Below are 57,671 nucleotides of genomic sequence, written 5' to 3' on the forward strand. Positions count from 1 at the left end.
ATTTTCTTAAATACTGCATGGTCTATTTTCATCGGTGTATGCTCGGCATTAAATATAATGCAATGTTCATTATAATAAACATATGGCGAATACTGCATATAATACTGCTGTCCGTCTAATGTAACAGGAATAATCCTGTGATTTTGTCTTGCAGGATGTGAAAAATGACCTGCATATCCCTCGTTTTCCTTGCACAAAAGACAAGCCGGATAACCAGACTTCTTTGCTTTTCCAGCCTTTGCAATATCTCTTGGATCTTTCTCCGGCTTTGAAAGATTTATGGTAATATCAATCTCGCCGTACTCCGTATCAGTAACCCATTTTTCATCTCTTGCAATTCTGTCTTTTCTTATATAATTGGCTGCCTGGCTGAAACTATAATAAAAATCAGTTGCCGCCTTTGGAGAAACCGCATATTTATCCTTAAATTCTTTCCTCACAATACTTGGCGGCGGAGTTATACATCCCATTATCTTTGTGTCAAACAAGTCCTTTGCAGTAATCGTATCCTCTTTCATAATACCGTTTTCAAATGCATACTTCACCATATCTTCAAGTATCTCATGCACCGGTCTGAATGATGCAGCCTTATGTTTCTCTTCTGAGTTTTCACACTTCTGCGACTCACTCAAATCCTTAGTATCAGAATTTTCATTCTTTACATCATATTCCATCACATCAAACAATTCTAAAAGTCTATTTGTAACATAAATCTCATCACATTCCTCAATCAAGCCATTAGCCTTCCCGTATGAAACAAGTTCACTGATATATTTCGTAATCATACTCTCATATCCTCCTGCTGTTTTCAGCAATCCTGTATGCCTGCTTCTTTTTCAAGCAGAGAATACAGCACAACAATTCTCGTTTATTATCAACTTTAATTTTTATCTCATCTATTATCTCATTAGGTGTTTGCAAAACTATCTTGATATGTAATTAAATTGTATTAAATATAACAAATAATGTTAGCCGATATTATTTGCTATATTAATACAATTAACACAGCCTACATCCAGTTTTACAAATACCACAACTTTAATCAATAACTTTCATTCCACCGTACTTACGAATTTTAAGCACATTGCAAGCACCTTTTCCAAATACTTTATCCATCTTTTCAAGATATTCAGGTACGGCTTCATTTTTAACAAATGCCTGTATTGTTCCTGCAAATCCGCCGCCATGCACACGACATACTCCTTTTCCACCCTCAAGTACAGTGTCGCTTATCGCAAGTGCAAGTGATACATTCTGATGTCTGATATCATTTACCGTATAAACATTCTGAAGATACTTGTATGATGAGTCTCCTGATTCTTTTATAAGAGTTAAAAACTCATCTATCTTTTCTGATTTAAGAGCCTCTGCCTGTTTTCCAACACGCTTATTTTCATTTATAAAATGAATTGCACGAAGTACGGCTCTGTCACCACATTTTTCTCTGAGCTTCGATATATTTTCAATAATATCGTCCATTGAAACTTCTCTAAGAACTTCTTTTCCAAAATAAGCTGCAACCTCTTTCATTTCCTGTGGTACCGCCGCATAATCTGCCGTAAGGTCTGCATGAGAGCCCTTTGTATCCGTGATACATAAACTGTAACCATACTTATTCATGTCAAATTCAACCTTTTCAACAACCGGCTCTTTTGGCTTTGCAAAATCAACATGTACAAGACTTCCTACAGAACAAGCCATCTGATCCATAAGTCCACAAGGTTTTCCAAAATATACATTTTCCGCATACTGACCGATAATAGCAATCGTGACCGCATCCATTTTTCCGTCATTGTAAAGCTGTGAAATAATAGTTCCCACAACCGTTTCAAACGCTGCCGATGAAGACAATCCTGCACCTATGAGCACATCACTTGTGACATATGCAGTAAAGCCGCCAATATCAAAACCGTGGTCTTTTGCACCTTTAAGCACACCTTTAATCAAGGCTTTTGTAGTTTCCTTTTCGCTTTCTTTATAAGAAATGTCATTTACATCAATAACAATTTCTTTATATGTACCTGAGATAAGATGAATCATGTTGTCATCTGTTTTTCTCGTGACTGCAATAGCATCCAGATTGATAGATGCTGCTAAAATCTCACCGTGCTGATGGTCTGTATGATTTCCACCAACCTCGCTTCTTCCCGGTGCACTGTATATTGCTGCATCTCCATCACCATAAAGCTTTTCAAACTTTTCAATCGCTTTTATATAACGCTCTGTCTGATACTCTATCCTGCTCTCATCAACATAAATGTCTGTCAACAGGTCTTTGTAATCACCTTTCTTTAATGCTTCTTTTATTTCATTTGTTTTTTTCATGCACAAAATCCTCCCAATTTTAATTTTATTTCAACATAAAGCTAAACCTTTCAACATTTAACTCTAATATAATGCCAATTTATCATAATGTCAATAAAAGTTTACTTATTTTTACTAAACTTTTGTAACAGTTCAGCCTAAAAAAGATAAGTCAATAATACATGAGCTTGCTCAATGTATTATTGACTTGTTTTTTGGGGCAGAATAGCCTTTCATTTATGAAATGAAGTAGACTCAAGCTGCATAGCAGCGACTGACAGCTTGCTGGCAGGTTTACGAATGTAATAAATGAAGGGCTGAACTGTTACAAACTTTATTGTAAGACATGACTTATCAACAATATCTGAGCCATTATCCTAGTTTACCTTTTGCATTTCCAGATATATTTCCACACTAGAAAACGGGCAGCTATTACAAAATTTATCGTTTGCTCCAAAATAAACTCGACATTTTCAGCATATTGTGTTACCATATGTTTAGTAAACATAAACACATTTAACACTTTGATATACTTTTTCAACTTGTATATCAGATATTCATAAATCAGACTAACAGAAAGGACGATTTTTATAAATATGCCTACAATCCGTGATATAGCCAAAGCTGCCGGAGTTTCTCCCGGTGCCGTTTCAAGAATATTAAACAACGATACAACACTTCATGTTTCCGCCGGGACACGAAAACGAGTATTGGAGACAGCTAAAAATTTAGATTACAAAAAAATCCCAAGAGCAAACACACCCCTAACCGGAAATTGTTTTACTATGGGAATTGTTTTGTGGTTTTCTGCCGAGGAAGAATTAAAAGACAACTATTATCTTAAAGCAAGACAGGGAGTTGAGGATTTCTGCGTGAAAAACAATATAAATATACTCCGTGTGTTTCCGGGTGATTCAGAATATTTTTCTAAATTAAATACAGTTGACGGTCTTATATGTATCGGCAAATTCAGCCGCCTTGAAATCAAAAATTTTATAAACATATGCAGCAATATTGTTTTTCTTGATATGGCAGTAGACGAATTTAATATCACTTCATTATCAATGGATTTTGAACACGCCGTTTACAGTGCACTTGACTATCTGACGGAACTTGGGCATAGTAAGATTGCATTTTTAGGCGGAAAAGAATATGTAGGCAAACATGAACTTATAACCGACGCCCGCACCACAGCCTACAAAAAATATATGAATCACAGAAAAATGGATTGTGAAACTTATTTTAAAGAGGGAAGTTTTTCTTTTGAATCAGGATTTGACATGATGAATGAACTTTTCCGTGAAAACAATATTCCGACCGCCGTATTTGCAGCAAATGATGTTATTGCACTCGGTGCCATGAAAGCAATCCGTGAAAACGGACTTAAAATCCCTGATGATATATCCATTATAGGATTTAACGATGAGGAGACAAGTGCTTATATTACGCCGCCGCTCACCACAATCCATGCACCTGCATATGATATGGGACAGCACGGGGCAAATCTTGTATATGTCTCTTCAAATCTTAGCATAAAAACACCGCTTAAGGCTAAAATACCGTGTGAACTTGTGGTAAGAGAAAGCTGTAGGAGGATTTAAAAAACACCCGGATTATTTCATTTAAATAATCCGGGTGTTTTTTATTCTTATTAGATATTTTAATTTTTTACTTTACTGCAGCCAATATCCACTTCTGGCAGTCACCGCCCCAGAAATTCCACTGATTTATGTTTCCGCCTGAATCCCTGCTCCAGTCATACACATCAAGACCTGATTTACAGCTTGATGCCTTTGACAATACTGCATATGTTCCATCTGACTGTTTGCTTAATTTAAACAACTGATTTGTCCCTTTGTTCAGACTGTACTGTACAATGTTGGTTCCGTCCGCAGCACTTCCCATTGCCACATCAAGTGCCTTTGTATAATTTGATGCTCCTGTAAGTATATAGTAATATCCGTCACCATTTGATACTATCTTATATTTCTGTGATGCAAGTCCATTATATGCCCACTGCTGGATATTCGCATGGTCTGCCGAACTTCCGTCTGCCACATCTAAATATTTGCCTGAAAACTTGTTTCTTATATAAAATATTCCCTCCGTCTTGCTTACTTTAACTGAATTTTTTGTTCCCCATATCGTCTGATTATTTTTTCCTATCAATGAGAATGTCATAACTTCATTGTGGCTCGGTGTTTCATCTTTCTGCTTGAAAAATACACCTTTATACATCACACCGTCTATAACCATCTGACAATAATATGTTCCTTTAATATAACTCCAGCTTCCCGTCACATCCCCGGTGATTTTTCCGTTGGAATTTAATTTTACTTTCTGTGTTGTGAGCATTCCGACATTTTTTGTTGAAGCATCTTTTCCATGATTTACAAATTCATATTCTCCAAGCATATCTGATGCTGAATAGCCCGTTTTTGAAATCGTACTTCCGAGATACTCATAAACTGCCGTAACCGGCCAGTTATCCTGATTTAAAAACTGCTGGTGTACTCTCACTTCATGTGACTCATTTCCGCTGTCAAATCTGGTGTGATAAACAAGATATCTCTGATTGTCCGTGTCAATAAATGCTGAGTTGTGACCGGCTGATTTGTAACCCTGCATTATCGGGGTAAAGTTATAATTTCCCATAACTTTTATTCCACGGTCTGCCTGATTTGTTCCTGCTGAAAATACTGCTGAATTCCCTGCGGCATCAACATAATTTCCATTGATTGTCTTTGAACGATACATTCTCATATGATAGCCGCCGTCTGCCCCAAGCCATCCATATGTTACATAGAGATAATAATAACCGCTCTCTGCATCGTACTGAATGTAAGGTGCTTCGCCTGATTTTTTATATCCGCCTGCTATTTTCTTACCAAAATATCCGTCTGTGTTACCACTTGTAGTTTTTGGATATTTCGGCTGACCGGTAGCCGCGTCAAGCTCAAGAATATAAATTCCTCCTGACCATGAACCATATGTCATCCAGAGTTTTCCATTTGCATCAAATAAAATACACGGATCTATCGCATTTGGATAAAAACTGCTATTATATGCTCCATTTGATGAGAACCAGTTTCCAACTTTCTCAACTTTTCCGTTATTTATCAATTTTGGAATATTGGTATTGCTATAGTTTGTATTAACTGTCTTTGTTCCAAGATTAGATTTTGTTGTTACATTTACATCTCCCTTTGTAAATCCAGAATAAACAACTGTATCTACATAAGAGAACGGACCTGTCGCAGACTTCGATACCCCATATCCTATACATGAACGCACCGCCGTTGATGATGTGCAATAATAAATCATGTACGCACCCTTACTTCCGTCTTTCCATACATAATTTTTATTATAGATAACATCAGGTGCCCAGACACCGTATCCGCCCTTGCAATCGGAGTCATTGTAACCAGCCCACTGGAATGATGATGCAAGCGACTGTTCAAGAGATTCATTTTTTGAAGCTTTTGTGCTTCCACTGTTTTTAACAGCCGTTACAAGTTCCCATTTCTGACAGTCACCGCCCCAATAGTTCCATTCATTTATATTTCCACCTGCTGATTTGCTCCAGTCATATACATCAAGACCTGATTTACAATCACTTGCCTTTGTCAAAATCGCATATGTTCCGTCTGCATTCTGAACAATGCGGTATTTTTGCATTTCTCCGCCCCAATAACTCCACTGCATAATGTTAGTGCCGTCTTTTGATGAACCACCGTCAACATCGACACACTTTTTATAGCTTGTCGCACCCGTAAGAATATAATAATAACCATCACCGGTAGAGACAAATTTAAACTTCTGTGCATCAGAACCGTTGTAAGACCACTGACGGATATTTGCTCCATCTTGTGCTGAGCCATTTTCAATATCAAGGTACAATCCGCTAAACTTATTTTTGATATAATAAATACCCTCGACATTTTCACTCGCATACAAAGATTTGTTTGTATATCCCTGAGTTCTCATAGCAGACCAGTTTCTCAAATCCTTTGATGATGCCTGTGCCATGTGTGAACCATAAATGTTGTAAGAACCTGTCGATGAATCATAAAAAATTGATGGGTCATGCACGGAAATTCTAGTTGTGCTTGAAGCAGCTGATGAACTTGCCGCCGCATTGGCATCAGCAGGTACAGCCGTCAGACCGGATATGCACATTGCCGCTGCCATAAGTACAGTTGTGATTTTTTTAAGTCTCATTTTCATACTCTCCTTTAGATTTGCCAAGCGGATATTCGTGGTACACTCCGCTCTTTGCCTGATAGTGTTAAATACTAAGCCTCCAGAAACTCTCCCGCACCCTATTAGATACTTTGCATAAATAATTCTAAATTATTTTATATTTTATGTTGATTATATCAGCATTATTTCATTTTTAAAATACAAAAAAGCAAAAATGCCATATAATTTTTAATTATTATACAACTTTTTTGCTTATTTTTACTATTTATTAAATTTGTTCTGTTTTATCTAAAACAAAAGAGTCAAAAAAATCGCCACTTATATAACTCAATCAATCTCCAAAAGACTAATCCTTTAGAATCGATACATACAAGTGACGATTTCTTTATTTATGCCGCTTAATATCAATATTTATTTCCGATTAATTTACTCCGCAATAATATCCTTTACAACCTCACCAGCAATAATAAGCCCTGCAACCGCCGGCACGAATGCCATACTTCCCGGCACTGACCTTCTCTGCAAACAGGTACGCTGTACCCCTGGAGGGCATATGCAGTGATTTTTGCAATTATCATTTTCATCCTCGATAGGTGTCATAGGTTTTTCTTCCGAATAAACAACTTTAAGCTTTTTAACACCTCGTTTTTTAAGCTCACGGCGCATTACTTTTGCAAGCGGACACACTTTTGTTTTGTAAATATCTGCCACTTTAAATGCACTTGCATCCATCTTATTTCCGGCTCCCATGCAGCTTATTATCGGTATATTCATCTCCTGACACTTCATGACAAGTGATATTTTCGCTGTCACGGTATCTACTGCATCTACAACATAATCATACTCTTCAAATGGAAATGTATCTGCATTTTCAGGCAGGAAAAAGGTCTTATAGACATTTACCGTCACTTTGGGATTTATCTCCAAAATACGCTCACGCATAATATCTACTTTGTCTTTTCCGACCGTTTTTCTCGTTGCGATAAGCTGGCGGTTAAGATTTGTAAGGCAGACTTTATCATCATCTATCAGATCTATCTGCTCAACTCCGCTGCGGACAAGTGCATCAACAGTATAACCGCCGACTCCGCCTATACCAAAGATTGCCACTCTTGATTTGTGGAGTTTTTCAATACCTTCTTTACCTATTAATAATTCCGAACGCGAAAATTGATTTTGCATTTTTATTCCTCATTTCTCAATCTTTCTTAAAAAGGGCAAAATTGATATTTTGCCCTTTTATTTTTTACCATATTAATATATACTTTTCAAGTTCTTTGTAAATCCACTAGCAGATTTCTGCTCCTGCCGGCATCTTCTTTTCAGGTGTCATAAGTGAAAGATTTCCGTCTGCATCTTCTGCACAGAGTAACATTCCCTCTGATAATACACCGGCGAGTTTTGCAGGTTTAAGGTTTACAAGTACCATTACTTTTTTGCCTACCATTTCTTCTGCTGAGTAATGCTTCTTTATTCCTGATACTATCTGTTTTACTTCACTTCCGATTTTTACCTGTGAGCAGAGAAGTTTCTTTGATTTCTTTACTTCCTCACACGCAATTATCTCACCTACCTGGAACTGCATTTTCTCAAAGTCATCAAATGTAATTTCAGGTTTTGCTTCTATATCTATTACTTCCTCGTCTGAGCCTGTTTCCTCTGCTGCTCCGGCTGCCGCTTTCTGTGCCGCCTGAATTTCCTCAGCTTTTGCAAGTACATCTTTCACATCCAGTCTCATAAAGAGAATTTCAGGTGCATCTGTCACCTTTGTTCCTGACTCATAAAGACCGAATTTATCCATATCTTCAAGTGCACGCTCTGTTGTATTGAGCTGTTTTAAAATCTTGTCTGTAGTGTCAGGCATAAATGATTTCAAAAGGCTTGCACCGATTGTGATGCTCTCGATAAGGTTGTAAAGAACGGTTGAAAGTCTGTCCTTCTTTGCCTCATCTTTTCCGAGTACCCAAGGCTCTGTTTCATCGATATACTTGTTGCATCTCTTAAATATCGTAAACACTTCCGTAATTGAATCTGCAACACGAAGTTTATCCATTTTTTCTTCAACTTTCTTTGGTACGGAGAGTACAAATGACTTAAGTTCATCGTCAACACTTTCCGTAACACCCTTATCTTCTGCAACTCCGCCAAGATATTTGTTTGTCATTGAAATCGTTCTGTTGACAAGATTTCCAAGTGTGTTTGCAAGGTCTGAGTTCATACGCTCAACCATAAGCTCCCATGTAATCACACCATCATTTTCAAATGGCATTTCGTGGAGTACAAAGTAACGAACTGCATCAACTCCGAACATATCTACAAGGTCATCGGCATAGATTACATTTCCTTTTGATTTACTCATCTTGCCCTCGCCCTGAAGCAGCCACGGATGACCGAATACCTGCTTTGGAAGTGGAAGTCCAAGTGCCATAAGCATGATAGGCCAGTAAATTGTATGGAATCTAAGAATGTCCTTACCTATAAGATGAAGGTCAGCAGGCCAGAATTTTTCAAAAAGGTCTGTTCCTGTTTCGCTTGTATCATTGTTTCCGTCAACATCATATCCAAGTCCCGTGATATAGTTGCTGAGTGCATCCACCCATACATATACGACATGACCCGGATCAAAATCTACCGGAATACCCCATTTGAAAGAAGTACGGGATACACACAAATCCTGAAGTCCCGGAAGAAGGAAGTTGTTCATCATCTCGTTTTTGCGTGACTCAGGCTGAATAAATTCAGGATGTGTATTGATATGCTCAATAAGTCTGTCTGCATAGTTGCTGAGTTTAAGGAAATAAGCCTCCTCTTTTGCAGGCTGACATTCCCTGCCACAGTCAGGACACTTTCCATCTACAAGCTGTGATGCAGTAAAGAATGACTCACAAGGTGTACAGTACATTCCCTCATAATATCCCTTATAAATATCTCCCTGTTCATATAATTTTTTGAAAATCTTCTGAACCTGTTTCTCATGGTATTCATCAGTTGTTCTGATAAATTTATCATATGATGTATTCATCAAATCCCAGATTGACTTAATCTGTCCCGATACATCATCAACAAATTTCTTTGGTGTTATACCTGCTTCATCAGCTTTAATCTCAATCTTCTGTCCATGCTCATCTGTTCCTGTCTGGAAACGGACATCATATCCCTGCTGTCTTTTAAAACGCACGATACTGTCTGCGAGAACAGCCTCGTAAGTGTTTCCGATATGCGGTTTGCCTGATGTGTAGGCAATCGCTGTTGTCAAATAAAATCTCTTTTTCTCTGCCATTTTGAACCTCCAATAAAATAAAAAAATCTTTAAGAATAGAAATATTCTTAAAGACGATTATACCGCGTTACCACTTTAATTTATCCGCACTTCACAATGCGAACCTCAATCACTGCCATCACAGTGCCACGCTTTAACGGGCGTACCCGGTACCTCCTACTTTTTATGCTGCACTATCATTTTTATTTACACCTACGGCATAAACATAAGATTATGTTCAGAGTGTACGGCTCCAAGACCATCTTCTGCTACATTCCATATGCCCTTTCTCAGCAACGGGTCACTTTCTCATACATAACACATAATGTACCAAGCAACGCTACGGGTTCTCTGTAATACTTTCTGTAACATACTTTTCTTTTCACAGCCTTTTTCACTTATAGATAAATGTATTTTAATATGTGGGGTAATTTTTGTCAACTGTTATATTGTGCTTTCAAAACTATTTGCAGTATATATTTTTATACAGAAAAAGCGTCTGCGGAAAACAGACGCTAAATTTCATATAATGGACAGCGGAACGAAATACACCGAACAATCTTCTATGGCTATTATTTGCCCACAATCAGGAAGCAGGCTGTCCCCTCTACCTTTACTTCGCTTTCGCAGGCATCTCTCCTAAATATCTCTCTTAAGATTGAGATATATAATTTTTACAATAAAATCAAGTGTTACTCCAGTCATTTTATATACTATTTTTTAACAACCAGCGAAGTCTTTCCAGCAACAAATATTGCTCGTGAAGACATCTTTCCTTTATGAATCATATTCCTAGAATACAATTTTCTCTTTTTCTTTGAAGTTTTCACTCGAACTTTTTTATATCCTTTTGCAAATGAATCCTTTCCAATTTGTTTTTTAGTCAATTGATTACTTTTAATCAAAATATATTTAAGATTTTTGCATCCATAAAAAGCTCTTTTTCCAATCTTTCTAACACCTTTAGGAATTACAATATATTGTAACTTAATACATTTTGCAAAAGCATTATCTCCTATCTTAGATAACTTTTCATTCAATTTAAGAGTTTTCAATTTATTGCACTTATAAAATGCATTTGCATCAACATTTGTTATATTTTTACCAAACACAACCTTTTTTAATTTTATATTTTTATAAAATGCTTTCTTTCCAATAGCAGTAACTTTATAAGTAATGCCTTTGTACTTTACAACTGATGGAATTTTTACAGTTTTTCTTGATTTTTTTAAATTCCGAACATAACTAACCGTATTACTTTTTCCTGTCTTTGTTATTTTATACAAAGCAGTTCCACTAGAACCAATAAATGTACATCCTTTTGCAACTGTTTGGTTTTTATTAGAATCATCACTATCAATTATATCAGACTTTGGTGTAGCTGTAACCGTGGCAGTCGGAGTTGACGAAGCTGTTTCACTCGGTTGTAATGTCGGAACTACGCTTGGTTCTATAGTAGCTGACGCACTCGGAACAGTGGTTGTTTCGCTTGGTTTTTGCGTTGGTGTCAAATCCGGTTGCGCCGAAACAGTTGTACCCGGCGTTGGTGTTTCCGATGTTATCGGAACAGACGGAGTATTTGGTGTTGATGTATCTGACACATCTGGAATAGTGGTTGTTTCGCTTGGCTTTTGCGTTGGTGTGCTTATCTGCCCAGAATCCGGAATGTTTGTCACTTCAGGACTCGGAGTTACCGTCGGTGCCGATGTTTCTGTTGGCATCGGGTTCGACGAATTACCCGGTGTTGATGTAACCGATGCACTTGGAACCGGCGATGCAGTTTCACTCGGTTTTTCTGTTACAGATGGATTTGAAGTATTAGAACTATCTGCCATATTTTTATATGATGCCGTTATACTAACATCTGTATTTCCTATAATCACAAATGTTGTTTCTGCTGTTGCATCTTCAAATACAGTTGATGAATCATCTGCTTTCCAACCTAAAAAGTCCTGCTTATTATTTACAATAGAAGTAATTTGAATTTTTTGACCCTCATAAACTTCCATCGTTTTTGTCGGTATTTCATCATTTTCATATGCTACACCATTATTCACCTTTAAAACATGCTTTTGTTTCTCTTTTGCCAATAAACTGTCAAAACTTGCACTGATTGTTTCTCCTGAATTTTCATTTGATAATAAATACTCCTTTTTCTGTAATATTTCTCCATCATTAGAAAGAGTATAACTTAATTCTTTTTCCAACGGAACATCATAAAACTCTGCATTACGGACAACTTGTCCCTTAGAATATTCCTCTATTTCTATGTCCATTTTGCCTATATCTGTACCTGTTAATTTCAAGTGATATTTTTCACTTTCCTTTGCAAAATATAATGTCTTAATATCATTTTCAACAACTATTGTAACTTCATTACCATACACATAAGGCACATTATTTTCAACTTTTCCCACCAATTGATTATCTGAATCATATATATACACATCAACAGGGCATGCAATTCGGTATGATTTAACAGTTTCTATTTCATAACTATCTAAATATTTTTTATAATTCTGATATTCTTCAGGATAATCATTTTCAAGTTCATAAATCCAAGCATACAGTAATGTGTTATATGCTGAACTTGCACTGCTTTGATAATTTTTCAAGGTACTCATTGTTGCATCAAAAGAATCCTTTCCAAATATCTTTGAAACCTTATTAACAAATGATTTATCTAAAGGTTTTAAATAATTCAAAGCGTATTCATAATCTTGATCAATACAATGATATAAAATATTTGTAGCTGTTATATATGTTTCTGCATCCTGCGCTGATTCACTGGCAACATACACATCTTGTAAGTTGTTGTAAGCAGCTTGCGCTACACTATGAAATTCTTTCATTCCAAGCATATTATAATATGCTTCTACTGCATCATTTGTTCCCAATAACACATTTGTTGCAAAAGTTGTTGTTTTTATTGCTGCCCAAAAAATCATAACATACGGACAGCTTGCTACAATTTTTGCTTTTACAGATTTCCAATACAAATCCAACCATGTTGCAGTTACAACCCGACCAGCAACCATTGATGTTCCTGATGTAATACTTTCTATAAATTCTAACTGACTGCTTGTCAGTATATCATATACTTCTTTCAAAGAACTTTTTAACACTTGATTATCAGATGGACAAACTTGATACATTGTGTAAACTGCCGCTTTCTGCGAATCCGTCATTTGATACATATAAATATAATTACTAATATATTCAATGCAATCAACAACAGTATCACATACTTTTGCTATAGTTCCCACTTTATTCAAAAATTTTATTGCTTCCGAAATTCGGGTTGAGCCTAAAATATTATCATAAAATTCACCTACATCTTTTAAAATATCCTCTTGCTGACTTAATGATAATGTAGACCATTTTCTAGATGAATTTTGCGATGTAATATCTTCCAGTAGAGATAACTCACCGTTTGTTTTTGCCCACTTTGTAACAATTCCCGTAACTTTATTTACTGTCTTAAGTCCACCATAAGCAATATCCGGATCAACAACTATATTTGACAAAGTATCTTCTCCATCGGATTTTCCTATATCTTCATCCTTAAACTCTATATCCTTACATTTTAATAAAGAATTAAAAATAATTGCTTTGTACATATCTTTTTGAGTAAAGGATATCTCAGCAACTTCTTCTGGATTGTCTACAGAAGCAATACCTTCCTGTATTAACTTCCACCAATATGCTGTTGTTCTCATTCCTTCGTCATCAAGTGCTTCTGATATCTGCTTACACGCACTTTCTGTATCTATTACATTTTTCCATGTTTTACTTGAAGGAATACTCATATCCATTTGTACATCAGCTCTGTATGGATATTCTGAGAAATCTTTCACAATACTATGTGTCTTGTCTGTTTCTTCTATATTATTTCTTAATATCGGACGTCCTAAAGTCGCACTCATAACCCATATCTTGTCAAAATCAAACTCTTCAAACACATTTTGCTTTTTAAACTCATTTACTGTTATATACTTATATGTAACCCCATATTTATCATGAGATTCTCCAGTTCCTAGCAAGTAACAATTATATAACCTTTTACTACTATTAGAAACATATTGGTCATACTGACCAGCTTCCTTTAAAAATTGATTATCATTTTTATTCCTTCCCATAGTGTAGCAATTAAGGACATATGCTTCACCACTATAGGACTTTAACAAACCGACAATTCCACCACCATAACTAGAATAACTTAAATCCCCAATATTATATGAATCTTTCAAATAATTTGTTCCATCCCCAGCTCTAACGTTGGTCAATGCTACAATTCCTGCCACATACTTTTCCCCTGTTACATTTCCACCATTAAAACATTCCTCAACCGTAATTCCTGATGAATTTTCCACAAATTGTCCGCCAGTTATTCCACCAACATAATCTTTACCTTCTACATTTCCAAAATTACTAGATTCCTTTAAAAAACCAGTTCCAAAATCAGAGTAAAAATAACCATTTATTCCTCCAATATATGAATCAAATCCCCGCACATCTCCATAATTTTTGCAATGACTAATGGTAACATTATCTCCGGAATGCCAAGTAGCCGCATAGCCAGTTATTCCACCAACATATTTACTACCTAAAATTCTTCCTTGAAAATAACAATTACTTATAGCCGCTGAAGATGAATATGACCCTGCTCGAATCTCGCCTGCAAAAGCTCCAACATAATTTCCTGATGTTGCAATATATGATGATCTAATATTTAAATTACTAATTTTCCCTCGATTAATATAACCAAACAATCCCACATAATCACTAGATGAATTTATATACAATCCATAAATAGTATGATTATTTCCCTCAAAATTAATTGATGAATTTTTTGCAGAATTCCCAATTGGAATCCATTCGTTATTAGGAACAATCTCTTTTCCCCACTTAGAATACTGATCCACTTTATTCAAATATATATCCCTATCCAATGAAAAATAATATTTATTAACTTCATTAAATTCTCCATCATTTACACATTTACTAACATAAGCTAATTCACTAGCAGTCGAAATCACATATGGATCTGATTTCGTTCCACTACCTCCAGCAAACGAATCTGCTATAGTTCCATCCCATATCTCTACATCTTTTTCCTCGGCATTCACCGTTTTCCATAATACACCTACATCAATACTGGTAACAAACATTGATATAATAATCGCAATCGTCAACACTCTTCGTATTCTTTTTCTTTTCATCAAATCACTCTCCCATCTGTCTAGTCATAAAACATCGTTATACAATTATTATAGTCGCATTGCGACTATTTTCAATATCATAAGACCAATTTCTTATAATTGTAGTAACAGTTCAGCCTCTCATTTATTACATTCGTAAACCTGACAGCAAGCTGTCAGTCGCTGCTATGCAGCTTGTGTTTACTTCATTTCATAAATGAAAGGCTATTCCGCCCAAAAAAACAAGCCAATAATACATCGAGCAAGCTCGTGTATTATTGACTTATCTTTTTTTGGCTGAACTGTTACTAATTGTATCATATTAAAAGTGAGTTTTATATATGGTATTTGAAAATATTAGGAATCTTCGTGAAGATAACGATAAAACCCAAACTGAATTAGCTGAATATCTTCATATAAAACAAACTACTTATTCAAAATACGAACTAGGAAAAATCAACATTCCTATTGAAGTTTTCATTCAACTGGCAGATTACTACGATGTTTCCGTAGATTATTTACTTGGCAGAACAAAAAAGCGATAGCTATTAGAGTTTTTCTCTATATCTACCGCTTTTTATTGTTTATGACGCTCGCTATTAAAAATCATAAACCCTTACATACATTCTAATACAAACACACTATATATTTTCCCACATTTACTGTACATTTTTTATGTTTGATATCTATATAATCCTAAACGGTATCTTCGGCCTCTGTACAGAACTAAAATTAGGATAATAATATTTCATAAATATCTGTGCAGTATATCTCCCTAGCAACAACTCTCAAACTATCCCCTCTTTATTTTTATAATATCTTCTATTTTTTCCTCATCCAGCTCCACAATTTCCGCTATCTGCTCTGTCGTATAGCCTTTTTTATACATATTCATAACAACCTTTTCATTGTTCCTTTTCTCAGCTCTTGCCTCGCCTCTCGCTTCGCCCCTTGCCTCGCCTCTTGCTTCGCCCCTTGCCTCAGCTCTTTCTTCTATTCCTAAACTCAGATTACACATAACGCTCACATCCTCTCTCAACTCTGTATCAACTGGAATATTATACTCTTTCTCAAGAATATCAAACTTCTGATTTTTCTGTATTTCATTTGAAAGCAATGCACAAATCAAACGATGTAGTTCATATTTCTCATCTTTTTCCGGAAGTTCGTTTGTTATCCCTATCATCACAATGTTTAATAAATCAAGATTTCCTTTCCATTGATAAGTTTCTAGTATTTCATCTTTTGTAAGATGAATATGCGCCATACTGTTATTTCCCATATTCATGCAAACCCATATACTGAATACCTGTTTTATATCATCATAGTTTGAATTTACAAAATCTCTTTCTTTTTGTGATGATATAAGTCTGCTAGCATAAAAGATTGCCCTGTTTAATATGCTATATGCAGTTGGTTCATCTTTTTGACATTCTATGTTCACTATAACCTTTGACAATTTATTTTCTTCTTTATCGGGTGATGGTATCCTTACATAAAATACTATATCAAACCTTATCATGCCCTCATTTATCTCTGCGTTTTCTGTATTAAATCCTACTATTCTCTGTCCTGAGTTATCCGTTTTTTCTACATTTGTTAAGCCCGGTTCAACTGGTGCAATCCCTATCTTTGGTTCACCCTCAATATAGTTTACCACTTCACTCGGCTTCATATCCTTAAATTCAGCAACAGTTTTTACTAATATATTTGCTAGTATGCTTTTTTGTGCAAGCAATCTTTTTGCATAAGTATCATACTGTATTTTTGCATCTGCTGCGGTTATTGCATTTTTTATTTCCGTATTCATTTTATCCCCATTTTTGCACACATTTTTGTATTAATCTTATTATAATCAAGGACTACTTTGAAATCAACTAAATTTTTATAGAGTGTTGCCGATTACATTAATTAAAGGTACAGTTTTATATAAAAACAAAATTAAAAATAATCACCGTTTTATGATTATATTAAAAAATACCACAGAATAAACTATAAAATCGTCATATTCTATGGCATTTATTTTTTGAACTAAACCACTTAACTGTAATTTTCCTTATTTTTGAAAATGCTCCATAAACTTCTTCTCCATTTTCGTACATTGCGAATGAGCGAACTCTTATATAATATACTCTTTTGGGTTTAAATTACTTATTTTAATTTTATTGCTTGTCTTTTTTAAAGTTTTAACACCTTTAAATATCATCTTTTAATATGCTTTTATATTCCAACAATCTATTTCGAGTATTCAGGTAACTTTGTCCTCTCAAATAGTAACAATCACATCTCCACCACTTCGTCCGCAACTCCCATTGTGGATTTTCTATGCGATACAAGCACTACCGTTTTATTTTTATCCTTTCCCTCCTCTTTTACCGCTTTTAATATCACTCCCTCATTAAGCGAATCAAGATTGCTGGTAGGTTCATCCATCAAAAGCAGTGGTGCATCATGAAGAAATGCCCTCGCAATTCCTATCCTCTGTTTTTCTCCGCCCGACAGGGTATCTCCAAGTTCACCGACCTGCGTATCATATCCGTTTGGCAGACTTATGATAAAATCGTGAAGTGATGCTTTTTTTGCTGCAGCAATGATTTCTTCCGTTGTCGCTCCAATTTTTGCAATGCCTATGTTTGCGGCTATCGTATCATGAAATATATCTGTTTCCTGTGTTACAAAGCTCTCATAATCCCTGAGTTTTTTTGTTGAAATCTCTTTTACATTCTTTCCTGAAATCTCAACTTCTCCACTGTCTGTATCCCAAAAACGCATCAGAAGTTTAAGTATTGTCGATTTGCCGCAGCCGCTCACTCCGTGAAGTCCTGTTATTTTTCCTTTTTTTATCTCCATACTAAAATTTTTGAGAATATTTTCATTTTCATATGCAAATGTTACATTCTTTAAAGCTGCTATCTGCTTGTTTTTTCTGTCAGCAGAATTTTCTGTTCTATTTTTGTCTAAAATTGTTTCTGTAGCTTCTGCCGTAACATTTTTTTCATCTGACATAAGTTTAGTATCTGACACTTGTTCACCGGTAAATTTTGTACTCTTATCACCATACACTGCTTTACCATCTGACGCTTCGTCTTCCCATACTTCCTCTACCACAGGATTTTCTTCAATGACTGACAGCACCCTCTCACCGCTTGCAAGTGTCTGATTTAGATTGTTTGACAGACTTGCAAGTGCGACAACGGGACCAAATGACCCCATCATTGCCACTGTGCAGGTGACTACTGCGTCAAAACCAATCTCACCCTGCCGGTACATTTCTCCCATGAGAAAAAGCATCCCAAATGACGCAAGAAGTATGACAAAGTTTGTGACTGCACGCTGTGTTCCCTCTAAACGGCTTAATTTTCTTTGCATTTTTCCGAGTTTTTCAGAGCGTTCCTGCATCTCATATCTTTTCTCTTTTCCCATACCGTACTGTATGGTTTCTGAAAGTCCTCTGAGTGCACTAAGTACAAAGCTGTTTAATTCGCCGAACGAGGTTCTAAATTCCATTCCCGTCTGACCGCCACGCTTTCCATTCCAAAGCGGAATAAAAATTCCTACTATTATATATACTGCTGCCGCATAAACCGCCGCAACAGGGCTGTATCTTCCCATAAATATTACCATTACAGCCGATGTAAGCAATGCTATCATTATCGGAGATATTGTATGTGCATAAAACACCTAAGGGTCAAAAGCAGATAACAATGTATGTTTACATACAAATTGCTATTTGATGGGCAAAATACCTTTTTACCCCAACATCATTATATTTTAGCATGAAATAATTTTCCGATTAACCATGACTGATGAATAAAATTTATCAAAAAGCAGATATTTCTGTCACACTGACAGATTTATACTTGCCGCAACTTCCGTCTGTCCTCCTTCACTTTGCTCTGCCAAAATCATAGTCTGCTCCGCGGCAAGTTTTGAAGTATCTGTAATTGCCTGTGTCATATCAATGCCAATTCCCGCTCCCTGACTCTGTGCCATCATGATACCAAGATCTCCGCCGCCTCGTTTCCAGATTTCAATCTTTTCTTTGAGATAAGTCATATCCGCATCGAGCATTTTATTATTTTCCTCACCTCTGTGAGCCAGTTTTTCTTTTTGCTCCTGTTTCCTTATCTCCTCCTCAATCTCGTTAAGTTCTTTCTGCTGCCAGACTCTTATTTTTTCTTCAGAAATCCTCATAACAACATCTTTCTTTGATGAAATATATTTATCATCATCCTTTTTGTTCATAACTTCCTGCTTGATATTTGCAAGTTTCTTTTTAGCAACGGCTATCATTTTCTTTGCATGGGAAATCGCAATATTAATCTCATCATCATCGTAATTTCCGCTTGCCGCCTTTCTCTTAAGAGCCGCAAGATTTGAACTTGCACTAGAAACGGCATTACTCGCCTGCGAAACACTTTTTGCACTCCGAATACTTGACGATACCTTTTTATAGCTGTAATTTAAAACTTTCTTTGTTTTCGTCTCTGTTTTTTTGATATTCTTCTGAGTCTCTTTCATCCTGTCAAGCATATCTTTCAGACTCTCAAGCTGTTTTTCAAACTTTTCGTATTCCTCTTCCTTTTTACTTTTCTGTGACTCCTTATCCGAAGCTTCACTAATCAAAACACTGTTCTCATTATCTTCACTGTTTTCAATGCCGTTCTTATTCTTTCCTGCTGCCGTTTTATTTGCTTTATCAGAAACATCATCCATATTTTCAGCCTTTTCATTACCCTCACTAAGCTCAAGCATAACACCGTCATCTTCCGTCAGATATGTACTTTTATCTCCGGTTCCCGCCCTGTTTACCGAAATTCCTATTCCATTCTCAGTTCTAATATCAACCCCGGAACTTTTCACACTGTCATCCCTTTTAGCACTGCTGTATCTTCTGGCGGTCGATACATTTTTCTTTCGCTTTGCATTATCCGTCCTGCTGCTCTTTGTTCCATGCCCAATCTGTTTACCCCCTGCCTGAAACAGCGAACCACTGTTAATTACAACTGCCATAAAACTCCCTCCTAAACTTGAGCCTTTTTTCTTTGACTCATTTTTTCATAATTCATTTGACACTGTCAGTCCGTCTGTATATCTATAACTCACCGTTCATCTCTGTTGTGCAACCGATAATTTATGACAATTCAGTCTTTCATATCTTAAATTTTTAATTTTATAAGCAGACTGCAGTCGTTGCTTCACAACTTATCTTTATAACTCATTTAAATTTATATCGGCAGTTTTTAATAAGTATCTACAGTTTTATTTAGTTCTCATGAAATTTCCCACAATTTCTCAACATCAATTAACAGCAATTCAACCATATTTCCACTTATTTTCCACATTGATTTTGCAAGTTATCCACAAGTTATCCACAAATTGTGCATAAATCCTATTTCCAATCTCTTTTCTTGACTTTCGGGCATAGCAATGTTAAAATCTTTTTGAACATATGTTCATATTAGACTTTTACAAAACTTCCCCCCATAAAAACAGGCATTTACAATACTTATATTATCCATAATCTAAGTGGCTATTTGCAATCCTCTCTGCTGCCTCCTCATAACACAGCCAGTTTTGCTATCGCCTAAAAATAAAGCACTTGAAAGGAACTGCTGCCTATGAAAAGAAACAAAAGTATTTTAAAAATTATTACATACACCTTATACATTATCATTTCATTTGTAATTTTAATATTTATCCTATATTATAGTAAAAATAAAGAAATAAAATTTATCCTTAGTTCCATCGGCATATGGTTTTTATTCTTCCTGTTCTGCGTCTATAAAATATGCAGGGCAAGAAAGCGTGCAGGCTTTTTTGAAAAGGGCATATATGACGCTGTTGATTTTGACGATATGGACGGTTTTGAATTTGAAGACCTTACCTGTGATATTCTTGTTGCCAACGGCTTTGAGATTGCTGAGAGCACACAGAACAGCGGTGATTTTGGTGTTGATGTTATCGCCGAGAGAGACGGTGTTGTTTATGCGATACAGTGTAAAAGATACCACGGTCCTGTAGGCATTGATGCCGTGCAGCAGGTTTATGCCGGGCGTGATTTCTATGAATGTAATGTTGCCGTTGTTTTGACAAACAGCTATTTTTCAAGAGCAGCACAGAGACTTGCCGACAAAATTGGAGTTGTACTTTGGGACAGGGATATGTTTAAAGAATTATTATGATGGAGAAATTTATGAACACCATTAAAATATCAGTCAGAAACCTTGTCGAGTTTATATTAAGAAGCGGCGACCTCACGACCTCATCAGGTCTTAAAGACCCGGATGCCATGCAGGAGGGTGCCCGCATCCACAAAAAAATACAGCGAAAAATGAAAGCAGGCTATCAGGCTGAAGCGGCACTATCTCTCACCGTTCCCATAAATTATGACGGCATTGATTTTGAAATATGTGTGGAGGGGCGTGCTGACGGTATTTTTACGGATGATACAGGTTATAATATCGACGAGATTAAAGGTGTTTACAGAGAACTGGCATCTCTTGAAAATCCTGTTGAAGTCCACAGGGCACAGGCACTCTGTTACGGTTATATATGGGCATCAACCCATCAGCTTGACAGCATCGGAATACAGATGACTTATTGTCATATTCCGACCGAAGAAATCAAACGCTTTAATGAATATATTGATTTTGAAACGCTTGAAAAATGGTTTTATGATCTTCTCCACGAATATGCAAAATGGGCATCGTGGGAAATAAAATGGCATGAAAAGCGAAATCTTTCAATTAAAAATATTGAATTTCCTTTTGAATACCGTCCTGGACAGAACACTCTTGTCAAAGGGGTTTATCAGACTATTCTTAGGGAAAAAAGACTTTATATAGAAGCTCCTACAGGTGTCGGCAAGACGATTTCCACTGTATTTCCCGCTGTCAAGGCAATGGGAGAAAACTTAAGCGAAAAGATTTTTTATCTCACGGCAAAGACTATTACAAGAACAGTGGCACAGGATGCATTTAACATATTGACAGAAAATGGCTTACATCTAAAATATGTCACTCTCACCGCTAAAGAAAAAATATGTATTCTTGACAAACCCGTGTGCAATCCCGGTTCATGTCCCCGTGCACTAGGACACTTTGACAGAGTCAATGATGCAGTTTTTGATGTTATAACACACGAAGAACATATAACACGGGAAATCGTGACCGAATATGCCGAAAAGCACAATGTCTGCCCGTTCGAGATGTGTCTTGACATATCCACATGGGTAGATGCCGTTATCGGTGACTACAATTATGCTTTTGACCCAAATGCCTGTCTTAAGCGTTTTTTTGGTACAGAAGCATCATCAAACGATTACATTTTTCTTATTGACGAGGCTCACAATCTCGTTGACAGAGCAAGAGAAATGTACTCTGCAACACTTATAAAAGAAGAATTTTTAGCTGTGAAAAAACTCACCGGATTTATGAGTAAAAAAATCACAAATGCACTTGAACGCTGCAACAAATCACTTCTCGCACTCAAAAGAGACTGTGATGTACTTACGGAATGGGATATTCTTAACATAGAAGATTTCGTCATCAGACTCATGCAGCTTGCAAATTATCTTGATGAATATCTTCAAGACTCACGCAACAATAAACATGGTTCAAAAAATATCAACGGTCAGATAAATTTTATGGAATTTGATGGTGTGGACAACAGCGAACTTATTCCCGATACAAGAGAGCGACTGCTTGATTTCTATTTTTCCGTCAGGTCTTTTTTGAACACATACGAATTGCTTGATGAAAAATATATTATATACTCGGACTACTCGGATGAGGGTAATTTCAGACTTCATTTGCAATGTATGGACCCATCTACCAACCTTGATAATTATCTTAAAAAAGGAAGATGCGGAATATTTTTCTCTGCAACATTTCTTCCTATTAAATACTATATGGAACAGCTCGCAGGCGGAACAGATGACTATGCCGTCTATGCCCCGTCACCTTTTCTCCCTGAAAACAGACTTATAATGATAGGGCGTGATGTAAGCACCAAATATACAAGGCGTGGTCCAGCGGAGTACAAAAAGATTGCCGACTACATCACAGACTTTGTATCAGCAAAAACGGGAAACTATCTTATATTTTTCTCGTCATATAAGATGATAAATGATGTTCTGCCATTTGTGGAGGAAAATTTTAGCAAGACATATAATGAGGAAGATTTCACTAAATTATATAATGGCAATATAGAAACAAATGATTATAATAAGGTTAAAGAAATTGAAATTTTAACCAAAACGAATAAAATTATGAATCAACAACAAACTGATGTTTCTGAAATATCAGATATAAAAGACACTAACAACAACGAAAAAAACACAACACCTCGTATATTTATACAATCACCGTCAATGAACGAACAGCAGCGTGAGGAATTTTTGGAGAATTTCAAGGCAAATCCCACAAACACAACACTTGGTTTCTGTGTCATGGGTGGGATATTCGGCGAGGGCATAGATTTAAAAAACAGCAGACTTATCGGTGCAGTCATTGTAGGCACAGGGCTTCCAATGGTCTGCACTGAAAATGAGCTTTTTAAGGATTATTTTGACAGAGAAGATAAATCCGGATTTGACTATTCTTACCGATATCCCGGCATGAATAAGGTCTTGCAGTCAGCAGGCAGGGTTATCAGAACCGACACCGACATAGGTGCGATACTTTTACTTGATGAAAGATTTATGCAAATGTCGTACCAGAAATTATTTCCTAAAGAATGGTATCCTTATGAGGTTGTGACTAAAAATAATATGAGGGAACGAGTAAAGAAATTTTGGGAAAAGTAAAAGGTAAGACGGAAAGATAATAGCCTGTCGAGAGCATTATGATGAATAAATACCCCGGCAGACATGCGTATATTTACAAAAGTGGCAAGGTATATTGCATAGAATAAAAAATCATATCTTTTGATATTCCCTTGACATATATAAAAAAAAGAATTACTATATATACATAACTCACTACTGTTTAACACGCAGTAGTAACTATATATAACATTTTAAAATTATCTATATAATAAATAATTTTAAGCATATTAATAGACTACTACAGAAAGGAGCTTTCTATGTCTAAATTTAATTCAGAAAATAAATTCATTAAAAATTTAAGATTTCACTTATCTTTTTATTTTAATGATATTGATATTTCAAATATTATAAGTGATTATGAAGAATGGTTTGAAAATGAAAAACTGCATGGAAAAACAGAAAAAGAAATTTGCAATTCTTTGCAAAATCCAGTAACCATAACCCAAAAATTACATTCAGAATTTCCACAAAAGCACTTATTTACAAATAATACAACAATACAAATGCTTTTAATTATAATAATACATTTTTTGTCTAATGTATTATGTTTAAATATATGTAATAAATATACATCAAACTTCTTAGCATATTCACTTTTAATTAATTTTTTACTTTTTATAATACCTATATTTTTTATAAAAGCAGAAGATAAGAATATTATAAAAACAACATATTTTTATATAAAAACTTACTAAATTTCTGATTATCTTTTCATAAGTTGGTAAATGCCGATATATCCCGTATTTTAGGGCTTTATCGGTATTTTCTTTTTGGAAGATACCTTGCATAAGCTGGCATTTACCAGCATGAAAATGCAACCAAAAGTAGTAAATGAGTAGTAAATATAAGCTCCGATATTAACAAGCCAGTCTTTCCAGTTCTGCTTTTGCAGATTGAAATGTACCGTGTGCATAATAGCCAAGTGTCATGGTTATGTTAGCGTGTCCCATAAGATATTGCAGGGTGTTTGGGTTCATTCCTCTGTTTGCCATATTCGTACAGTAAGTATGTCGGAATGAATGTGGTGTGATGTTCGGTAACTTGTCCGTGTGATACTTGTTATACTTCTTAATTAGTCCTCGCACCATGCCCTCATAGTTTCCTGCAACTTTAGGTAAGCCCTCACGGTTCAAGAATAGGAAATTGCTATAACCACCTACAATCAACGGTTGTGCCTTTCCTCTGTTCTTTAGTATTCTTTGGATTGCTTGATAAGCCCGTTCTGTCAATGGAAGTTCTCGTTTTCCGTTTTTGGTCTTTGGCGTTTCAATATAGTAGCCGATTTCGCTGTCTTTCAATAACTGGTGGTCTATATTGAGTATTCTGTTCTGCATATCAATATGCGTCGTTAGTCCGCAAAATTCAGAAATACGAAGTCCCGTTTCCAGCAGAAGCACAACCTCATCATAATACTTGCTGTAAATCTTATCCTTTTCCATAAAGGCAAGCAGGCGTTCTTCCTGCTCTGGTGTAAGGATAACTTTCTGCTCCGTATCATCTTCCAGAACATCACTTAGCTTAAATTCAAACGGGTTCTTTCTGATACAGTCGTCTTGTATCGCCATGTAAAATGACGCTTTCAAGGAACGCTTGTAGTTATCAATCGTTTTATAGGCGTATCCTTTTTCGCTCATTCTGATAGCCCATTCTTTAGCGTCCGACTGCTTAACAGTATCAATCGCCCTCATACCCAATGGGTCATTTTTCAGAGCGTTCATAAGATACTGTCGTCCTTTTTCAGTAGCCCTCTTGATGTTCTTTCTTTGGCTGTTCTTCTTGTCGTAGAGCTGGCAGACTGTCATTTTACCGCCTGCTGTATCGATACCGTCGTTAAGGTCTTTTTTAATCTGTGTTTCTTTTTCCCTCAACGATATATCATCACGCTTTCCAGCAGGTGTCTTGTCTGTCGGTACAAGTTTCCAAGAATAGATAAATTGTGGCTTTCCGTATATATCGGTATATTTATAAACGTATCTTCCGTCTTTTCGCTGGCTCTCTCCATTACGCAAATTGCGATTTTTACTGTCTTTTCGTTTTACATTAGACATAGTGTAAAGCTCCTTTCCGTCATGGAACGAGCCGTGATACGCTATATTTATTATACCATATCTACGGCTCAATGACATTAGATTTCGTCCAATGTATCTATGATTTTTTCAAATTGTTTTCGCTTAATCTGAATACGGTTGCCGTTCACGATAACCCAGCCAGCGTCAAGATTTTCTTCGGCTAATTTACGCAATTTCTTTTCGCCAATGCGGAAGTATTTGGACGCTTCTTCAACCGTCAGCGTATATTTTTCCCAAATAGGCACATCAGTATTGTTCATAATCTATGCACCCCCCTTTACTGTGTGTCGTTTTTTACAAGCAGGCAGACGGCTTTGGAAAGCTCCATTAGTATCTCAACTATTCCCATTCTTGTGGGCAGAACCGCACCATGCGGACGTATCATTATTCTGTGAGGATAGGTCGTGGCAAAACAACTTTTCCAACAGTCGCTCTCGGATCACTGCGTGGGTCGCTCGCTTTCTTTTGAAAAGGTCGTGGCGTACAGTCCCCGTGGCTCGCCATCTCACAAACGTATCTGTCTGCTTTATTCAGTTGTCAAAGAGCTGTGGTGAAAGCGTGTTGCTTTCATATAAAAGCAGGTGGCAGAGCAGGAAAGAGGGGGATATTAAATCATGCTCCGCTAAAAACTGCTTATTCTTCTGGTTCTAAGTCCATATCTTCAATATCAAAACCTAAAATCATTTTGATAAGTGCTTCTCTGATACGTCCTTTTAATTCCATATCTACAACGATATAAACATTGCCGTATTCATCATAAAGTGAACGCAAACAGCACTTTGATATGTAAGGGTCATAAAATGCCAGTAATTTTTCAATCGCTTTTTCGTTTCCGTCCATAGCTGATGAAATCAAGTAATAAGACGGTTTCTTAAATAACTGTTTCATTTTCTAATGTTCCTCCTTGAGTATTTTTTTCATAGTTTCCAAAGCGTGATGTCGGTTTCTAAATACACCGCTTTGCGTGATTTTCTGCAAGTTGGCAATTTCACTTTCTGTCATTTCCAAGAAGTAATACATCAACAGAGTATTGCGTTTTCTTTCTGGAAGTTTCTTCAAGGCTTCTGCCAATTCATCATCAAGGACACGAATATCAATGCCACATACTGAAAAGATTGTATAATCTGTTTCGTAGTCGTCCCAAACAGCCATTTTATCAACAAGGACATCTGGCAATTCGCTGAAAGATATTTCTTTATTCTTACGACGGTTTAATTCCTTGTAATAATCTTTCACGACACTACGGACAACTTTCTTTAAACAACTTTCAAAACGACATTGAACTGTTTTCTGGAAGTCAGACGGTTTCATCAATCTCACCTCCTTTCCTTTATGATTTGAAAAGTGTTTATCCCTCTTTCCGCACCATATAAGGACAGCTAGGTGTGATTTAATGACCTCTTTTGAAAAATTTTTTAAATTTTTTCGGGTATGAAAAAAGCCCGCACAAAACATATAGTCTGTACGAGCCTTTAAAGCTAAAACATAGTAATATTGTATCATTAAGAATCACAAATCACAAGTGATTTGTGATTAATCACTTGTGATTTGTGATAAGTGATTTGTGATTAATATATAAAAGCCCTCTTTAAAGGGCTTTTATGTTTATTTGTTAGGCTTTAAGCCTGTTCAGCATAGTGGAGTTTCTCAGAAGAGAAACGGAACTTTGATGAACAAATAAACCACCGGCTAGGCCGGTGAGTCAGCATTGCTTAAGCTTACAGTAAAAAACCTCCAGTGATATAATTATGTTGGTTCGCCAACCACATAAAATCAAAGGAGGTTATCCAAATGGATATAAACAGTTTAGCACATACGAAATGGAATTGTAAGTATCATATTGTTTTTGCACCAAAATATAGAAGAAAAGTAGCGTATGGGAAGATGAAACAGGATATTGCGAATATTTTAAGTATGCTATGCAAAAGAAAAGGTGTAGAAATAGTAGAGGCAGAGATATGCCCAGACCATGTGCATATGCTTGTAAAGATACCACCAAGTTTAAGTGTTTCAAGTTTTGTAGGGTATTTGAAAGGAAAAAGTACACTTATGATCTTCGAACGCCATGCAAATTTAAAATACAAATATGGAAATCGCCATTTCTGGTGCAGAGGATATTACGTAGATACTGTAGGGAAAAATGCAAAGAAGATACAAGAATATATTCAAAATCAATTACAAAATGATTTAGAGTATGATCAGATGACACTAAAAGAATATATTGACCCGTTTACGGGTGAGCCAGTAAACCAAAATAAATAAAATAAGCCCCATAGGGCTTAATAAGTAAATGACGGTACAGTTGGCGAACCAAATTCGATGAGTCTTTAGACTTAGCGTCGGTAATAAGCCCTTATAGGGCTAGTACAAACCACCGGCTAAGCCGGTGGTTTTGATTTGAAAAAGAGATAAAATCAATATATCCCTTTTCCCCAATTTTTACAACGGCATTGTAGGGCTTTTTCTCTTTGTTTTTGATTCCTTTTACCAGGGTTTCTTTTCCCTCCAGTAATTCTTTTACATTCGTTTTGGTTAGTTTTTTCTTTCTAAAATGTTCAGCTAAAGTAAACTTACATTCAGGATAATTTGAACAACCATAAAACGATTTTTTTAATACAATATTGTTGCCACACTTAGGACATTTTCCTACAAGGGGTCCCGAGCGCTTAGTGGGAATTTGTACCCCTTATCGATACAAATTCCCCGTAGGCGCTAGGGACCTCTTTAGCTTCTTGGAAGCTGTCAGTAGTATATCTAATAATTTATCTCCATTCCCTTTAGTAACGTGTAACTTTCCAAATTTAAAAAAGCGACTCATAGAATTATTTCCTCCCGTTAAATAATAGATAACTATTAAAAATAGACAATACTTGCTCATAAGTAATGGTACTTAAATTGTTTACTTTGGCGTGTTTCATTGCTTGATGAAACTGATTTTCAGTAAACAGTTGACGATATTCTCGATTGACCCATTTTGAAACAAAGTACGTATATAGCTTCCAATATTTATCTGGAACATCTGTGGTATGGCGGGTAAGTTTTATTAAGACACTGTTTACTTTTGGTTTAGGATGAAAGCATTCCGCTGGCAGCTTAAGCAATTGCTGAATCGAGACTTGAGTGTGCAAGAGCAACCCTAGTGTTCGGTGAATATCCAAGGTACGCTTGTAGAATCCTTCTTCAACAATCAGATAGATGTCAGACGCACGGCTTTCAAAAACCACTTTTTTAATAATTTGTGTGCTTAAATGGTAAGGAATATTCCCAACAATTTTATACCTCTGTTTGTTAGGGAATTGAAACTGTAGAATATCTTGGTGAATTAAAGTGACACGAGTATTCAGTTTTAATTTTTCTGACGATAAGTTGAATAGATGACTGTCTAATTCAATAGACGTTACCTGTTTACTTATTTTAGCCAGTTTCGTCGTTAAATGCCCTTTACCTGTTCCAATTTCGTAAACGGTATCGGTTTCTTTTAAATTCAATTGTTTTATTATTTGGTTGAGTACTTTTTCACTCGTTAAAAAGTTTTGAGAATATTTTATATTTTTGTTCATGTAATCACTCCTGAAGTGATTACATCTGTAAATAAATACAGAAGTTAAACGATTTGTTTGTAATTTTAGTTATCTGTTTAAAAAGTCATAAGATTAGTCACTGGTAGGAATTAATCTAACGTATTTATTTATCTGCGTAATCACTGTTTTTAGTCTGTTTCAAAACAGTAGATGTTTTATCTACATTACGCATTTGGAATACCAACATGACGAATCCCTCCTTCTTAATTACAAATTTTTAGCATCTAATTTAACTTCAATTCCTATTATACAAAATTTTAAGATAACAGTCAAGAACATATCTGCACAAGTTGTAGATATACCATAAATGCTGATAATCAACATGATTACGCTTACCATCAAATAAGTAAGTGTTTCTTGCTTATTAAAATTATCCATAGTACAACGTGAATTCCAGAGAAAAAGAGAAATCGCACCAAGAATAATACTTAAAACAAAAATGACATTTCTTTTTTTACTGTCACGGAACATTTTCTTTTCATTTTGTTTGTCAAAATAAAGAAAATCACGTATCGTCATTTTACTTATTCTTCTTAATAGATTAAGCAAAACCAAAACATAAATAGTTAAAAAATAAATTATCAATAGTCCAATAGAAACGAAATTCAAAGAAATAAAGAGAGTTTTTGGAATACCCAGTAAGTTTACAATTACTAACGACACAAACTGGCTGAATAAAAAGCCAATAGGAATAGCTAATACAAATGCTAAAATTCCCAACAGTATATTTTCAATTACAACTAAGTGGGCAATTTCTTTTTTCTTAATGCCAAGAAGCATATATGTTCCTAATTCTTTACTTCTTTTTTCAAACATAAATTTCGTTGTATAGTTGATCAAAAAGCATATCACAAAAATAATAAGAATATTTACAGCGAACAATGAATTCTTAAATGCATCCATACTGGAACATAACTTTACAATTTCATCAGAATTTGCCACCAAATTAAAAGCAAATATAAGAGAAAAGGATGCAGTAACGGTTATCAGATAAATCAAATAATCTTTAATATTTCTTTTTGTATTTCTATACGCTAACTTACCTAACATTTCCCACTTCACCTCCGAGCAAGGTTAATATATCCAGTATTTCATTGAAGAAATCTTTTCTGCTTTTTTCCCCTCTGAAAATTTCATTGAATATTTTACCGTCTTTCAAGAACAAAATACGTTCACAGAAAGACGCACTAAACGGGTCATGTGTTACCATTAAAATAGTAGCCTGCATTTTCTTGTTGATTTCAGACATTGTTTCCAGTAATAATCTGGAAGCTTTTGAGTCCAAAGCTCCCGTCGGTTCATCAGCTAAAATCAGTTTCGGTTCATTGATTAAGGCTCTAGCACAAGCACAACGCTGTTTTTGTCCGCCAGAAACTTCATAAGGAAATTTCGATAAAATATCACGAATACCCAATTTATCGGCGATAGCATGAACTCTTTTCTCAATATCAGTAGGGTTCTGTTTGTTGATAACCAATGATAAAGAAATGTTTTCTCCAATCGTTAAAGTATCTAAAAGGTTGAAATCTTGAAAAATGAACCCTAAATTTTCACGTCTGAAATCAGCAAAATCTTTATCCTTGATTTTGGTAATATCTTGATTATTGACTGTAATGTGTCCGCTGGTTACAGTATCAATCGTAGAGATACAGTTTAATAGGGTAGTCTTTCCAGAACCACTAGCTCCCATGATTGCGACAAATTCGCCCTTATCTACATACATAGAAATACCGTCTACTGCCTTTGTGATATTTCCAGAGTTACCCCCGTAGTATTTTTTTACTTGCTCTAAATTTAAAATGTGTTCCATTAAAAATCGCTCCTTTCTTCCTGCCACATTTATTTGTTTTGGAATACAATTAAATTATAGCAAGGGCAGTATTCAATTACACTTACAGTTTTGAAAGTAAACAGAGAGTAAAAGAGCCGTGATAATGCAGATCACAATTTTGTGAAGCATTTCCACGACCCTTTTATTATAATTTTGCCTTTGTCTTTTTCGTAATGATATAAATATATTCTTCTGGTGTAGGGCGTTTATTCCCAAAATACTTTTTGAAATTTGCCTGCACCTCTGGGTCGGTGCTATTCATAGCTTCATCAATCGTAGCTTCAATATCCGCCCGAACATCAGCCAATGATACACCGCCAGCTTTTGCACCAGCTTTCAATGCCTTTTTTATATCTCTTTTGTTCAGTCCTATCATATTCATACCTCAATTCTACTTTTTAAAGCTAATAAGTTTTCCATTGTATTTTACAATGATGAATATGATATAAAACACTCCTACAACAATCAAAATAAGACCTATGTAATAGCCTAATTCAGAATGAGAGATTAAATTGATAATCGGCATAACAAGAATACCAATACTAACCAGTAAAGTGCCTATTCCTATTTTTTTTGTAAACACCTTTTTATCTTTAGGGTCAAGTTGTGTATAATGATAACCATGTAATAAAGTAATATTCTCTTTTATACCTATTTGATAAGATGTAAAAAGTAAAAACAATCCTATAACTATTTCAACAATCAATTCCTCTAATTCCATAATCGTTCTCTCCTTTAATCAAAATAAAATAATTCTTCAAATTTTTTATCTAAAGCTATACAAAGCACTAATGCCAATTTTGCTGTTGGATTAAATTGTCCAGTTTCAATAGAACTAACTGTATTCCGAGAAACCCCGACTAGTTCAGCTAATTCTGTTTGTGATAATTTTTTTTCTTTTCGTACAGTTTTTAATCTGTTTCGCAAAATTAAATGTTCGTCCATTCTATAAACCTACCATTAAAAATTTATAAAAGTAATACCCCATAAATAGAAAAAAGAATAAAGCAATAACAAATTTGGATTTATTTTTTGAAATATGTGCTTCATAACCCATAGAGCCAAATGCCACAGACCCAATAATTGTCATTATGTCATAGTAAGGTTCTTTACAAACTGCTTTAATGAAAAGAATTAAAATGCAGATAAATAAAACAAACATTAAGCCAAAAGATTTCCCTTGAAGTTTAATATGTTTTTCGTATTCATCAAGATATAGATTCTCTTTTTTGTTTTGTGATAGTATTTTTTCTTTATCCATTATATAACGCTCCCTTCAAATAATACCAAGTACACTTGTCATTTATATTATAGCATTCGGTCATTACAAGTCAATATTTTTGCACAGTTTTCTTGTCGTTTTGTAAAAGCGTGCAAATCTGATAGGAAATGCACGCTATATCATTTATCCTACAATCTTCCAGTTACTATCCTTATGTAGCACAAGCTCATACTGCGATACCTGCGTCGCTTTTGTCTGATTATCAATGAATTTTACCGCAACCTTGACTTTCACATTGTCGCCGTCCTTTATAAAGATAGGGTTTACCAGTTCAGAATAAAGGTAGTCCCTGCCGATAGGTTCAATCACATTTCCCAATACATAGTAAGCAAGCTCTTTTTCCGTCGCTGTTGGGTACAGCTTAAAGAATGTTTCCAGAAAAGCGGTAGCGTCATTTACCGTATCAGCGTCCACGCTTGCGTCTGCTTCTGGTGTCTTAGGCTCATAGTCTGATTTTTCAACTGCTGGTGCAAGGGTAGGGTTTTGAACGATTACCATATCCCCGTCTGCGTCCACATAGACTTTTACAGTATAGGTTGCTTTCACATTGCTTGTCTGTTCTCCCTCTTTTATCTGCTGATCTACTTCGTAGGTAGCAGAAAAAGTGTCCGCTCCCGATTGCTCGATATGCCATACAATCACATCTGTAACCGTGGAGCTGGTCGGTATATCGGTTCTAATGGTGTCTACATTTAAGTCCTGCAATTCCTTTGTCAGATAACCGCTGATTGCCTGCGTCCTTGCTTCGATAGCTTCTTTGCTGTTATCCCATGTGTAATAGGACTTCGCAAAGTTTTTCACGAAATTTTCTATCCCGTTGGTGTCCTGCAAGCAAAGTTCAATGATTTCTTTTTCATGGGTGGTGTGCTGGTCGATAGCCGTAAAATTCTTATACACCCCAAAGCTCACGCTTGCGACAAGCACCACCCACAACGCAATCACGGTTTTCTTATGTGTGCCTACCTTGACAGTACGCACCTTTTTTTCTTTTGGTTCTTTGATAGTTTCTGTCTGTTTCTTATTCTTCTTAAACATATTTTTCAAGTCCTTTCTATTGTTTTACTCGTCCTGCACCGATTAAGTGCTGTTGCCAGTAACTACTACTTAGGTCTGCATATCCTATCGGGTCGCCTGCGTGGTACATCTGTGTCGGCGAAACAAGAATACCGACGTGTGTTACATACGAACCAGCGTTATAGGTGGAATGGAAAAACACCAAATCGCCTGCTTTTGCCTGCGAGAGTGGCAGATGTTGGGTTGCGTCATACTGTGCTTGTGCTGTTCTCGGTAAGGAGATACCAGCTTTTCCATAGCACCATTGCGTCAATCCCGAACAATCAAAGGAAGTATTCGGGTTACTGCCACCATACACATACTTCCAGCCTTGATATTTCAACGCTTCATTCATTACCTTTTGTGCCAGTTCTCCCGATACCTGCGGAACTGCTAAATACTGATTGACTACTTCCACATAGAACATATTTCCATAGCCATACCGCCAGCCCCCATTCTTAGCAACGGCTATCGGGTTGGTGTAGGTTACTTTCTTTCCACCCGATTTCTCACGGGCGAAGCTCTCTGCAAGATTAAAAGTGTGTTTTTTTCCTTTTCCTGCCACATATCCCACATAGCCACCGCCATAGTTATAAGACTGTATCGCTACATTCAAGTCGTCGATACCTTGATTTTTGCAGGAAGAAAGCAGGGACGCAAAATACTTACACCCCTGCTTGATTGAGCTTTCCGTATCTAAGGAATTAGGCGGTAAACCAAGACTTTCCGAACTCTGCATAACATCTTCTGCCGTACCGCCACTTTCTACTTGAATGATAGCAAGTAACACATTGACATACTCGGAGATACCGTTTTCTCTGGCGTATTTTTCTACCATAGGCTGATGTTTCAAGACTTCTGCGGATAGGTTCATACCCGTAATGCCAGAAGAAAAATTGCTGTTCTCGTCGTCGCTGTCCGCACTAATGAGGACGCCAAAGAAAAGCACCAGAGAAAAGAGGATAGGAAACAGACTGCCAATGATAGCGATATGTTTCAGTTTCATTTTTTCTTCTGTCCTTTCTTCGTTACAAGGTTACGGGTTTTCTCTATGGTCTGCTGGTTCTTCTGGACGCTCTGGGTCTGCTGAACCTTTATCCTGCGGTCTTTGGTGTCATTCTGGCGTGTTTCCTGCGATACCACTTTTTCTACATTCTGCCTATGTACTGTCTGTGTAGGCTGGGGTGCTTTCTTATCAGAAGCACCAGAAGATAACGGACGCTCTTTGATAACATTTGTCTTGACTGGCTCACTTGCTTTCGGAGTTGGAGCTGTGGCTGGGCGTTTGACTTCCTGCATTTTTTCAACACTCGGCTTTGGAATGGTTGAAGCTGTGACTGGTCGCTCATGGGGACGGGTAGCTCCCGTTGTCGCTGATCCGTCAGCCTTTCGCTGTACCTGCCTTGCTTCTTGTGCCTTTTGAAGCTCCATACGTTTGTCAGCGATATTTTTCTTACGCTGTTCCTGCTTTTCCAAGCGTCCCGTCTGTCTGGACTGCTGTTCCTGCACCATGCCACGCTTGAAGTCGGACACGCTGGACTTTGCCTTTTCCTTTGCGGAATACACCGCATAAGCGGTCTGTGTCGGCATATCCTTGATATTCTCTTTGACAGCGTTTGCCTTGTCTTTCACTTTATTTTTCGTATCTAAAACAGCACCGACTTTTGAACCTGCACGCTGTCCCATGCTGGAAGTGGTATTGCCCCGATTTTCTTTAGAAGCCGTATTTTTTCTTTCGGCTCTCTTGCCAGCAACGGCACTTCCAGCCACCGCACCAGCTACACCGCCCGAAATACCGCCAGCACTTACCGCCCTTGCAATACGGTGTTCCATACGCCTAGCCCGATGTCGCATAAACAGATACGGTCTGCGGAATATGCGTCGTCCCATGCTTTGACTGTCGCCAGCATTAAGTGAGAACATACTCATTAAGTCGCCCAGCTTCATGTAGATACCAGCGAAACATACTATCTGCAAGAACGCCACCATAAAGAATGGGTAGTCTGTGGAAATGTTGTAAAACATACTGGAAATACTAAATGCCACCGTTACAATGAGCGTTATTCCTGCCCGTGTCATTATGGTATTAAATACTCTCACGATTGCCTGCTTTGCCATGCTTTCATAGCTCGGTATCATGGAAAGTAAAAAACTGATAGGTAAAAACATTGCAAAGATAATAAAAAGTATCTGGCTGAACAACATCATGCCCGTAAGCAAGAATACAAATATCGTGATACCCAAGTTAAAGAACAAGAGGAAGAACACCATACCCAAACGGTTCACGACCTGCGGTATTGTCAGATTGTTATTGTCGTTGTCCTCGATTTCTGTTTTCACGACTTCCTCTCTGGTTTTCCCGTCCTCGTCCTCTGGACTTGCCGATACGAGAGCTTCTACACGGTCTGTCCCGATTTCTTCTGCGTTGCTGTTCCCGAATTGAAGCAAGAGCCACGGCTGTTCCACTTGAATAGAAAATAGGCTGTCCCGTATCAAGTCCACGCTGTCCTTACCCTCGCTGTCGGAGTTAGGGAGCATGATTTTTGTTCCCAAATCCAAAGAAGCGGTACTGATGTCTGATGAAAATTCATTTATCTTCTTGATATAGTCGGGAGCATAAGCAATAAATGAAGCGGACAGCACGAACACCACCACAAAGTTGATAACAGCGTGAAGTGCTTTGCTGGTTTCCCGTTTTATCAGTCCCGTATAAGCAACGTACATTCCCACCACTAAGATAATGAGAAGCAGGAAACCAACATAGAAGCCCGTAGAAGAAAAGCCGTTCTCGGTAACGCCTGCAAGGGTCTGTATGCTCTTTCCGATACTGTCTGCCATATCATTGATGAAGTCCAGCTTATAGGCTTCCTGCACCACATAGCCCGTTGCATTACTCAAATACAAACTGATAGTCCAGACAAAGTTGGTAATGCAGTACAGCCCGTATTGTACCGATTTTCCGATACCGTCGAGCCAGTTCCACGGAAGCCACGACCAGCTATTATCGACGAAAAAATCAAGCTGGTAGTTGGAAAGGGGATATTTTGAATAAAGATTTTCTGCGTTTATGGTATCGTCTACAAGCCCCGTCGCATGAGCCACCGTCCCCAAAAGTGAAAGCAGGATAAGGGAGAGTGCCACCACGAACAGAGCCATTTTGAGAAAGTGGAAAATCTTCTTTTTTGTGAACACACCTTTTATCCTTTCTTTCATCACTCCACCTCATTTCTCTGTACGGGCGGTCTGGTATCAAAGGCGTGTAGCAGTTCTTCAAAGACTGGGTGTATCTGCACCACACCGACACGCCCGTATAAGTCCTGCAATAAGCATTGTCCGTTCTCCAAATCACGCAAGCGTTTCTGGTTGTTCTCATCGTCCTTGTCGATACCGAAAAACTCTAAGGTCTGCTTTATCTCGTTTATATCCGTGCTTCTAAATGCAAACTTTAAGCCGATATTGTTTTTCAGACTTTCCTTTGACACGTCATAGGCAGACTGGGTAACGAAATAAACGCCTGCCTGCATAGCTCGCCCAGCACGAACCAGCTTATTTGATAAGGTTTCTCCTTGTGCCACATTTAAGAACGCCCACGCTTCGTCTAAATCGACAATCTTAAAAATGCTTCTGTCCGAATGGATAAAATCAAGGGCAAAGGTACTAATCACAATCAGCATAGACACAGACAACAATTCAATGGTCGTGTATTCTTCAAAAGTGGTATCTTTATCTGGCAGTACAAGGTCGGCTACTTGAATGATATTGAGCTGATTATCCAGACTGATAGCATTTTCTACCGTACCGTCTGAAAACAGCAGGTGTGCAAAGTCGTAGTCCGTGAAGCTGTCGATATGGTCTGCGATATTTCTTGATATGGGCGTATCTTCACGGCGTAGCTCGTCTATCACATGGAGCAAGCCCCGACTGTCGCTCTGGGTAACGGAGCGTACTGCCTTACGAAGTACGGGGAATTTTTCGCCGTCCCTTGAAGAAATACCCGTAAGGAATGTTAAGATGTCGATTGCCAGACTTTCAGCGTCTTTTACATTCTTCATAATCACAAACGGGTCAAGAAGCCCTGCATTGTCCTTATCGCTGGTAAGATTTACGATATTGATTTCATGTGCAATCTCTGGGAGCGTTTCTTTCCAGTTACCACGCTCACTTTTAGGGTCTAACAGAAGTGCTTGACCGCCAAACAGCACCGCATAATATACCAGAAGATTGTTACAGAACGATTTCCCACCGCCAAGCGAACCGACAAAAGCAGACGCTAAAGCGTTGGTAACTGTACCTTTTACACCTTGACTGGCAAGGGACGGTTGCAGGTACACATTTCTTCCCGTATCAACAGAATAGCCCATATAGATACCCGTAGTTTCTCCTAACTGCTGTGTCGCACCAAAGCCAAGCCCAGCTAAAAAATCTGATTTTACATACTGCACATAGTCATTGATATATCGCTTGCTGGCTGGTAAAAATTCAGAATGAAGCCCCAGCATATCCCCAGCAGGACGCACCAGCTTTACATTGAGGTCGTCGTAAAAGTCCTTGACTTCATCACAACGGCGTTTCAGCTCGTCAAGATCGGGTGCAGACACCCGTATGACGTAGCTTAACTTATACATACTTTCTTTTGTCTGGTCTAAATCAGTTTCCAGCTCGTCCACGCTGTCTAAAGCGTCCACCACATTTGAGCTGGTTTCACTTCCTGCTTGATAGGCGTGATTATCAAGGTCTTTCAGTTCCTTTTTCTTGTTGCGGACGGTCGTTAATGCTTTCCGATTTTCCACGATTTCTACATTCATGCTCGTATCAACGGGGAATGTGAATTGCTGTTGCTGGAAATAGAAGATTTCAGACGACGGAAAATCAAGCTCTCCTACAATCGCATTGACGGTAAAATAGGACACATAGCTTTCCTTGTCCTCATGTTCCAATCGTAAATACCGCTGGCTTTCCTCAATCACACACCTTGTCGGACGGATAAGGTCGTAGTATTTTATCAGCGTCTCTTTGTTCAATTTTTTCTTTGGTAGCTGGTACTCATAATCTTCATAAGCGATACCGTCCCTGCCGTAAAGATGTTCCATGAGATACCCAAAATCATGGATTTCCAAGCGACGCACCTTAAAGCGACGGGAGATTTTATTTTCCAGTAACTTTTCCATTTTTATGTAACGGTTGATTTCATCATTCGGCATGGAAACAAAATCATTCATCAGCGTGTGGTTCACTTCATGGAGAAATTCTGTGAACGTCAGCCACACCGATTTTTTGATGTTCTTCAGATTGAGCTGTTCTTCCGTAACCATGAGCTTAAAGCCAAGAAAAAAGCGGTAGTCCACTTGATTGTCCCCAATCATAGATACTAACGCTTCGGTCTGTTCGTCTATCTTCTGGCAGGCAACTTCCTTTAATTTTCCAGTTACCAGCTTCTTTGACTGTTCCTGCATACTGCGGATTGAGCTTTCTGTGGCAATCTGCAACGCATGAATTTTACCCTCACGGGACTGTGCGATAAGCTGTCGGAAACTGTCATGCACGATAAATTTCTGCTCTGCGGATAGAAAAGAATAGTTGTATGGTATCAGCTCATAGTAGGCGAACACCTCATTGTCCTTGTTCCAGACAAGGTTATTGTCAATATATTTTATCGGGAACATAGTTCACACTCCTTACTGCCGTGATTGTTTCATTCAATATCTGCTTATGCAGTTTTACGGCTTTTCCTGCATAAGTGATTTTTGGTCGCAGGGCATAGGTTATCTGTGATTTCAAAAAGCTGTACGGCTTCTTTCCGTCAAAGGTTTTCTGCGACATGAACCAAGTGAGAGCAACGGGAATACCAAAGTATTTGAGAAATGCTCCCTCAATCATGGAAAGTGGGGGAATATCCCCAAACAGAATGATGATAAATTCCGTAATCACAAACCATGTAATCTGTGTAAAAGTAACGGGAAAGGGTAAGTTAAAGTCATTGATTGCATACAAGACTTTTTCCACGTTCCAGATACCCGTGTAGCTTTTAATCTTTTTCAAGTTCTTTCAGCTCCTTTCAAAATAGAAAAGGACAGCCATTTTCAGACTGTCCCTTAAAGAGAAATACGCTGTCAGTAGCAACAATGCTTGTCGCTGATCTTCCAGCGTTAATATGGTATCTCGCACATACCTCGGCTTGTTTCAATAAAGCAACCGCCCATATCCAAATCTCGCCCGTAGGCTTCATAGTCAATGTAATTCTGTAAGCTGGGTGGAATGTCCCCAAGTGCCTGCAATTCGTCTATGTAGTAGTAGGCAACATCTGTCATGGTTTCACAGTCGGGATAATAGTAAATATCGTCCTTATGTTCCACGACTTCTTCCAGCGTCCCATAGTGGCTGATAAATTCGTCCAGACACTCTACAATATAGTCGGGAAGTTCCTCTATCATTTCATACATCTCATTGAGTTCTTCAATGGAAACATACTCGCCAATCGCAATGGGAAAGTTGTCGGTATCATGGATAGCGTATTCCTCATACTGTTCATTCAAGCCGATTTTTTCTTTCACATCTTCCTCGTCAATGGGGAACGTGAACCAAGCACCGACTAAATAGCCCTCATTGTATTTGCCAAGATTAGCAATATAAACCGCCATATCATCAATCATAAGCACCACCTCATTTCCTACTCTGGCAGTTCAAAGATACCGTGTTCTGTTACTAAAAATTTCCCGTGTTCCTGCAAGTGAGAAGCGTAGGCTTCAAAGTCAAAGTAGTATTCTTGACAGTCCTCGGATAAATGCTTGAACATCGGGTCGTTCATCAGCTTTTGCCTTGCAACATCTATCATGCTTTTACAGTCGGGATAAACAATAATCACGTTCCTGCAAATATAAAGTGCTTCTAAATTTTCAAACACCGTAAGTAGTGATACATATTCTTCCTGCATATCACTTGAAAGCTGGCGGTACATAAAATCTAATTCGTTGAGCTGGTACACGCTGGTGTGTTCGTGGACTTCATCAGCATAAGGCAACACCTTTTCGATAATACGATAATCCCCACTTTCTGCACCGATACCTAACTTTTCTTCAAACTCGGCAACATCTATCGGCAGGTCGAACCAGTATGATATTGTTTCTTCGCCAGTTGTTCCTCTCGTTTCCACCAGCACCCTTGTTTCCTGCATTGTTCCTCACGTCCTTTCTGTTGCTTCATCACATCTTTTAAGCTCTGGTACGACATACCAAACACATACTTTGAAAAATCTTCTAACTGTTTTATATCATAATTCGTAAGCGGTAATCGCTTCATTTCATGCCACACTTTACGCTTGTAAGAGGGCAGGTTAGAAATATAATCACAGCCGACGTTTGCCTGCATATCCTTAAAAATATCGCTCATTTCATCACTCCAATCTGATTTTAGGTAAGAAAAAAGCAGTCAATCCTAAGACTAACTGCTTTATGTATATGGATATAATTTGATTAAGTTTTAAAACCAGTTTGTTTTTTCATCTCTAAATTGAGGGTTATCGCTGTGTTGATATGGATTATAGTTATTCAGATTGCAACCATATTCTTTTAATGATTTGATTTTGTTATCTTCTGTCCATTCAATTAAGGAAATACCGTCAAATTCTTCAACGCTTCCCGTATTCATTTCATTTTTAAAATACCATTCTACGACAGTTTGATTTTCTTTATGAAAGAACTGTTTAATATCCCAAATAATGACTTTACCACGAGTATTCCATTCATTAAACCAATGTTTTACTGTTTTAAGATTTTCATATTTAGGACACCAGCTTTCCGTATAAACAACATCTTCTGTAAAAATTTTATCTATTCCTAAGTCTTGCTGTTTCAACCACATATCAAACCATAAACGAATAATTTTTTCTCTCTCATTCAAAATAGAACACCTCGATTACTTCTTTTTTCACATTATAGCACCCATACATCAGCCCCACAATAAAATTTTATGCACCGATAATCTTATTGAACAGCTCTAACAGTACATCTTTCACACCGCCAGCATTGAATACCAAGCCGACAGCAATCAAGGCAACTACCAAGAAACCGATAAGTTTTGAAAACTCACGCTTGAACCCTAAGTAGATACCGATAACCACAATCGACATAAGCACTAAGCTCTGTGCGTTGCTTAAAAACCATTGATACAAATTTTGCCCGAAATTCATGTTATTTGTCCTCGCTTTCTTTTAATTTCTTCATTTCATAGTCAGCTCCTTTGCCAACACTTAAAATACACATCAAGGCTACGCCGATACCCGTTCCAACAGATACCAGCAGGAAGTCTTTCAATAATTCCCACATTTTTTCATCACTCCTAACTTTCTACTAAATCTTTTGCAGGGGTCGTCTGCTGTTTGATTATCATTTCATGCTTTTCTGTGAGCTTTGCCTGCTGTTCGATAGTTTTCATGTAGTCTGTTCCGTTTCCCTTATCAATCCTTTTCAGCATTTTCAAGGTCGGTGCTACCTGCCGTTGTACCCACCGCAATGTACGGTCTAAGGTGTAAGGCTCTGGCTTTGTCGTCAGCTTCAAGCTCTGTCTGTTATCGCCGATAAACCACGCCCAGCGGTCATTGAGTTTCCAGTCATTTTTTCGCTTGTCTGCTTCTTCATCAACAAACCGCACATACTGGTTGATGATAGAAAAGGCAGTCTGCTCTGCGTCATAATAGGTCAGCAAATCTCGTACTGCATAATAGGCACGTTCATTTCTAAGCCGTATCTCAAAACGGTTGATAATGTCGGCTTCTTCCAGCGGTGTCCCTAACTTGACGTACTGCTCATAGTCCTTTTCATAGATACAGAAATACACATCTGATTTTAGCGAACCAAGATAAAGGGTGCGTCCCATATATTCTCTGTCGTCCTCTCTATGCTTGATAAGCTCGCCCGACTGATAAAACTTATAACTTCTGGACTTTCCGATATATTCCCGTTTCCTGCATTTTTCCGCAAGCTCTGGAATATCCAAAATACCCGTATGGTCGTTGATAGCAAGGTCGATACGCTTCATCACGCCACCGTCTATGAGTGCGTCCATGAGAAAGTCATACCAACTTCTTTGTTGTGCCAGCAGGTAACTTTCAAACTGTCGGCAACCACGCCCCTTTAACTCTAAAAGGACACCTTTTTCTTCGTCAGCCGACGTATAGATAAAGATGTCCCCTAAAGAATAATGCTCCGTATAACTGTAATGTCCGTAATCTTCATGGAGCATATAATTGATATTCAGTTTTAATATATCTTTGATGATGTGCTGTATATCCAGCGTGGGAAAACGAATTTTCACATAATCAAACAGCATGGTAAGCGGTACTTCTGGATTGAACCTTGCCAGTTCCTTATGCAGAGTTTCCAGAAGTTCCTTTGACGGCTTCATTTTTCCACTTTCTATCTTGTTGAAATATTCCCTTGTGATACCAGAAGCCACCGCCAGCCTGCCTTGTGAGATACCGTAAGCAATCCGTTTCTCCCGTAATTCTTTTATCCGTTGTTCTTCATTCAGAACCATACCCCCAATCTGTAAAGTGTGAAGTTTTTTAAGGCGACTTCACAGCCGATTTTTGCTAGAAAACCATGCCAGAAGCCTTATGTTTCCTATGTTTTTTGTCTATTGTCTATTTGCAAACGTACCCCTCTGTTAGATACCGAGGGGTTTTACCTGCTGGCGTGGCTTACGCCACACCAGCAACGGCTAGTCCGTGCCGTCGCCTTTCGCTTCGCACGTCGCCGTCCCGTCCTGCCTTGCTTGTGCAAGAGAGCCGATAGTCTGCAAAAAATCATGTCCTTTCGGGACTAAAGGCGTGTAAAACTCACTGATAACACTTGTTCCCACATCACAATAGCCACGCCCCTTGATACGCTTCTGGAAAAACTGCTTTTTCACATCTGAACCAAACAGCATACCGTAACCTAATTCGCTGATACGCCCAAGTCCCACACGGAAATTGAAGTTATCTCTGATACCGTCCGAGAAATACTTTGCGTCTGGACGCTGGCAGGCAACGATAAGGAAATAACCTGCTTGTCGCCCTAACATAACGATTTTCTTTAACTGGCTAAGTAGGCTCACGCTTTCTTTTGTCCCCAGCATTTCAAAAAATGCCACATATTCATCAAAGATAAGAAAGCAGGGTGGCAGTCCCAGATAGGCGTAGTTTTCGCCCGTCTTATAGTTCGGGTGTCGCTTCATTTCCTCACTTCGCTGTACCATGCCCTCATAAAAGGCATTGACGCAATCTATCATTTCTTCTTTGGTGTGATACACATTTCCCATAACTGTCCCTAAGTCTGCAAGGTCAGCGTTCTTCGGGTCTAAGATATAAAGGACAGCGTTGGTATGCAGTAAGGCTTCAATGAGCGTCAGCAGAAAATAGGTTTTACCGCCACCAGTCCCACCAGCAATCAGAGCATGAGGGAGTGCGTCATATTCCCAGACAAGATTTTTCATCAGTCTAAGACAGCCGTTTTCTGCCCGTACTTCATCAATGGTAATGCGGTTCGCTATCATATCATAAAGCAGGGTATATTCGATATAGCCGTCATGCAGGGTCTTGTCGGTCAGCTCACAATACAAGCCACTTTCCAATTTATCCTCTAACCGTAAAAGCTGGTCTTGATATTTTCCTAATGTGATTTCACATCGGATATGAAGCAGTCCCTTTTCCATTTGATAATAAATCTTTGGAAACCAGACGATTTTTTCCCTTGATCTGCTTTGCAGGTCAGTAAAAAAAACGCTGTCTTGTATGGTATCGGCTTCATACCACTTATTTTCCAGTATCATTCTTGCCAGCTTTTGACGGTGCAGGAGCTTCTTGAAACTGTCGTAACAGAATCGGTAATACAGAAAAACGACCAATGCACAAACACCAGTCGCTATCAGTATGGTTATGAAGTTGTAAGGGGAGAGCGTCAAGCCGTTTTCTAACAAGCTGAAATGCTCCCAATCGGTACGCATGAGCTGTTTTATATTCAGTAGCAGAAGAACCGCCACGAATATAAACAGAAGCGTTCCTATGGAAAAATGGTAGACAAGGTGCTTGTCGCTGGCTCTGATACGGTGTCCTTTGTTCCAAATCTTACGCATAAATCAATCACTCCTTTCTGGGTAAGAAAAAAGCAGTCAATCCTAAGACTAACTGCTTATATCATTATTCGTGTTTTTTCCCAACAATATAGGTTGTTACTAACATTCCTATCAGCAAAATAATTATAGCTGGATGTTTTACAGTATTCCATAATGAAATGCCACCAACTAAAAAACTGATATAGCAAATAATAGGATATAGAATAGCAGTTCCTAATGTAAATACTCTAAATACTGTTAATACATATCCCCAGTTTGCATTATTAAAAGATAGCCCTGCCATGTGTATTCTGAAAATTCCTTGTGATACAAAATTAACTTTATTTGTATCATAATATGTCGGTAATAATTCTTTCGCAAAAATGCAAAGCCAACTTGCAAACAAAAGCATTAACAAAGATATATACAAACTATCTCCCATTTGTTCTATGGAAATTCCAGAAACAGTTAATAATATTGCCTCTATAACTACCACACCGATTGAGATAAGAAATGCAAATATCCAGTTCTTTTTTCGTTGATGAATTGTATCACGCAACGACAAGTCTAACGAGTTTACAACAAGAGTTTCTACCACATCACTATTTAATGTCTTGTTCTCTTTTAATTTTTCTCCTTGTAAAAGTTCTGTTACTGTAATACCAAGTATATCAGCAATAGGGATAAGTAATGTAACATTTGGCATACTGTTTCCACGTTCCCATTTACTAACTGTTTTATCCGACACAAACAACTTATCTGCTAAGTCCTTTTGTGTCATTTGTTTTTCTTTTCGCACTTCGGCTAAAAATTGTCCAAATTTTTCATTGTTGATTTGATACATTTGTGCCACCTCCTATCGTTATTTTAACCATTTACGATAAGGTAGGCAATCTACTAACGGGAGAGTACCTCTATTTTTCTAACTTATGAGGAGAATTTTTATTTTTTCGGCTGTCCCTGCGGTGTATGGTTCTGTGGACTTCCTGCGTTCTGGTTTCCTTTATTCTTCAATACAATATCCTCTGCCTTTACATACCAGTCCACATCTGCACCCGTATAGGTCTTTCGTGATACCGTATCGGCTACGGGATTGACAAGTTCCACAACTGCATTGTACGGAAATTCTCTTAACGGTACTTCTGGCGGTACAGATACGGGGATAATTCCACCATGCAGACTGCACTTCAAATCATAGATACGCTTTTTAAGCTGGGTACTCGGTGTCCCGTCCTCATTCTGTAAGAACACATCACGCACTGCTGTAAATTTTAATTCTCCAAATGTTTTCTCTTTGTCAATAACAAATCCGTTTGATAATCTCATAACTTCTTCACTCCTTTACTTTTCTTCAACTGCTACAATATCATCAGCAACTAATACATAATCGGTATGTCCCATATCCCCGATTGCGTAACCTCTGCCGTATAACTTCGGATTGACAAGTTTTACTTTCTGCTCATACTTGAACTTCTTTTCGCCAGCCTGCACGGGAATTTCTACCACAACATTTTCGCCTTTCTGTACGTCGGAATAAAGGTTATAGCTTCGTCTGGCTAAGACCCTGCGATTATTTTTATCTCTTTCAAAGACTGGCTCGCTTTCGCCTGCAAATTCAAGAGTTCCAAAAGACTGTGCCATATCTGGCACGACATATTTCATTTCCATATTGTTTTACCTCGTTTCTTTCTATATTTGATAAGTTTTTTAATTGTGATTTCTTATTCTGGCGGTTTGGGAAGTACCAGCAATCCCCCAGATAGTAAAGGGTAAAATCAATGCTTACGCACCCTTGACTATCCGTGTTCTTGCAGGTTGTTGGCAGACAAGCCAGAATAAGCAAAAATCTGCCGTTTGACAGCTTCGGCGGAGAGCGTGATTTTTCTTTCCTCATACCGTTACCGCCTTATGATTTCTTCATTTTACGGCGTTTGTAAAGATATGTTCCAGCCAGTCCACCAGCAGACGCAAGCAACATCACGATAAATGCCATTACATTTGTACTGTCGCCCGTTTTGGGACTGTCGCTAGGTCTGTTAGGCTTTTCCGGTGTCGGTGGTGTTTCGGGTTTCTCTGGTTCTTCTGGCTTTTCCTTAAAGGTAATCGTCTGTCCCTTATCCTCAATATCCTTATGCTCGGTAACTTTCTTCGGCTCGTCTGGATTGCTTAAATCGTATAATTCCTCAAAAGTTACAAGCTGTTTGCCGTCAAGAGAAGTAGCGTCAAACGTAAAAGCAACTTCCACTTTCATAGCTTCGCTGTCAGCAATAAAAGTGTAATCACTTTCCACACGTTTTCCATTGATAAGAAGTTCTGCATTTTCTTCTTTCAACATCTGCCAGCCCACAAGTTTGTACTGTGTACCGACTTCTAAGCCCTCTAAGGTTACGGTATCAATGATTGTAACCTCTTTTCCTGCTTTAAGCTCTTTATTGCCGTCCTTATCGGTAACGGTAGTATGTATCTTGATGATACGCTCTGTGATAAGTACCGTTTGCCCGTCGTCCTCAATGTCTTTGTGTTCTGCAACTTTTACGGGTTCGTCTGAATTGCTGAAATCATATAATTCTTCAAAGGTAACAAGGTTTTTGCCACCTAAAGCAGACGCATTGAATGTATAGGAAATTTCCACTTTCATTTCTTCATCATCAGCGACAAAGGTATAATCGTTTTCTACACGTTTCCCGTCAATGATAAGCTCGGCGTTTTCTTCCTTTAACATCTGCCAGCCTTTGAGCTGATACTTTGTGCCTTTTGTAAGTCCGTCTAATTTGACAGTATCAACGATTGTAACCTCTTTTCCTGCAAGGATAGTCTTTTCGCCGTCTTTGCTGGTCGCTGTGGTATGAATAGAGATTTCTTTTTCGTATTCATCAGTCAGCGTTCCTAAATCAATCACAAGGTTATTTCTTGATACCACGATTTCAAAAGGTGGGATAAGTTCAAAGCCTTTGTTACTATCGCAACGCATTTCTTCAATGATATAGGTATCATAAGGTAATGCCCCCTTGCTGTCGTCTGGTTCAGAAGTCCCAAACCACACACCGTCCTCACTGGTCTTGCCTGCGTTTGTATTGTGCTTATGAGAAGCCCAGTCAGCAGAAGTGGAAAACTGCCCGTTATCATCAGTTACCACAACATGATTTTCGCCCGTTGTCTTGCTTGTGATCCTAAAAGGAACATCAGCAAGACGCTTATGTGTGCCTGCACCGATTTTTACACCCTCAATATCTCCACGCTTAATCTGATTGTAGATAGAATGAGCTTCGTCGGTTAAGTCCACGATTTTTCCATTTTCTGTGATTGTAAAATCAATCGGTTTTGCACCGTCAGTTAAGTAACCGTCGGGAGCTTCACTCTCAACAATACGGAATTTTCCATAAGGTAAGAGGTCAGAAGAAGTAGAAGCGATACCCTCAATATCTGTACGAATAGTTTTTACGACTTCATTTTTCTTATATAGCTTGCCCTCAACCAAAACAGAATTATCATTTAAGGAAATGATGTCAAAGACAGTATCTTTCAGAGTGGCACTTCCTTGTGGCTTTGTATCGCCCGTTTCTAAATCTCGTTTCTGAATTTTGACACCGCCACGGATAACCTTGTCTGATACGGAAAACTGGTTACTTCCAGATAATACGGCAAGGTCGCCGTCCTCGGTAATCTGTGTTACATATAAGCCCTTAATCTGTTCGGACTTATCGCCAGCCTGCATATATGCACCCTCTAACAAGTAGCCGTTTGGAGCTTTCGTTTCCTCAACGGTTAGCGTTCCAAGTGGAAGAACCGCCTTGCCGTCCTGCATATAGAAGCTATCTCCAGATACCTTGTATGCGTCCGCTAATTTTGTGATGTAGTGAGTTGTCCCGTCGCTGTCTGTTTCAGCGATTGTCTTTGTAACCCATGTACGAGTAGCTTCGGCAGGGAGATTGTCTTTATTATAGAAGCCTGCATAATACTTCCATGTAAATTCCGCACCTGCTAAAGAAGCGCTCCCTTGCGGATTGTCTTTCTGTGTTTCCATATCAATCTTGAAAAGCTCAATCAAAGTGTCCGTTACTTTTGGCGTATCAGATACGTTCAAAGTCGCTGTTTCGCCAGCTTTGATTGTCAATGGATAGACTTTTTTATCCACTTTATATCCTGCTGGTGCGGATAATTCCTTGATATAGACTGTGCCTGCCGTTACCTCTGCAACATCTGTATTTCCGTTTTCATCAGTCGTAAGGGTGGCAAGCTGTTTTGTGCAGTCCTTATCAGCAAAGACACCGTATGTTGCACCAGCGATTGAGTAATTCCCGTTACCGTCTGTAATGCTGGTATTACTGGAAATCTTTTTAAGTTTCGCATTTCCGACATTTAATTTCGCCCAGAATTGCCCCAATTCCTGACCCTCGCCAGAGTAGATATAACCGCCACATTCATAGCGTCCTTTATTTTCTTTGACAAAGGCTCTTGCACCAGAGAAAACTTCGTCCTGCGTTGCCTTTGGAATTTCATCATAAGAAGCTCGCACGTTATCGCATTGCCAGCCAAGATGTACACTCAATCTCTGCCAGACTACAAGCTGTCTTAAAAGGTAGGCGTGATTTTTGCTTATTCCGCTGTGGCTGTCTGTGTACTGTTTTACATATTCGATAGATAAAGCAACGTCGCTTATCTGGTCGGCACTCATACGGGTGCTTGCGTCAGCTCTGGTCTTGTAGCCGTTCCTAAAATCTGTGTTAATGTCGATACAGTAAGCGTCCTCGCCCTCAACGGTCAAATGTCCCTCGTTAAAGGTAGAACCAATCGAACCGTCATTCATTACTTTTTCAACGATACCGACACGCTCTTTTGACTCCGTCCAGTATTGCTTGCTTTCTGCATGAACGGATGTCGTCGGTAAAGCAGTAACGACAGTTGCAAGAGCTAAGAAGCCCGTACACAATCGTTTTAACATCTTTTTCATAAATCTAATGCTCCTTTCATTTTGGGTAATAGAATAGCCGTCCAATAAGAACGGCTGGAAATAGAAAAGGAACGTCATGTTAGGCGTTCCATAGTCTATAAGTTATTCAATTTTTTCTTGTTTCAATACTGATGTGCTGTACCATATCTTTGCATATCTAGGAAAACTTGCGTATCAAGGCTCATTCGTTAGTAGTAAATAAGTAGTAAATTGATGTGTTTGTTTCCTTGAAAATGCTGATAGATACTGTATTTTAGCGGATAATCAGATTTTTATTGTGTTTTTAGTATAATAAATAACATATTTTTATTTGGAATTGATGTATCAATTGTTTTATTACAAAACTTTTTTTTACCAAATTTGAGATTTCATAATTCTGGCAAAATATGTACTTATATTATAACTTTAATTTCGCTTATTTTGTTTCTTATAAACATATACTTTTGTTTCAATAAGCTTTACAAAAATAAGTTCTTTGGAATTATTACAATTTTTCATATTTGCACCGAAATAACACTACTACTATATTGTGAAAATCAATTACATATGTTATCTGATACAATTTCTGAATTTAGACTTTTAATATTCGGAAATATATGTATATATTTTGAATTATTATTGTTATGTATTATCTTCTATATATTAAATTTAAAATTAAAGGAGAAATAATGGACTCACAGTTAAAACGAGGAATTTTAACCATATGCATTCTTCAATTATTAACTACAAAAGATGCATATGGTTATGATATCATAAAATTTTTGCAGAATTATTTCTATGATACAGAAGAGAGTACATTTTATGCAATATTACGAAGATTAAATAAAGATGGACTAACAGATATATATTATATAGAATCTCCATACGGTCCTAAAAGAAAATATTACAAAATTACAAACACAGGAAAAGAAAAACTAAATAATTATCTATCTTCATGGCATGAAATAGAACGGATTTTTTCAGACATAGGTATATTATAGAGATTTAATAACATAAACTACAATGGAGGATTTTAAAATAAAAAACAAAAATATTCTAATAAGTATGATTATCATTTTTTGTATTATTATTATTAATAATACGGTAGCATCAGCAGCTACAACATCACATAATGACCAATACTCAACATACTATATAAAATATGATAACGATAATTTACTAGACAACGCCACCATAATATCTTCAGAATCTTATAGCGAAAATAACAGAAAAATAACAACCACAGTATATAAAAATATTGATGGCACCTTAATAACTGATACACTAAATATCCCCGTTAAAGTAACATCAATTGTTGCACCATTATCTTTAAAGGGTACAGATACTGCTACAAGGACACGCACAATCTCTAATTGGGGAAGCATAACTATTAAAGCAAGCTTCAAATGGTATACAAAAGGTTTTTTTAGTTATGTAAAATGTACAGGCATGAGTGTATCTCGCTCTTTAAAACCCAATGTTCGTGTAAACAAGTGGGAACGTAGCTACACCTCTGATTATGTTAAAATTGGCAAAGCAACTGCTAAAGTAACATATTACTTTTATAATTCAAAAATTCCTGTTCAACATCAAAATGGCACATTTAAAATTACATGTTCTGATTCAGGTACAATCAGTGACAATGACTAATAATTAATATATAATTAAGCTCTATAATATATATTAACTGTACCTTAACGATATAAAATCGCTAAGGTACAGCTCTGCTTTTTTATTCTTCTATAAAATTTCTATTTTTGAATTACTATTTTTAGTTTTCAACTATTCAAGAATGATGCCCTAGATATCATACATTCTAAATCAAAACAATATCTAACCTTAGATTGATTATCTTTGGATGTAGCTTCATATTACAAAACTAAACTGAACCCCCATCTGTTAATCCCCCTCATCTATTGAAAATATCCCTATAAAATCAATGGAATCAGATGATTGGAAACCATCACAAAAAATGCTTGATTTCATGGAGAAAATAAACAATAAATGATTTCACATTTACCGCCAATGGATTTAAAGACTATTATATTGGCAAATGCAAGATTAAAAAACATTGAAAAAGATATATTCATTACTGGAAGATATAAAAAGAAATGGCGCATTAAATGGTATAGGCAAACCTGAAAAGTTAAAAAACAGACCTGAGTATTCAAGAAGAATAGATGATGCCAACCGCCTTGTATATGTAATAGACGAATTACAAAACATAAAGATAATAGCCTGCCGAGGACATTATGATGAATAAATAACCCGGCAGGCATGATAATACCTATCTGCATTCAATCAATCTACGAACGATAATCTCCGTTAATCTTAACATAATCATAAGTGAGGTCACAGCCCCATGCTTTCGCACTCACATCTCCCTGTCCGAGGTCAATATCTATAAATATCTCGTCCTTTGCAAGTATCTTTGCGGCTTCGTCCTCTGAGAACTCAACACCTGCTCCATTTTCGCATACTTTCACACTTCCGACTTCTGAGCGAAGTGATACACTGACTTTTGCAATATCAAAATCAGCTTCTGCATAACCGATTGCACAGAGTATTCTTCCCCAGTTTGCATCCTCACCAAACATTGCACATTTAAACAACGGACTCCTGATAACGCTCTTTGCTACGATTATTGCTGTTTCAATATCGGGTGCTCCCCCACAGGTACATTCAAGAAGTTTTGATGCTCCCTCTCCGTCTGATGCAAGCATCTTTGTCATATTTGACATTACGATATAAAGAGCCTGTTTGAATTTATCATAGTCCTCACCTTCGGCTGTGATTTCTTTATTTCCGGCAAGACCATTTGCCATTACGCTTACCATATCATTTGTGGATGTATCACCGTCAATGCTGAGACAGTTGTATGTAACCTTTACTATATCGCTGAGTGCTTTCTGAACCATCTCTGTTGTAACCGCAACATCTGTTGTAACAAAGTTAAGCGTTGTTGCCATGTTTGGATGAATCATTCCGCTTCCCTTTGCCATGCCGCCGAGATGACACACCTTTCCGTCTATCTCAAACTCTACCGCAACTTCCTTACGAATGGTATCCGTTGTCATTATCGCATCTGCTGCCGCCGTATGACCGTCTGTTGTCATTCCGTCAACAAGTTTCTGCATATAATCTTCAAAAGGTTTTACTGAAAGTCTCTGTCCGATAACACCTGTTGAAGCAACGATTACTTCCTCCGGTTTAATTCCCACGGCATCTGCAAGAAGATTTGAAACTTTTTCAGCAATCTCCTCGCCGTCAGCATTACAGGTATTTGCATTTTTTGAATTAACGATAACAGCCTTTGCCTTACCGCCACTTTTTTCAAGGTGTTTTTTAGTAACAATGATAGGTGCACCTTTTACTTTATTCTGAGTGTAGACACCAGCCGCATTGCATTCCGTCTCACTATAAACAACACCAAGGTCAAACTTTTCCTTAACCGGATTTATTCCACAGTTAAGTCCGTTTGCAACAAATCCTTTGGCAGCACACACACCACCCTCAATATATTTGTATCCGTCAAAAATCTCTTTAGTCATGTCGAGCCTCCTGTTTTTTATTATTAAACACTTTCTCTGAAGATAATGCCTTTTCATGAACCACACACAAAGCTAAAACTTCGCAGTTTTCTGTTTACAAGTGTTTTTTTATTATTTATTTGTTGTACTATGTACTTTCAACATCTTAACTCTTTTTTGAGATTTTCACAATACTTACTTTCTATAAGGCTTTTTCCATCTATTACCGCCCACACCCATCTACATCTGACAGCTTCTATTTTTCTTTTAAATTTTTAATTTTTATTGTAACTTTGCCGTCTTTTTCAAGCTTTTTAAGTTCATCCTCTGTCAATTTTACCTGTTTCCCATTTACATAATATGTCGCAGTTCCATCGGCATATGCAGTGCATGAAACTGAATCACCCTCTGCATATTCTTCGACATCATTTATTTCAACTGCAACCTTTGATTTTTTATCTTCTTCTGATGTCTTACTTATATCTGTTTTCGCCTGTGCTTTATTATCATTATCATCAGCTTTTTTTACTTCACCGGATTTCTTTAATTCGTCAGTTGCAACGGACTGTTTTTTGCCTGATACCTGCTCCGTTCTTATCTCTCCTTTACTATTTGCTTCTGTGAAAGCCTGAGCAATGCCGTTCTGCGTAAATACTGTCACAGCTCCTGCAAGTATAACTGCTGCTCCTAATGCTCCGATTGTTGTTGTTTTCTTAAATTTCATAATAGCCACTATCCTTTCTTTTATTGAATTCTTTCCAAAACCATTGGCAAAGAATGATAATTTATACTGTTTTTCCGCAAGGTTCAAAAGCACCATTGCATATTCTTTCCTGAAATCTTCACCGCATCTCAAAATCACCTGTTCATCACAAGCCATTTCAATATCACGGTTGATAAAAACATACATCAGCCATACAAGAGGATTGAACCAATGAATACAGACTGCAAAAACTGCTGCCAGTTTCCAAATGTTATCCGCATATTTTATATGAACACTTTCGTGCATCAACACATATTTTATTTCATTATCCTCATTAGAAAATACTCCGTCCGATTTCTTTAATTTCACAAATATTTTTGGAAATATTATCTCCGGATGTATAATTCCAAATGTTATCGGTGTTGCCGTCATATCAGAAACATAAAGTTTTACATATTTCGGCAAAATTTTCATCTGTCTGATGTTCTGCTCAAATTCCTCCTGTAATGGTAATGCAACTTTAAACTTTTTGTACTCCCTATAATATGAAACTGCAAAAAACACAATTAAAACAACTGCCACAAGTCCCCACCCTGTCAACACTAAATTTATATTGTTATTTTCAGAATACAGATTTTGCGGCTTTGACATCACTGATGCCCCTGCTGCATAATATATTCTGGACTTATTTTCACTTCCAAAAAGCCCACCCAAAATATTTTTTGCACCTCTGACCATTCCAATGAAAGGCTTTGCAATACCAAATGTTATCGGAAGATTAATCGGTATTATCAAACGAAGCAAAACAATTTTCCACATTGTTACGATAAATCTCTTTGAGAAATAATTTCCGGTAATTTTTTCTAATATAATCGTAAGTACAATAAGCACTCCTGCCGAAACACTCATGTCTATAAGCATTTAAACACCTCACTTCATTTGATTTACCATATCCTTTAACTGCTCCAGTTCTTCCGCCGTTAAACTGTTCTCAGACAACATTGCTGCAAAAAAATTCTTTTTTGACCCTTCAAACATACGGTCTATAAGTTCCTCTGTCTCATATTCCTGTGCATCTTTCTTTGAAATAAGTGCCCTGCATCTGAATTTTGGTTCAAATCTTTCAACAGCACCTTTTTCAATACATTTTTTAATAACTGTATATGTGGTATTTCTATTCCACCCTATTTCTTCTTTTAAAATCTTTGCTATATGTCCTGCTGTCAATTCACCCTCTTTCCATAAAATTTCCATAACTTTCAGTTCTGAATCATAAAGCTTTATTCCCATGGTAATTCCTCCCTGTATTTTCAGTTTAAAAAATGACTATTGCAATAGTTATTACACATTTATACTATCACGATAGTCATTTTCAGTCAATATTATTTTTGTGTTAATTCTGTGAACAATTACATACAACTGCATAGATTATTATTTCTTGTACTTTCCAACCAGCCGTTTCCCCTGACCGCTCAAACTTGAAGTTATTCATTTAATTCAGCCTCAATATCTTCAATGGTAGGCATGCTACCTTTGAACTCTTCTGGTATAAGTTTTGATAATTCATAACTAGAAATACCAAGTGGTTGGCTAGTAGATTCTAATGCATACCGGGCTTCTACTTTATCCATATCTTTACAAATCAGAAGTTACATTACTCAAAATTTTACAGATTGATAACCTTCGGTTCTTCTGTGAATGAATAAATAGTTGCGATGCCACTTTCAAAAACGAATACCGTCATCAAATGGGCGAACATGTGGCTGGTCTCCTTCTACCGTGGCAAGATAAAAAGTTTTAACAGGTAAATGGTCTATGTATATTATGCATTTGTTAACAGATGGTCCCATCCGGTTTAATGAATTACAAAGAAAAATGCCAGAAGAAATGACACATACAACGCTATCAAAACAGCTGAAAAAGTTGGAAGAAGAAGGCTTGATTGAACGCATAGAATATCAGCAGATTCCACCAAAAGTCGAATACAAATTAAGTGATATTGGAGAAAAATTCAGAAAAGTACTGAAGGAGTTGGAAATATGGGGAAACGAGTATATTCAATATCTAAACGATAAAGAATGATGAAATATTCTCCTACGAATATGGGTAGCATATAAGCTATTGATGTTTATACCAGTGCAGACTATATGCTTCGCATTGACTGCTGGGAAGCAGAAAAGAATTTGAGAACCACACCCGGATCAGATTGTGCATTAAACACACTTGCCATTGATGAACCACTAGAATATGCGAGACTGTATCTTGATGGGAATTTACAGATGTGGGTAGATGCAGAAGATTCCTTGACATTATAGTAATGTTCAAAAAAAGGGGATGTCTATTGACTCAATATTCTGCAGGAGTAAAAATGAACCGTTATGATATACTACTTTAAATCCAAAGCAGCACGGATCCTTTGGCTCAAGGGAAATTTCAAATTCATAATCATCCCCGTCGTAAACAACATCCACAAACTGGATCATAAAATTGTATACACGATCATACAGATATATCCTACTTCATATCTTCCACTGCGTTCTGTCAGTACCATCTTGCTTCGTTCAAGTTTAAATCCATTTTTGCCTTTCGTATATGTGCAGGTAATACCTGTTCCTTCATCGTCAGCACTTGAAAAATACAATTTCTTTCCATAAGAAAATCTGTAGATGAGATATCTTGACGATTTCGCAACCTGTTTGTAATGTCCGGAAACTTTTTGATACAATACCGTATTAAGTGTATTGTCATTATGCTTTTCCATATAGGTTCTGCCATTTGATTTGAACGTCCGCGATGATGCCTGCACCGTTGTCGTCCTGACATTGGTTATCGCAAAACATCCCAGAACCATAAACAATAACAACAGACATAGTTTCAAATGCTTTCTCTTTGTGTTTTTCATTTTCTTTTTTCTTTTTCGTATTCTTTCAGTTCTTTCAGAGCCTTCTCACCCTGTGGGTAAAGAATGATGATATTAAAGATCGTCATCAGTCCGATTCCAACATCACCAAGATCCCACACAAATGTATATGCTGCAAGGCCGCCAATGAACAGCATCACAAGCGCCAGTACTTTGTATGCAGTCTGTGAAGCCCAGTTATCTCCGAAAAGATATGCAACATTGCATCTCGCATAAAAAAGGATGCCCAGAAACGTCGAAAAACTGAATAAAAACAGCGTCGCCGCAATAAAGATCACACCAAAACGGCCAAGATGATGTTCCATTGCTGTCTGCAGAAGATCCATTCCGGAAAGTCCTGTAACTTTTTCTTCCGGTGCAAGCAGCATGATAAATGCTGTACAGCTGCAGATCACGATCGTATCCACAAATACCCCGAGCGCCTGTACCAATCCGGCTTTGACCGGCTGGTCACATTCTGCCGCTGCTGCCGCACACGGAGCAGATCCGGAACCTGCTTCATTCGAAAACAGTCCACGTTTGATTCCATTCATTAGGACTGCGCCAAAACCGCCGGCTGCTGCCTGTCGGAATCCAAATGCTTCCTCAAAAATTCTTGCAAAAACACCCGGCAAACTTCCAAGATTCATCACAATGATCAGAATCGTGATTGCAAAATAGCATACCGCCATGACCGGCACTACCATATCCAGGATCTTAACTGTCGCATCTTTACGAAGCACTATCACAGCAGCCACAGCAACAAGTACTACCGTCATATAGATCGGCGGAATGGAAAATGCATTTTTAAATGAAGAAACAACAGAATTGCTGATCACTTGACTGATACCGCACCAGCAGATCAGACCGGAGATTGCAAACAACACAGAAATCACCACTTTGTTTCT

The 57,671-nt window shown here is 37.5% G+C and carries 55 protein-coding genes and 2 pseudogenes (2 of these 57 only partly in view); 11 read left to right on the forward strand and 46 right to left on the reverse strand.

The features are described 5' to 3' along the window. A protein-coding gene (gene galT / locus DW721_RS12560) for a UDP-glucose--hexose-1-phosphate uridylyltransferase (RefSeq protein ID WP_118745970.1) crosses the window boundary here: on the reverse strand, nt 1-785 show its 5' portion. It extends 769 nt beyond the left edge of the window; 785 of the gene's 1,554 nt are visible here — the first part of the coding sequence; its start codon is at nt 783-785; the stop codon falls past the left edge of the window. A 253-nt stretch (nt 786-1,038) separates the two neighbouring features. Beyond that, a complete protein-coding gene (locus DW721_RS12565; RefSeq protein ID WP_118745971.1) occupies nt 1,039-2,325 on the reverse strand; it encodes a galactokinase family protein in 1,287 nt (428 codons plus the stop codon). A gap of 575 nt (nt 2,326-2,900) precedes the next feature. Between DW721_RS12565 and DW721_RS12575 the strand changes: the two genes are divergently transcribed. Then, entirely contained in the window at nt 2,901-3,905 is a 1,005-nt protein-coding gene (locus DW721_RS12575; RefSeq protein ID WP_118745972.1) for a LacI family DNA-binding transcriptional regulator, read from the forward strand. A gap of 67 nt (nt 3,906-3,972) precedes the next feature. Here DW721_RS12575 and DW721_RS12580 read toward each other — a convergent pair whose 3' ends face one another. The 4 genes from DW721_RS12580 to DW721_RS12595 form a co-directional block, all read right to left on the reverse strand. Further along, nucleotides 3,973-6,525 carry an RICIN domain-containing protein gene (locus tag DW721_RS12580; RefSeq protein WP_243036014.1) on the reverse strand — a complete coding sequence of 851 codons (2,553 nt, stop codon included), beginning with the start codon at nt 6,523-6,525 and terminating at the stop codon, nt 3,973-3,975. Nucleotides 6,526-6,933: 408 nt separating this feature from the next. Then, on the reverse strand, nt 6,934-7,689 hold the full coding sequence (locus DW721_RS12585; RefSeq protein WP_022013128.1) for a tRNA threonylcarbamoyladenosine dehydratase: 756 nt from the start codon (nt 7,687-7,689) through the stop codon (nt 6,934-6,936). Between the two features lie 106 nt (nt 7,690-7,795). Then, the gene (gene metG / locus DW721_RS12590) at nt 7,796-9,787 is read right to left on the reverse strand and encodes a methionine--tRNA ligase (RefSeq protein WP_118745974.1); all 1,992 of its coding nucleotides are present in this window, start codon (nt 9,785-9,787) and stop codon (nt 7,796-7,798) included. Nucleotides 9,788-10,479: 692 nt separating this feature from the next. After that, nucleotides 10,480-14,988: a leucine-rich repeat domain-containing protein gene (locus DW721_RS12595; protein WP_118745975.1), complete on the reverse strand. Its 4,509-nt coding sequence runs from the start codon at nt 14,986-14,988 to the stop codon at nt 10,480-10,482. 320 nt (nt 14,989-15,308) lie between these two features. Here DW721_RS12595 and DW721_RS12600 point away from each other — a divergent pair, with 320 nt between their 5' ends. Then, entirely contained in the window at nt 15,309-15,512 is a 204-nt protein-coding gene (locus DW721_RS12600; protein ID WP_118745976.1) for a helix-turn-helix transcriptional regulator, read from the forward strand. A 248-nt stretch (nt 15,513-15,760) separates the two neighbouring features. Here the strand turns inward: DW721_RS12600 and DW721_RS12605 are convergent, their stop codons facing one another. The 3 genes from DW721_RS12605 to DW721_RS12615 form a co-directional block, all read right to left on the reverse strand. Then, entirely contained in the window at nt 15,761-16,777 is a 1,017-nt protein-coding gene (locus tag DW721_RS12605) for a hypothetical protein (protein WP_118745977.1), read from the reverse strand. Between the two features lie 470 nt (nt 16,778-17,247). Beyond that, the gene (locus DW721_RS12610) at nt 17,248-18,579 is read right to left on the reverse strand and encodes an ABC transporter ATP-binding protein (protein WP_347560385.1); all 1,332 of its coding nucleotides are present in this window, start codon (nt 18,577-18,579) and stop codon (nt 17,248-17,250) included. Nucleotides 18,580-18,807: 228 nt separating this feature from the next. Next, nucleotides 18,808-19,980 (reverse strand): hypothetical protein, encoded by a 1,173-nt coding sequence (locus DW721_RS12615; RefSeq protein ID WP_118745979.1) that lies wholly within the window; start codon nt 19,978-19,980, stop codon nt 18,808-18,810. Between the two features lie 608 nt (nt 19,981-20,588). On the opposite strand from DW721_RS12615, the gene DW721_RS12620 reads away from it, so the two are divergent. From DW721_RS12620 to DW721_RS12630, 3 genes are all read left to right on the forward strand, one after another. Then, the gene (locus DW721_RS12620; protein ID WP_118500247.1) at nt 20,589-21,152 is read left to right on the forward strand and encodes a restriction endonuclease; all 564 of its coding nucleotides are present in this window, start codon (nt 20,589-20,591) and stop codon (nt 21,150-21,152) included. 11 nt (nt 21,153-21,163) lie between these two features. Continuing rightward, nucleotides 21,164-23,776, forward strand: coding sequence for an ATP-dependent DNA helicase (locus DW721_RS12625; protein WP_182436320.1), 2,613 nt, complete (start codon nt 21,164-21,166; stop codon nt 23,774-23,776). 278 nt (nt 23,777-24,054) lie between these two features. Beyond that, nucleotides 24,055-24,492 (forward strand): DUF1700 domain-containing protein, encoded by a 438-nt coding sequence (locus DW721_RS12630; RefSeq protein WP_118745981.1) that lies wholly within the window; start codon nt 24,055-24,057, stop codon nt 24,490-24,492. Between the two features lie 162 nt (nt 24,493-24,654). On the opposite strand, the gene DW721_RS12640 is transcribed toward DW721_RS12630, so the two are convergent. From DW721_RS12640 to DW721_RS12660, 4 genes are all read right to left on the reverse strand, one after another. Next, nucleotides 24,655-25,845 carry a site-specific integrase gene (locus DW721_RS12640; RefSeq protein ID WP_003062094.1) on the reverse strand — a complete coding sequence of 397 codons (1,191 nt, stop codon included), beginning with the start codon at nt 25,843-25,845 and terminating at the stop codon, nt 24,655-24,657. A 77-nt stretch (nt 25,846-25,922) separates the two neighbouring features. Continuing rightward, complete coding sequence (locus tag DW721_RS12645; protein WP_002322728.1) at nt 25,923-26,126, reverse strand: excisionase; 204 nt, start codon at nt 26,124-26,126, stop codon at nt 25,923-25,925. Between the two features lie 373 nt (nt 26,127-26,499). Beyond that, nucleotides 26,500-26,754: a helix-turn-helix domain-containing protein gene (locus DW721_RS12655; RefSeq protein WP_002322727.1), complete on the reverse strand. Its 255-nt coding sequence runs from the start codon at nt 26,752-26,754 to the stop codon at nt 26,500-26,502. Between the two features lie 3 nt (nt 26,755-26,757). Beyond that, nucleotides 26,758-27,177 (reverse strand): sigma-70 family RNA polymerase sigma factor, encoded by a 420-nt coding sequence (locus DW721_RS12660; RefSeq protein ID WP_003061815.1) that lies wholly within the window; start codon nt 27,175-27,177, stop codon nt 26,758-26,760. A 480-nt stretch (nt 27,178-27,657) separates the two neighbouring features. On the opposite strand from DW721_RS12660, the gene tnpA reads away from it, so the two are divergent. Continuing rightward, the gene (gene tnpA / locus DW721_RS12665) at nt 27,658-28,128 is read left to right on the forward strand and encodes an IS200/IS605 family transposase (RefSeq protein ID WP_009264818.1); all 471 of its coding nucleotides are present in this window, start codon (nt 27,658-27,660) and stop codon (nt 28,126-28,128) included. Nucleotides 28,129-28,219: 91 nt separating this feature from the next. On the opposite strand, the pseudogene DW721_RS12670 reads toward tnpA, so the two are convergent. From DW721_RS12670 to DW721_RS12810, 27 genes and pseudogenes are all read right to left on the reverse strand, one after another. Then, nucleotides 28,220-28,519, reverse strand: a pseudogene (locus tag DW721_RS12670) (topoisomerase C-terminal repeat-containing protein); the annotation flags it as partial. Nucleotides 28,520-28,688: 169 nt separating this feature from the next. After that, a complete protein-coding gene (gene erm(B) / locus DW721_RS12680; protein ID WP_117479738.1) occupies nt 28,689-29,426 on the reverse strand; it encodes a 23S rRNA (adenine(2058)-N(6))-methyltransferase Erm(B) in 738 nt (245 codons plus the stop codon). 124 nt (nt 29,427-29,550) lie between these two features. Beyond that, nucleotides 29,551-29,634, reverse strand: coding sequence for a 23S rRNA methyltransferase attenuation leader peptide (locus DW721_RS12685; protein ID WP_001814874.1), 84 nt, complete (start codon nt 29,632-29,634; stop codon nt 29,551-29,553). Nucleotides 29,635-29,654: 20 nt separating this feature from the next. Continuing rightward, nucleotides 29,655-30,497 carry an ABC transporter permease gene (locus DW721_RS12690; RefSeq protein ID WP_003060411.1) on the reverse strand — a complete coding sequence of 281 codons (843 nt, stop codon included), beginning with the start codon at nt 30,495-30,497 and terminating at the stop codon, nt 29,655-29,657. After that, on the reverse strand, nt 30,487-31,257 hold the full coding sequence (locus DW721_RS12695) for an ABC transporter ATP-binding protein (protein ID WP_003061398.1): 771 nt from the start codon (nt 31,255-31,257) through the stop codon (nt 30,487-30,489). Before DW721_RS12695 ends, DW721_RS12690 begins: the two co-directional genes overlap by 11 nt. Before the next feature lie 166 nt (nt 31,258-31,423). Then, nucleotides 31,424-31,654 (reverse strand): hypothetical protein, encoded by a 231-nt coding sequence (locus tag DW721_RS12705; RefSeq protein ID WP_003060191.1) that lies wholly within the window; start codon nt 31,652-31,654, stop codon nt 31,424-31,426. A gap of 15 nt (nt 31,655-31,669) precedes the next feature. Next, nucleotides 31,670-31,999 (reverse strand): DUF3784 domain-containing protein, encoded by a 330-nt coding sequence (locus DW721_RS12710; RefSeq protein WP_003061243.1) that lies wholly within the window; start codon nt 31,997-31,999, stop codon nt 31,670-31,672. Between the two features lie 14 nt (nt 32,000-32,013). After that, on the reverse strand, nt 32,014-32,223 hold the full coding sequence (locus DW721_RS12715) for a helix-turn-helix transcriptional regulator (RefSeq protein WP_007286202.1): 210 nt from the start codon (nt 32,221-32,223) through the stop codon (nt 32,014-32,016). A gap of 1 nt (nt 32,224) precedes the next feature. Then, nucleotides 32,225-32,539, reverse strand: coding sequence for a DUF6442 family protein (locus DW721_RS12720; protein ID WP_003061887.1), 315 nt, complete (start codon nt 32,537-32,539; stop codon nt 32,225-32,227). 144 nt (nt 32,540-32,683) lie between these two features. Next, the gene (locus DW721_RS12725; protein ID WP_003062215.1) at nt 32,684-33,595 is read right to left on the reverse strand and encodes a conjugal transfer protein; all 912 of its coding nucleotides are present in this window, start codon (nt 33,593-33,595) and stop codon (nt 32,684-32,686) included. Nucleotides 33,596-33,611: 16 nt separating this feature from the next. Continuing rightward, complete coding sequence (locus tag DW721_RS12730) at nt 33,612-34,619, reverse strand: bifunctional lysozyme/C40 family peptidase (RefSeq protein ID WP_003059774.1); 1,008 nt, start codon at nt 34,617-34,619, stop codon at nt 33,612-33,614. Further along, entirely contained in the window at nt 34,616-36,826 is a 2,211-nt protein-coding gene (locus tag DW721_RS12735; protein ID WP_003060083.1) for an MFS transporter, read from the reverse strand. Before DW721_RS12735 ends, DW721_RS12730 begins: the two co-directional genes overlap by 4 nt. Next, on the reverse strand, nt 36,826-39,276 hold the full coding sequence (locus DW721_RS12740; RefSeq protein WP_003060327.1) for an ATP-binding protein: 2,451 nt from the start codon (nt 39,274-39,276) through the stop codon (nt 36,826-36,828). The genes DW721_RS12735 and DW721_RS12740 overlap by 1 nt, the downstream gene beginning before the upstream one ends. Further along, nucleotides 39,254-39,652: a conjugal transfer protein gene (locus DW721_RS12745; RefSeq protein WP_003061368.1), complete on the reverse strand. Its 399-nt coding sequence runs from the start codon at nt 39,650-39,652 to the stop codon at nt 39,254-39,256. Before DW721_RS12745 ends, DW721_RS12740 begins: the two co-directional genes overlap by 23 nt. A gap of 107 nt (nt 39,653-39,759) precedes the next feature. Continuing rightward, nucleotides 39,760-40,263: an antirestriction protein ArdA gene (locus DW721_RS12750; RefSeq protein ID WP_002323345.1), complete on the reverse strand. Its 504-nt coding sequence runs from the start codon at nt 40,261-40,263 to the stop codon at nt 39,760-39,762. 17 nt (nt 40,264-40,280) lie between these two features. Beyond that, nucleotides 40,281-40,784, reverse strand: coding sequence for an antirestriction protein ArdA (locus tag DW721_RS12755; protein ID WP_003062492.1), 504 nt, complete (start codon nt 40,782-40,784; stop codon nt 40,281-40,283). Then, nucleotides 40,703-40,999 (reverse strand): hypothetical protein, encoded by a 297-nt coding sequence (locus DW721_RS12760; RefSeq protein WP_008687105.1) that lies wholly within the window; start codon nt 40,997-40,999, stop codon nt 40,703-40,705. Before DW721_RS12760 ends, DW721_RS12755 begins: the two co-directional genes overlap by 82 nt. Before the next feature lie 90 nt (nt 41,000-41,089). Continuing rightward, nucleotides 41,090-41,509, reverse strand: a complete 420-nt coding sequence (locus DW721_RS12765; RefSeq protein WP_003060053.1) for a nuclear transport factor 2 family protein — start codon at nt 41,507-41,509, stop codon at nt 41,090-41,092. A 67-nt stretch (nt 41,510-41,576) separates the two neighbouring features. Continuing rightward, complete coding sequence (locus DW721_RS12770) at nt 41,577-41,798, reverse strand: hypothetical protein (RefSeq protein ID WP_003060793.1); 222 nt, start codon at nt 41,796-41,798, stop codon at nt 41,577-41,579. 1 nt (nt 41,799) lies between these two features. Then, nucleotides 41,800-41,934, reverse strand: coding sequence for a DUF3789 domain-containing protein (locus tag DW721_RS12775; protein ID WP_003061156.1), 135 nt, complete (start codon nt 41,932-41,934; stop codon nt 41,800-41,802). 13 nt (nt 41,935-41,947) lie between these two features. Then, nucleotides 41,948-43,144, reverse strand: coding sequence for a MobT family relaxase (gene mobT / locus DW721_RS12780; protein ID WP_003062030.1), 1,197 nt, complete (start codon nt 43,142-43,144; stop codon nt 41,948-41,950). A gap of 183 nt (nt 43,145-43,327) precedes the next feature. Continuing rightward, nucleotides 43,328-44,722: an FtsK/SpoIIIE domain-containing protein gene (locus DW721_RS12785; RefSeq protein WP_048923954.1), complete on the reverse strand. Its 1,395-nt coding sequence runs from the start codon at nt 44,720-44,722 to the stop codon at nt 43,328-43,330. Between the two features lie 64 nt (nt 44,723-44,786). Further along, a complete protein-coding gene (locus tag DW721_RS12790) occupies nt 44,787-45,545 on the reverse strand; it encodes a helix-turn-helix transcriptional regulator (protein WP_048923953.1) in 759 nt (252 codons plus the stop codon). Nucleotides 45,546-45,643: 98 nt separating this feature from the next. Further along, the gene (locus DW721_RS12795) at nt 45,644-46,027 is read right to left on the reverse strand and encodes a YdcP family protein (RefSeq protein ID WP_003432338.1); all 384 of its coding nucleotides are present in this window, start codon (nt 46,025-46,027) and stop codon (nt 45,644-45,646) included. A gap of 15 nt (nt 46,028-46,042) precedes the next feature. Beyond that, a complete protein-coding gene (locus tag DW721_RS12800) occupies nt 46,043-46,369 on the reverse strand; it encodes a YdcP family protein (RefSeq protein WP_005339720.1) in 327 nt (108 codons plus the stop codon). Next, nucleotides 46,317-46,595 (reverse strand): hypothetical protein, encoded by a 279-nt coding sequence (locus DW721_RS12805; protein ID WP_016440371.1) that lies wholly within the window; start codon nt 46,593-46,595, stop codon nt 46,317-46,319. Before DW721_RS12805 ends, DW721_RS12800 begins: the two co-directional genes overlap by 53 nt. Nucleotides 46,596-46,607: 12 nt before the next feature. Beyond that, a complete protein-coding gene (locus tag DW721_RS12810) occupies nt 46,608-49,652 on the reverse strand; it encodes an SrtB-anchored collagen-binding adhesin (RefSeq protein WP_118745982.1) in 3,045 nt (1,014 codons plus the stop codon). A gap of 668 nt (nt 49,653-50,320) precedes the next feature. Here DW721_RS12810 and DW721_RS12815 point away from each other — a divergent pair. From DW721_RS12815 to DW721_RS12825, 3 genes are all read left to right on the forward strand, one after another. After that, complete coding sequence (locus DW721_RS12815) at nt 50,321-50,632, forward strand: PadR family transcriptional regulator (protein ID WP_118745983.1); 312 nt, start codon at nt 50,321-50,323, stop codon at nt 50,630-50,632. Nucleotides 50,633-50,654: 22 nt separating this feature from the next. Continuing rightward, nucleotides 50,655-51,281: a hypothetical protein gene (locus tag DW721_RS12820; RefSeq protein ID WP_118745984.1), complete on the forward strand. Its 627-nt coding sequence runs from the start codon at nt 50,655-50,657 to the stop codon at nt 51,279-51,281. 421 nt (nt 51,282-51,702) lie between these two features. Further along, the gene (locus tag DW721_RS12825; RefSeq protein WP_243036015.1) at nt 51,703-51,894 is read left to right on the forward strand and encodes a type II toxin-antitoxin system YoeB family toxin; all 192 of its coding nucleotides are present in this window, start codon (nt 51,703-51,705) and stop codon (nt 51,892-51,894) included. A 43-nt stretch (nt 51,895-51,937) separates the two neighbouring features. Here DW721_RS12825 and argJ read toward each other — a convergent pair whose 3' ends face one another. The 4 genes from argJ to DW721_RS12845 all read right to left on the reverse strand — a co-directional run bounded on the left by argJ (nt 51,938) and on the right by DW721_RS12845 (nt 55,510). After that, on the reverse strand, nt 51,938-53,182 hold the full coding sequence (gene argJ / locus DW721_RS12830) for a bifunctional ornithine acetyltransferase/N-acetylglutamate synthase (protein WP_022013396.1): 1,245 nt from the start codon (nt 53,180-53,182) through the stop codon (nt 51,938-51,940). Nucleotides 53,183-53,417: 235 nt separating this feature from the next. Beyond that, nucleotides 53,418-54,785: a M56 family metallopeptidase gene (locus DW721_RS12835; RefSeq protein ID WP_118745985.1), complete on the reverse strand. Its 1,368-nt coding sequence runs from the start codon at nt 54,783-54,785 to the stop codon at nt 53,418-53,420. A gap of 9 nt (nt 54,786-54,794) precedes the next feature. Continuing rightward, nucleotides 54,795-55,154 carry a BlaI/MecI/CopY family transcriptional regulator gene (locus DW721_RS12840; RefSeq protein WP_022013397.1) on the reverse strand — a complete coding sequence of 120 codons (360 nt, stop codon included), beginning with the start codon at nt 55,152-55,154 and terminating at the stop codon, nt 54,795-54,797. 194 nt (nt 55,155-55,348) lie between these two features. Further along, complete coding sequence (locus tag DW721_RS12845; protein WP_347474885.1) at nt 55,349-55,510, reverse strand: PDDEXK nuclease domain-containing protein; 162 nt, start codon at nt 55,508-55,510, stop codon at nt 55,349-55,351. A gap of 160 nt (nt 55,511-55,670) precedes the next feature. On the opposite strand from DW721_RS12845, the pseudogene DW721_RS12850 reads away from it, so the two are divergent. Beyond that, nucleotides 55,671-55,946: pseudogene (locus DW721_RS12850) on the forward strand (helix-turn-helix domain-containing protein); the annotation flags it as partial. A gap of 38 nt (nt 55,947-55,984) precedes the next feature. Further along, nucleotides 55,985-56,179, forward strand: a complete 195-nt coding sequence (locus DW721_RS12855) for a DUF6061 family protein (protein ID WP_118745987.1) — start codon at nt 55,985-55,987, stop codon at nt 56,177-56,179. A gap of 164 nt (nt 56,180-56,343) precedes the next feature. On the opposite strand, the gene DW721_RS12860 is transcribed toward DW721_RS12855, so the two are convergent. Both DW721_RS12860 and DW721_RS12865 read right to left on the reverse strand, forming a co-directional pair. Further along, complete coding sequence (locus DW721_RS12860) at nt 56,344-56,766, reverse strand: hypothetical protein (protein WP_118745988.1); 423 nt, start codon at nt 56,764-56,766, stop codon at nt 56,344-56,346. Next, nucleotides 56,763-57,671, reverse strand: partial view of an alanine/glycine:cation symporter family protein gene (locus DW721_RS12865; protein ID WP_055945498.1) — the 3' portion only. Its footprint extends 480 nt past the window's final position; 909 of the gene's 1,389 nt are visible here — the last part of the coding sequence; its start codon lies beyond the right edge, outside the window; its stop codon occupies nt 56,763-56,765. Before DW721_RS12865 ends, DW721_RS12860 begins: the two co-directional genes overlap by 4 nt.

This window comes from Clostridium sp. AM27-31LB (genome assembly GCF_003480745.1).
Taxonomy (GTDB): Bacteria; Bacillota; Clostridia; order Lachnospirales; family Lachnospiraceae; genus Butyribacter; species Butyribacter intestini.

Coding starts and splice junctions, on each gene's coding strand:
- DW721_RS12640 (WP_003062094.1), bottom strand. CDS start 25,845: ATGTCTAATGTAAAACGAAAAGACAGTAAAAATCGCAATTTGCGTAAT.
- DW721_RS12725 (WP_003062215.1), bottom strand. CDS start 33,595: ATGTTTAAGAAGAATAAGAAACAGACAGAAACTATCAAAGAACCAAAA.
- DW721_RS12705 (WP_003060191.1), bottom strand. CDS start 31,654: ATGATAGGACTGAACAAAAGAGATATAAAAAAGGCATTGAAAGCTGGT.
- DW721_RS12805 (WP_016440371.1), bottom strand. CDS start 46,595: ATGAGGAAAGAAAAATCACGCTCTCCGCCGAAGCTGTCAAACGGCAGA.
- DW721_RS12580 (WP_243036014.1), bottom strand. CDS start 6,525: ATGAGACTTAAAAAAATCACAACTGTACTTATGGCAGCGGCAATGTGC.
- DW721_RS12620 (WP_118500247.1), top strand. CDS start 20,589: ATGAAAAGAAACAAAAGTATTTTAAAAATTATTACATACACCTTATAC.
- DW721_RS12790 (WP_048923953.1), bottom strand. CDS start 45,545: ATGTATCAAATCAACAATGAAAAATTTGGACAATTTTTAGCCGAAGTG.
- DW721_RS12695 (WP_003061398.1), bottom strand. CDS start 31,257: ATGGAACACATTTTAAATTTAGAGCAAGTAAAAAAATACTACGGGGGT.
- DW721_RS12600 (WP_118745976.1), top strand. CDS start 15,309: ATGGTATTTGAAAATATTAGGAATCTTCGTGAAGATAACGATAAAACC.
- DW721_RS12585 (WP_022013128.1), bottom strand. CDS start 7,689: ATGCAAAATCAATTTTCGCGTTCGGAATTATTAATAGGTAAAGAAGGT.
- DW721_RS12655 (WP_002322727.1), bottom strand. CDS start 26,754: ATGAAACAGTTATTTAAGAAACCGTCTTATTACTTGATTTCATCAGCT.
- argJ (WP_022013396.1), bottom strand. CDS start 53,182: ATGACTAAAGAGATTTTTGACGGATACAAATATATTGAGGGTGGTGTG.
- DW721_RS12840 (WP_022013397.1), bottom strand. CDS start 55,154: ATGGGAATAAAGCTTTATGATTCAGAACTGAAAGTTATGGAAATTTTA.
- DW721_RS12610 (WP_347560385.1), bottom strand. CDS start 18,579: ATGGGAAGATACAGCCCTGTTGCGGCGGTTTATGCGGCAGCAGTATAT.
- DW721_RS12795 (WP_003432338.1), bottom strand. CDS start 46,027: ATGAGATTATCAAACGGATTTGTTATTGACAAAGAGAAAACATTTGGA.
- DW721_RS12835 (WP_118745985.1), bottom strand. CDS start 54,785: ATGCTTATAGACATGAGTGTTTCGGCAGGAGTGCTTATTGTACTTACG.
- DW721_RS12735 (WP_003060083.1), bottom strand. CDS start 36,826: ATGAAAGAAAGGATAAAAGGTGTGTTCACAAAAAAGAAGATTTTCCAC.
- DW721_RS12715 (WP_007286202.1), bottom strand. CDS start 32,223: ATGGACGAACATTTAATTTTGCGAAACAGATTAAAAACTGTACGAAAA.
- DW721_RS12690 (WP_003060411.1), bottom strand. CDS start 30,497: ATGTTAGGTAAGTTAGCGTATAGAAATACAAAAAGAAATATTAAAGAT.
- DW721_RS12750 (WP_002323345.1), bottom strand. CDS start 40,263: ATGATTGATGATATGGCGGTTTATATTGCTAATCTTGGCAAATACAAT.
- DW721_RS12615 (WP_118745979.1), bottom strand. CDS start 19,980: ATGGCAGTTGTAATTAACAGTGGTTCGCTGTTTCAGGCAGGGGGTAAA.
- DW721_RS12710 (WP_003061243.1), bottom strand. CDS start 31,999: ATGGAATTAGAGGAATTGATTGTTGAAATAGTTATAGGATTGTTTTTA.
- DW721_RS12755 (WP_003062492.1), bottom strand. CDS start 40,784: ATGCAGGAAACAAGGGTGCTGGTGGAAACGAGAGGAACAACTGGCGAA.
- DW721_RS12565 (WP_118745971.1), bottom strand. CDS start 2,325: ATGAAAAAAACAAATGAAATAAAAGAAGCATTAAAGAAAGGTGATTAC.
- DW721_RS12760 (WP_008687105.1), bottom strand. CDS start 40,999: ATGAGCGATATTTTTAAGGATATGCAGGCAAACGTCGGCTGTGATTAT.
- DW721_RS12720 (WP_003061887.1), bottom strand. CDS start 32,539: ATGGATAAAGAAAAAATACTATCACAAAACAAAAAAGAGAATCTATAT.
- DW721_RS12605 (WP_118745977.1), bottom strand. CDS start 16,777: ATGAATACGGAAATAAAAAATGCAATAACCGCAGCAGATGCAAAAATA.
- DW721_RS12625 (WP_182436320.1), top strand. CDS start 21,164: ATGAACACCATTAAAATATCAGTCAGAAACCTTGTCGAGTTTATATTA.
- DW721_RS12800 (WP_005339720.1), bottom strand. CDS start 46,369: ATGGAAATGAAATATGTCGTGCCAGATATGGCACAGTCTTTTGGAACT.
- DW721_RS12820 (WP_118745984.1), top strand. CDS start 50,655: ATGGAGGATTTTAAAATAAAAAACAAAAATATTCTAATAAGTATGATT.
- DW721_RS12860 (WP_118745988.1), bottom strand. CDS start 56,766: ATGAAAAACACAAAGAGAAAGCATTTGAAACTATGTCTGTTGTTATTG.
- DW721_RS12660 (WP_003061815.1), bottom strand. CDS start 27,177: ATGAAACCGTCTGACTTCCAGAAAACAGTTCAATGTCGTTTTGAAAGT.
- DW721_RS12630 (WP_118745981.1), top strand. CDS start 24,055: ATGTCTAAATTTAATTCAGAAAATAAATTCATTAAAAATTTAAGATTT.
- DW721_RS12730 (WP_003059774.1), bottom strand. CDS start 34,619: ATGAAACTGAAACATATCGCTATCATTGGCAGTCTGTTTCCTATCCTC.
- tnpA (WP_009264818.1), top strand. CDS start 27,658: ATGGATATAAACAGTTTAGCACATACGAAATGGAATTGTAAGTATCAT.
- DW721_RS12785 (WP_048923954.1), bottom strand. CDS start 44,722: ATGCGTAAGATTTGGAACAAAGGACACCGTATCAGAGCCAGCGACAAG.
- DW721_RS12645 (WP_002322728.1), bottom strand. CDS start 26,126: ATGAACAATACTGATGTGCCTATTTGGGAAAAATATACGCTGACGGTT.
- metG (WP_118745974.1), bottom strand. CDS start 9,787: ATGGCAGAGAAAAAGAGATTTTATTTGACAACAGCGATTGCCTACACA.
- DW721_RS12775 (WP_003061156.1), bottom strand. CDS start 41,934: ATGTGGGAATTATTGAAAGACTTCCTGCTGGTATCTGTTGGAACGGGT.
- DW721_RS12575 (WP_118745972.1), top strand. CDS start 2,901: ATGCCTACAATCCGTGATATAGCCAAAGCTGCCGGAGTTTCTCCCGGT.
- DW721_RS12770 (WP_003060793.1), bottom strand. CDS start 41,798: ATGAATTTCGGGCAAAATTTGTATCAATGGTTTTTAAGCAACGCACAG.
- DW721_RS12810 (WP_118745982.1), bottom strand. CDS start 49,652: ATGAAAAAGATGTTAAAACGATTGTGTACGGGCTTCTTAGCTCTTGCA.
- DW721_RS12740 (WP_003060327.1), bottom strand. CDS start 39,276: ATGTTCCCGATAAAATATATTGACAATAACCTTGTCTGGAACAAGGAC.
- DW721_RS12815 (WP_118745983.1), top strand. CDS start 50,321: ATGGACTCACAGTTAAAACGAGGAATTTTAACCATATGCATTCTTCAA.
- DW721_RS12595 (WP_118745975.1), bottom strand. CDS start 14,988: ATGAAAAGAAAAAGAATACGAAGAGTGTTGACGATTGCGATTATTATA.
- DW721_RS12685 (WP_001814874.1), bottom strand. CDS start 29,634: ATGTTGGTATTCCAAATGCGTAATGTAGATAAAACATCTACTGTTTTG.
- mobT (WP_003062030.1), bottom strand. CDS start 43,144: ATGGTTCTGAATGAAGAACAACGGATAAAAGAATTACGGGAGAAACGG.